This window comes from Clostridium tyrobutyricum DSM 2637 = ATCC 25755 = JCM 11008 (genome assembly GCF_000359585.1).
GTDB lineage: Bacteria > Bacillota > Clostridia > Clostridiales > Clostridiaceae > Clostridium_B > Clostridium_B tyrobutyricum.
In genome coordinates this window covers 1-53,396 of sequence record NZ_APMH01000029.1, presented here as the reverse complement: position 1 = coordinate 53,396, position 53,396 = coordinate 1, and the positions used below count along the sequence as shown (strand labels likewise).

Below are 53,396 nucleotides of genomic sequence, written 5' to 3'. Positions count from 1 at the left end.
ATCTATTTTACACAAATCTATCTATATTCTCTCATAAGAAGGTAGTTTTTTATTCTTTCGTATTATAACAATTACAATGATTAAAATAATTGCTGCTGATATTCGAATAATAGGATACCAATTAATATCAGATTTGTTTACATCTATCTATAAATGAGAAAAATCAGATACAAATATTTACAGTAGACATTTATATTAACTTGATTTCGACGCAGTATGATTCCTTTGCCAAAGGAATCATTGGCATCTTTCTCTATTAAGCAATAAGTATAGGTTAATAAGTATAGGTTAAAGAAGCCAATAATAGTATTCTATCAATAGCTTTGGAAGATCTAACCTGATATTTATTAATTCCAAGATTATTTTTTGTCTGTCTAAAAAATATTTCTATAGGCCACCTTATATTGAGTAAATTGTTTAATTTGAATGCCGTACCCTTTCGGGTAAATAATACGATTGGTTTTTAAAGCACCTATAAGATGATATCCTCTTTTAAAATGAGCATTTATAATTTTCTCATTTGTAAACCATGAATCACAAAGGCCGTAGGCTGCGCCTTTTGGCGTTGGAAGAGTTTCTGCAATATTACAGACCATCTGTATCTTACTCTTTTTACCTTTTTTATAACGCTCAATGGAATATGGAAGCACTTTTTTGCCACATGAAAGCATGGCAGCAAGTAGTTGATGTCCGTATACCTGCTTTCCCTTTAAGTGTGAGTAATGAAAACTAGCTTCTTGAATTGGATTCCTTGCCTTTAACTGGGGCTTGGTTTTTTCAGAAATAGTATCATCATAAATTGCAAATATAGGTAAGTTACTGATTCTTGAACATCTATAAATAATATTTATAACAAACTTTCTTAGTGCTTTCCATGCATAATTTGTATTCCATACACCCTCGCTTAAAAATTTACCAAAGGTGGTTCTGTGACAACTTGTAAGGTTTAACAGGACAATATCTGTTATTTTTCCTCTGTATCCCTTTTGTGTAGATCCTTTTATAAATTCCTCAATATGCTTTAATACTGGCTTAGAGAAGTATAGGAAAAATCCAAGTTTAAATAGGAATTGATTTATTGGTGATTTTTCTGTTAAAATACTTCTATGAGACATATTCTTCACTCCCGTTGTTAAAGTTGTTGTGGTAAATAATTTATACAACAAAAAGTGAGTTTTGTCTCTATTTTTTATGAAATTTTTATTATTGTAAATATATGTTATGAAATCTTCTCATTTATAGTCTATAAATATTAATAAAGAAGGAATAAAATTTTGGCATAAAAGTTTCAAAATATGAATAAAAGTTTTTTGATATCCAAGAAAACTATAATGTTAAAATTTTAAATACAATAGCAAAAATAAATATACTAGATAAAAATATTAATAGTCCATCTAATTTTTTATTTTGTTTATAAAAATATAAGCCATTAAAAAATTGGAAAATACCTAAACAAATAAGTATAAAAGGTATTATTATTTTAGTATTATTAGCATCTATTAATATACTTATAGATAATATAATTATTAATATTCCAAGTATAAATCTAATTATTGAATATTTGTTTTTCAAATTTATTCACTCCTAAATTCTTATATCATAACTTGACCCATTAAAATAATCTAATTTTAAGAGAAGAGCTGTTTTTAACTTAGATTATATAAAAAGCAAAAAGAGTAAAAGCACTCTTTTGCTAATAGACTTGCTGGCTATCTAACTGTTACATGAGTCAATTGAGCCCAAGATGGATCACCAAGATAATATGCTATTGAACCTCTCCCATTTGAAGCTCCTTGTGATGCTAAAGCAGACCAGTAAGCCATTGTTGCAGAACTAGCTCCGCATACGAAAGAAACGCCTGGTATCACACTTCCTACAACACCTCCTGCAGCTAATACTGCAGAATATTGAGCAAGCTTAGCAGAAAAAATACCGGAATTAGAAGCATTCATTATAAAATCAAACCCATACCAGTGCCAAATGTAAGTACCAGCTACTTTTGTAGCAGTTGCTTGTATCATATTTGGATTTTTAATTAAGAGGTTATTATTTTCATTATATTTCAATGTTTTATTCTTATCATATATTAAAGTTCCACTTTTTATACTTGAGTTTATTTGTTCAGAACCTTTCTTTATCTGTTCTAAAACATTTGAATCAATATATTTACTAGCTTGTTCATTTATTGTTGTTGTCCCATCTGAATTTCTGATTAAAAAATTTTTTTCTATTAATTTTATAGCTTCACTAGTATCTGTTATTTTTGTTATGGTCTTTACATCTTGAATTTGTTGGACAGATTGAGCCTTTACTGTTGTGGAAGATATTGCAGCTGTACCAGAAGCTAATATTAATGCACCTAAAACAACACTTATTGTTTTTTTCGAATGTTTAATCATAATATTCTCCTTTTTATTAAAAATATTTTTTAAGTATAACATTTAAATACAAAGAAATTAATCTTTAAATGAATAGTATAAAGATATTTATTTAAACTTTCTAATGCTAAAGGGATAACTATAACAAATTTTATTAACCTAGGTTTTTGTAAATTTAAAAAGCTAATAATTTGTTATTGGATATAGTGTACCATATAATTTTTAAATATATTGTTATAATTTGTCACATGATCTAAATTTTTTTATTAAGTTAATTAAAAGAACAGTAAAATCATTACTAAATATGGCAATACAAGATTAATATAAATAATTCAGATACTTTTACTACCATTAAACTGTAGTGATTTATGTATGTTAGAATTATTTATAAAATAATAATAATTATGTTAATTAAAACTAAAAGTAAACAAAAACAATTTTCAATTTTGTTTCACTTGAAAATCACTTTAGTAAAATCAAAATTAAAAAACAAAAGTAAAAAGTAAAATCTTATATTTAATAAAGAATAACTTAAAGCAACTTATAACTTTGAATTACCCTTTATTAATACTACAATTTTTAAAAACCTGGATTGCCCATACTTGATATAGCAGTAACAGCAACATCAAAGACTATTTTTAACAACATACATGCTCCTAAAGAAAACAATATAAGCATAATACCGTCCTTTTTTTCTAAGATGTTTTCAAAAGTAATTTTCCTTGATTTTTCTATATTTGAATTATTATTTTCTAAATTATATATCGTTGATTTGGTATCACTTTCCTCTATTTGTCTTAATACTGATACTAATTTTAATATAGGCTTATACTTACTCTGATTTAAGAATTCCCTATATGTCTCATTCCTATTTATAAGATAATTGGTCTTAAATTTTTGTAGATAAGGTTTTAAGTAATTAGAATTTTCTATTAGAGCATCAAGAATATTTCTAGATGTAATATTAGGATTACTGCTGATTATAATAATTAAGTTTGTTAAACTGTTTAATTACTCGGTTTTTCTCTTGACAATTATAATAGAGTATATGTATAGTATAAAATCAGGAACCATAAAGAATAGTAATACATATAACATGTATTTTATTTTTCTAGAAAAAACATATAAAGATTTTGAAGCAATTATATGGAATGTCAACATTTTTCTAGACAACTTTTTTAAGGTTATTTAACTTAAATTGATATGGAGTTACATACCCAAGAGATGAATGAATTCTATGGTTATTGAACCAGTTAACATAATCTGCAAGCTGCCATTTCAACTCATCAAGTGATTCAAATACTTTTCCACGTACAAATTCTGTTTTTATAATTTTAAATGTTGCTTCTGCAACTGCGTTATCATAAGGACATCCTTTCATACTAAGTGAACGTTTAATTTGAAAGGCCAGCATTGCCTCATCTATAATTTTGTTTTTAAACTCATTACCTCTATCTGTATGAAAAATTTCAATATTCCTTAGATTGCCATTTACTTTTGCAAAAGCTTTTCTTACTAATGCTGCATCTTTATGGTCTCCTGCACTGTAACCTATAATCTCACGGTTAAAAAGGTCAACAAGTATGCAGATATACTCCCATCTTTCTCTAACTCTGACATATGTAAGATCACTTACTACAACATTCCTGTATGGTTGATTCTTAAATTCCCGTTTAACCAGATTATCTATTTTTGATTCATTGAATTTATCCACATGTGGTTTGAACTTTAATTTTGTATAACTGGATACAAGAGTATTTTGTTTCATTATTCTGCCTATTTTTCGTCTTGAAACTCTGTATCCTTTTTTCTGTAACTCAACCTTGATTTTTCGTGTTCCATAATTATTCCGGCTTGAGTTAAATATGTCCTTAATCATAGATATAAGAGCATCTTCACTGCTTTTATTTCTAATTTTATAATAGTAGATACTTCTTGAAATCTGCAGGACTTTGCACATTGCTGATACAGAGTATTTGTGGGAATTCTTCCTTATCACATTTACTTTCGTCCCAAAATCAGCGCTGCTTGTTTTAAAATATCATTCTCCATCATAAGTTGTTTGTTCTTCCTGCGCAGTTCTATAAGTTCCTGTTCTTCCCTGCTTCGATTATCCTTTTCCTTAAATGACCCCGTATTTTCAGACTGCCTTATCCATCTACTCACCATTGATAATGATAAACTATATTCTCTGGCAATCTCACTTTTCATCTTACCATTATGATAAAGTTCCACTATTTGATTTTTAAATTCCGTTGTATAATTATGTCTCTTCTTTGTTTCCTTTTTTTCAGACATGACCAATTTCCCCTTTTTTATAATTATTTTATTATATCATGTTCTTAAAAAAGTTGTTTTATTTATTGTAGCCTATCCAAGGAATGTATAGCTTGGAGTGTTAGAAAGTATCCTATTTTTTATTGACTGTATAAGATTTTCTAAATTCATAATGTTCATCTCCTATAATTATCTCATGTAGTTATTTTAAAATATCTTTTTGATTCTTTAAATTTGAATTTTTATCATAAGCTGTGCTCTATATCTTGTAGATATACTTACTATATTCACCTATTTTATGGGGAGTGAGTGTTAAGTTTGAGTAATATGAATATATTTTTTTATATATAGGATTTCCACTTAGTGCGTCTTTAAAGAAGTTATCTACATCTGACCAGTCTACATCAAAAGAATAAAACATTGCTATCATTACCTCATCCTCAGATTTGATGCCTTTTATGTATTGGATATTGAAATCGCCAGGATTATTTTTATTATCTATAAAAATAATCCTTTCAAATTTGGAAATATAATTTTCTAAAGTATTTTTTCGATTTAAACCTGTATTTACAGGAAAATCGTTACTATTAAGAACATATATGTTAAATCCATCAACTTTAATGAAATTTAAATCATATAAAATTAATATATAAAAATACAGACTATTACCTTCATTGTCTTTACACTTAAATTTCCACCGTATACTAACAGATTTAAATTTATCTAGTTCATCAATATTATCAAAAATTAGTGGGATACCTATACTACAAGTTTTCTTACCATATTTCATACCTGCTACCGATACGTTTTTATTAAGACAAGGGTTTATTGAATTTATCGGATAATCTTCAAGTTCATCCTCATAAAAACAACTCATATATACTTCTTTGTGCATGTATTTAAAAGGAAAATACATTTTTGATTTTATAAGAAATATTATCTTATCATCCAAATTAGTTTCGGGATATATTTCTTGAATAGCTTTTAATTCTTCACATTTTTTCATTCACATTCATCCTTTCTTTTTGCTTTTTTACCTCCAAAAGTTCCATAAAATAAAGAGCAATATTTAGAAGATACCACAAGATTAAACCGATAGAACATACTTTATCACCTGTTACAGTGAACTCATAAATATGGAGTTTAAATAAATATCCTAAAAAAATATACACATAAATTATTGGTCTAAAAAGGGCTATGATTAAATGTTTCAGAGTTACAATTATATATCTTGCAGGGCACTTGTAAACCAAGAAAAACATCATTATATGCATTATGTTTAATATAGTCAGAGCAGTGGTTGCCCATATAAAATTCTCAAGCTTTGAAGCATCAGGTATTTGTAAAAAAAAGAATACGAAACCTATAAAAAGAAATACTTTTTCTGCAATTGGATTTAATTTTTCATTTAATTCAGCATTCCAAAACAATTTTAAATATTTCAATTTCTAATCTTCTCCTTTGAAGCATCTATATTAAAATAAACTGTTTTTTCCTGATCTTCTACAGTAAAATTTGTTTTGACTCTCCAGGTACCTTTGTCCGAAAAACTTATATTACCTGTATATTCTCCATTTTTATTTGTAGGACTAAATTTGATGGATTTAGGTGTAGAATGAGCCATCTTCATGTTCTCCATGTTATCTCCTGGCATATCTGCAGTGACTTTGACATTTGCATTTTCCAGAGGCTGATTTTTATTATCATAAAACTTAATTGTCAATTTATTAATTCCAGTTTTTATCCCATTATTATCTAAAATCAATTCAACATTTATTCCATCTATGATTTTTTTAGTTTTAGATGCATTGGTATCTGCCAGTACAGTTGTAGATAATACAAGTATAAAAATTGCTAATATAGATAGAATGCTAATGCGTCTTTTTATCATAATGATAATTCCTCCTTCAAAATTTAAATCTTTTAAGACTTAGTGAATTCAATAAAACAGATATAGAACTGAATGACATAGCAGCAGCTCCAATTACAGGATTTAAATGGCCTGTTACAGCAACTGGTATTGCAATTATATTGTAAATAAACGCCCAAAATAAATTTTGTCTTATTTTTCTCATGGTTGCTTTTGAAAGCTTTATTGCATCTAGCAAGGCTGTAAGATCTTCTTTTAATATTACTATATCTCCAGTTTCGATTGCAGTATCAGTGCCTGTTCCCATAGCAAAACCTACATCTGAAGTAGCAAGGGCAGGTGAATCATTTATTCCATCTCCAACCATAGCTACTATATGTCCATTTGTTTTTAATTTAGAGATTTCTTCTGCTTTATTTTCAGGCTGAACCTCTGCTATTACATTTTTTATGCCAACTTTATTTGCCACTGAAAGAGCCGTATATTTGTTGTCTCCCGTAAGCATATAAACTTCTATATTAATCTTTTTTAGAGAACTAATAACTTTTGCTGAATTATCTTTTATTTTATCAGACAGGGCAATAGTTCCAGCTAGAACTCCATTAACTGCTACTAATATAGCCGTTTTACTTTGGTCTTGAAATTTGTTTAAAGTGTCTTTAAGCTCTAATAAATCTACAGAATACTTTTTTAAAAAATTTGAAGTTCCTATAATTAATGTTTTATTATCTACAACCGCAGTTATACCTTTTCCAGGAAAAGCTTCAAACTTGTCTGCAGTTTTCAGATCATCTCCATATTTATGTTTTGCATACCTATATATGGCCTCTCCAATGGGATGTTCAGATAGCTTTTCAGCTGATGCAGCTAAAACCAGTAGGTCTTTTTGATTATTTAAATTTAAAGCTTTTTCATTGAATAAAATAATATCTGTGATATCAAGTTCTCCTGTGGTAAGAGTTCCTGTCTTGTCGAATACTATAGTATCTATTTTACAAGCTTGTTCTAATTTAGTACCATTTTTAATTAATATGCCATTTTCAGCACCTTTTCCCATTCCAACCATTAGTGCTGCAGGGGTTGCAAGCCCAAGTGCACATGGACAGGATACAACCAATACTGATACAGCATGGATTATAGCAATGTCTATGATAAAAGGCTGATGATGTAGAATAATAAAATACCATATAAGAAATGTAGAAACTGATATACTGAGTACAGCAGGTATAAATAATCCAGATACTTCATCTGCAATTTTCTGTATTGGAGCTTTGCTTTCCTGAGCTTCTTCAACAAGCCGTATAATATTTGAAAATACAGTATCACTTCCAATTTTAGTAGCTTTGAAAGTAAATGTACCATTTTTGTTTATTGAAGCACCTGTTACAAAATCATCTTTTTTCTTTTCTACAGGTATGCTTTCACCTGTAAGCATGGATTCATCAACGGAGGAATAGCCATTAAGTACAACTCCATCTACAGGTATTTTTTCACCAGGTTTTACCATTAGAATATCTCCTATGGATACTTTTTCAATAGGAACAGGATATTCAATATTATTTTTTAGAACTCTAGCTGTTTTGGGCTGTAGTTTGCTAAGTTCCTTCATAGAATTAGCGGTTCTGTTTTTAGCAATGGACTCCAGGTATCTTCCAAGAAGTACAAGGGTAATTATAGTGACTGACGATTCAAAATATAAATTTACCATTCCCAAAGTGTAAGTTAAAGTTTTAAACAGTGAAGTGTACAAACTGTAAAAATATGCTGCTGTAGTTCCTATTACAACTAATAAATCCATAGTGAAAGTTTTAGACATTAGTGCATAAAATGAACTTTTATAGAATCTGAAACCTATTATAAATTGAACTATAGTTGCCAGGGTGAGCTGAAGTTTCCAGTTGTGAAGTACCCAGGCTTTCCATCTTAAAGTTTCAATAAAAGTTCCCCACTTATTGGCTGAATCAGGATTGAAATCACTATGGCAGAAACCTGTACCTCCAAGTATCATTCCTAGTATTAATGGAGCACTTAGAATTGCGGATATTATGAATAGGTTTCTAAGTTTGTTTCTTTCAATTTCTTCTCTTGTAAGGCCATTGCTGGTGTTTTTTTCATTTTCTTCACCTACTGAGAAGCCAAGCAATTCTATTTTTTCTTTTATGTTGTCTAAGGTTGTCTCCTTATTATCGTATTGTAATTTCGCTTTTTCTGCGGCATAACTTACGTTTATTTTATTTATACCTTCAATTTCATTAACAGCAGTTTCTATTGTAATAGCACATAAAGTACAAGTCATGCCGTATATTTTCAATGAACTATTCTTAATCATTATTTAACACCCACCCCTCATAATTTAAATAAAAATAAAGGCTAATAATCCTGTACAGGATTATTAGCCTCCAGTTATCTGGTCAACTTTTTAGATAATTAAATATAATATATTGTATTTTAGCATGTTGATAAAGCTATGTCAATGATTTGCAATAGCCAGAATATTCAATATGAAAGTTAATAATTGATTGACAAGTATAGAAAACTGAATTATTATGAATGCAAATATTTAAAGATTAACTTGGGTCAACTGGAAAACTAGAGACTAAGGATATATTTTGAGTTATTGAAATAATCCTTAGTATTTTTTTATGATTTTTGAGAGGAGTAATAAAAATGAAAATCAGTTTGAGAATGAGATTAACAGCATCATATGTTCTTGTTACAATAGTTTGTGTATTTTTAATAAGTATATTGATGAATGCACTTCTTGAAAAGCAATTCAGGTTGTATACCATACATAATCAGGAACTTTCAAATCAGGAAATGCTTAATCTTATAAAAAATCAATATAATAATGGATCATGGAATCACGATGTTATTGAAAATATAGGAATTGGATACCTTGAACGTGGAATGATTATCAAAGTAAGCGATGTACATAACAGAATAATATGGGATGCAGCTGTTCATAATAATGGTTTATGTAAGCAGATGCTTGATGATATGTCAAAAAATATGAACAAGTATTATCCTAATTGGAGTGGAAAGTATAAGACTAAATCATATCCAGTTTATCATGATGAAAGCAAAATAGGAACAGTAATTGTGGGATATTACGGACCGTTTTATTACAACAATACTGATATTGGTTTTATTTATACATTAAAAAATAGAATACTTATATTTGCATTTATATTTTCTCTATTTTTTGCTCAAATAATGGGAATTTTTATGGCGCAGATATTAAGTAGACCTATTGCAAGGGTAGTTAGAGCAGCAGAAAGCATTTCCAAGGGATATTTTAAAAATAGAGTTGATGAAAAATCTAATACTAAAGAAATTTATATATTGATTTCTACTATTAACAACATGGCTAAAACTTTGGAATCACATAAAGTATTAAAAGAAAGGATGTCTGATGATATAGCTCATGAATTAAGGACTCCTCTTGCAACTCTTCAAAGTCATATGGAGGCAATGATAGATGGTATATGGGAACCTGATAAAAAGAGATTGCAAAGTTACTATGAAGAAATAATTAGAATCACTAGTTTAGTCAATCAATTAGGGATGTTAGGAAAATATCAAAACAGCAAATTGAATAGGATAAAGTATGATTTATGTGAACAAATAAAAAATGTAATATTTAATTTTCAGGCAGAATTTAAAAATAAGGAAGTAAGAATAAAATTTCATGGAAATAAATGCTATATATCTGCTGAAAAGGACAAAATAAGTCAGGTTATAGTAAATCTCATGTCTAATGCTCTTAAATATACTCCAAAAGGTGGTATTGTAATAATAAATTTAAAAGGGACAAGTAATACAGCAGAAATAAGTGTGAAAGATACTGGTATAGGTATTTCTGATGATGATATACCATTTATATTTGATCGATTTTATCGTGCTGATAAATCAAGAAATAGATTAACAGGTGGAAATGGAATTGGATTAGCCATAACAAAGACTATTGTGGAACTTCATGGAGGTAAAATAATAGTAAAGAGCAGAGTCAATGAGGGTAGTGAGTTTGTAGTGTCATTGCCCATCAATATATAAGTTAACAAAATATTAATATTTTATACATCTAATCTACAATAAAAAAGTATTGACAATATATACAATCTATATTACTATGTATTCAACAATAAATAGTTAATTTTAAAGCTAACTAGAAAGCTAGAGGCTAGGATTTTCCTTAGAATAAAAGGAGAATTCTGGCCTTTTTTATTTATAAAAATTAAGGGGGAATAAGTTGTGAAAAATAAGAAATTAGTATCTTTAGTACTTTTAGCAAGTTTGACAACAACGATTTTAGGAAGTGGCATTAATTCAACAGATGTTAGTGCATCATCTTTAGTTCAGGTAACAAGAATAAGTGGCAAGGACAGATATGAAACGGCAGTAAATGCTGCTAAAGCAAATTGGACTGATGGCAGTGATAATGCTGTTATTGTAAATGGAAATAGTTATGCAGATGCAATAAGCGCTTCAACATTAGCTAAAAAATTAGATGCGCCAATATTGTTTACAGGTAAAAATTCACTTGATTCAAATACTATAAGTGAATTGAAACAGTTAAAACCTAAGAACATATATATAATTGGTGGAACAGGTGTGGTTTCATCACAAATTGAAACTAAATTAAGTGAAAGTTGTGATAAAGTAATCAGGATTGGTGGAGTAAGTAGATATGAAACTAACTTAAATGTAGCTAAGGAATTAGTTGATAAATTGGGAACAAGCAAAGAGAATGTAATAGCTGTATCAGGAAATGGATTTGCAGATGCACTTTCTGTGGCACCTATTGCAGCAGCTGAGAATCAAATATTGTTGCTTACCAATAATAATCAGTCATCTATACAGGATACTATTAATTTTGCCAGGGATTCATATGTGACAGTGGTTGGTACTACCAATTCGATAAATAAAACAATATATGATGCTATACATGCAGATAAGAGAATCAATGGGGGCTCAGACAGATTTGCTACAAATTTAAATATATTGAATCAATTCAAAAGTTATTTAAAATACGACAAAGCATATGTAGCCAATGCTTCAAAGAATATCCTTGACAACCAATTTTCAGATGCACTAGTAGCATCTGTACTGGCAGGAAAGAATAATTCTCCACTTGTATTATTGGATAAACAGACATCAAGTACTACAGTAAATGCTATTAATTATTTAAAAACAAATTTAACTTCTTCATCAGAAGTGGATATTTTAGGGGGAAATGGTGTAATACCTGAAACAATTATAAATTCTATAAAAACAGCCATATCTTCTGATAATGTTCCAGTTGAACAGACTTTTACAGGATATATAACTACAGAAGATGATTATGCAGCATCACTTGGTGAAGATACAGCATATATGATATATATGAAAATGATGGCACTATCTGGACTTGGTATAACATATAAGGACAAGGATGGCAAATGGGTTTTTTATTATTTTGATGGAAACATTGCTACAGATAATAAGGATGGAGATAATGGTAAATGGAAGTTTAATGGTACAGGATCACAACTAAATGCATGGAATATTGTTGAAAATCAGATTAAACGAAACAATGGTTCAGACAGTAAAAAAGCCGTACCTGTTACCTTAACGGGTACATTAGATGGAACTACACGAACCAATCCAGGACCTGATGCTGATGGAATTAATTATCCTGTAATAAAAGTACAATCCATAACTGCAAATTAGAAAAATCAAACTATAAACGAAACTATCCAGAATGTTTCGTTTATAGTATTTTTACTGACAGGTCTTGAGGAGGGGAAAATTTGAAAGTAGATATATTGGAAAACACAACTAATAATAAATTGAATAAACAAAAAAATAAAAACATATGGATTATAATCTCAATTATGGTAGTTGTGTTGTTTATAATAATTTTAAAGAGTATTTTCAAGATAAACATACTAGAAGTTCTTAAAAACCTGTTTATGCTAAAATATTTGCCTCGGCTGGGTAATAATACTAGTTATGCACTTCTTTTTATATTTGGAGTAATGACATCTTTTCACTGCATAGGAATGTGTGGAGGAATAACATTATCTCAGACTATTAATAAAAGTGAAAGGAAAATCAAAAATACAATATTCAGATCTTCTTTATTTTATAATGCAGGGAGAATTTTATCTTATACTATTGTTGGAGGAATTGTAGGAGGGTTAGGAAGTGTAATAAGCCTATCAGGTACGCTCAGGGGCATTGTCCCAATTATTGGTGGCATATTTATGATTATAATGTCAATAAACCTATTGGGTATTTTCAAAGTGTTGAGAAGGATAAACATTACCATGCCATCTTTTGTTGCCAGAAAAGTACGAAGAAAAAACAATTATAGTCCTATTATTGTTGGATTTTTAACAGGATTGATGCCCTGTGGTCCACTTCAAATAATACAGTTATATGCACTTGGGACAAAAAGTATATTATTAGGTGCTGTATCCATGTTCTTTTTTTCTATTGGAACAATTCCTCTATTGTTTACATTTGGTATATTAAATACATTTATAACTAAAAATTTCTCTAAAATCATATTAAAATTCAGTGCTGTTCTTGTACTTTCTCTTGGAGTTATTATGATTGGAAGAGGACTTTCACTTTATGGTATATCAATGGGCATGAAAAGTATGGTTAGTATATCTGGAGAAGGATTTTCAACCATCGAAGGCAAAAATCAAAATATAAAGACAGAATTGGGAAGTGATACTTTTCCACCTATTGAGGTAGTAAAAGGCGTACCTGTTAAATGGAATCTACATGTTGATGAAAAAAATCTAAATGAGTGCAATAAAGCCATTCAAATACCAAAATATAAAATCAAAAAAAACCTGAAGGTTGGAGATAATATAATTGAATTTATTCCTTATGAAAAAGGGGAATTTATGTATACATGCTGGATGGGTATGATAAAAAGCAAGATAACAGTAGTTGATAATTTCAGCAAATTAAAACAAGATCAAATTAAAAGTCCTACAAATTAAATTTTAAAAATAACTCAGAAAGAAGGTGAAAACCGCTATAATTTTAGTAGCGGTAAACACATGAAAATAAAAAAGAAAATTTTAATTGGAGTAATTATAGTAATATGTATAGTTTTAATTGGAGCTATATGGAGTATAAAAGATAGAACTTTAAAATCAGCTGGACAAAACAGCAACGAAGTTTCTGCCGGCAAAGATAAAATAAAGAATGATAAGTCAGTACAATCAAGGGATAATAAAACAAGTTTACAACCACAAAATAAATCAAAAAATGAAGGCCAAAATAAATCTGAAACTAAATCCAACATGGAACCAAAGCATCAAGATATGCATCAGGGACAATTTGAAACTAAATCCAATATAGAATCAAAGTCTCAGACTAAATCTCAAGTAGTGGGAGTAAAAATTTCCAACACACAGAAGACTAAAGAAAATAATTCCAAAAATTCCACACCTAAAATACAGAACTTTGAAGGGTATGTTACTTCAGAGGATGATTTCGCAGCGGGACTTAAAGAAGATACGGCGGATATGATATATATGAGGTTGATGGCATTGTCGGGACTTGGAATAACTTTTCAACAGGATGGAAAATGGTTTTTCTATTATTTCGATGGCACATTTTCTACAGATAATAAAAAAGGTTCTGATGGAAAATGGGCTTTTGATGGTACGGATTCTCAACTAAGTGCATGGCAACTGGTTGAACAAAAAGTTAAAAGTGGAAAAGGTAAAAGTCCTGTTCCTGTTAAAATTACAGGAGTTTTGAATGGAAATACAAAAACTAATTTAGGACCTGATGCCGATGGCAGAAAATTTTCTGTAATAACTGTAAAATCTATAATTGAAAAATAAAATTCAACTTGTAAAAAATTATTGAATTTGAACGGAGTTTGAATTATGAAAATGCATAAACAGAAAAAGAGAATACTTGTAGTAGATGATGAAACCAAGATTGTAGAAGTTATCAAATCATATCTTGAAAAAGCGGAGTATTTTGTATACTCCGCATATGATGGAATAACTGTTATGAAGTTATTTGATAAAATAAATCCTGATCTTATGATATTGGACTTGATGCTTCCTGATATTAATGGAGAGAATTTATGCAGAATACTGAGAGAAAAGTCAAAAATACCTATTATAATGCTTACAGCTAAAACATCTGAAGGCGATATAATTAATGGACTTGATATAGGCGCAGATGATTATGTAACCAAGCCTTTCAGTCCAAGACAATTAGTAGCTAGAGTAAAAGCACTGATTAGAAGAACAGAAGGTGATAAACTTCGCAAGGAAGGTCTAATTTCATTTAATAATGGTAAATTGATAATTGATACTCTAAAATATGAAGTTAAAAAATCAGGCACTATAGTTAATCTTACTCCAATAGAATACAATATACTTAAAACAATGGCTTCATATCCTGAAAAGAATTTTACCAGGGAAGAATTGATATCTATTGTATTAGAAAAAAGTTTTGATGGATATGACAGGGCTATTGATTCTCATATAAAAAATTTAAGACAAAAACTAGAGGATAATCCTAAAAATTCCCTATATATTTTGACTGTAAGAGGTATAGGCTATCGCTTCATAGGAATTAAGGATAAATAAAATATAAAGAACACTGGATATTAAATTAATGATGATTTATTAAATATCCAGTGTTCTTAAATTAATGTTTCCTTGCTATATGCAGTTTTTCCAATATTTCTTTTCTGAGTTCAACAAATTTGTGAGCGGTTCTATTTCTAGGTCTTTCAAGTTCAATTTTTACAATTTCCTCTATCTTACCAGGACGTGGTGTCATAATTACTACTCTATTACTTAAATAAATTGCCTCATCTACATCATGGGTAACCAATACCATAGTTGTTTTTCTTTGCTGCCATAATTCAATTAATTTATCCTGAAGATCCATTCTTGTAAAAGCATCTAATGCTCCTAAAGGTTCATCTAGCAGTAATACTTTGGGATTATTAATAAGTGCACGAGCAAGAGAGGCTCTTTGAGCCATACCACCAGAAACTTGATGGGGATAAGAATTTTCAAATCCTTCAAGGCCGGTAAGTTTTATATATTCCTTTACTTCATTTTTGTGCTCTTTATAAATTTTTCTAGCTTTCAAGCCTGCGGCAATGTTATTTTCAATAGTTTCCCATGGAAATAAATTTGCCTGTTGAAATACATAACCTCTTTCGAAGTTAGTATTTTCTATCTTTTCATTATCTAAAAACAATTCTCCAGATTGAGGTTTATCAAGACCTGCTATAAGCCTCATAAGTGTAGTTTTGCCACAACCTGATGGACCTATAAATGAAATGAATTCTCCAGCTCTGATATTTAAATTTATATCTCTTAAAGCTTCAACCAGGTTTCCATTTGCATCTATATATATTCTGTTTACATTATTTATTTTAATGGAAGCATTGTTTGTAGTCTGAGTTTCTATCATTTCAACAACCCCTTTTGCCATATAAGCACTCTATCTCTAATTTTAAATATAATTGCCAGTACAATAGAAAAAACTACTGCCATTATAACTATAGCTGCATATACTTTTGCATAATTAGACCATCCTTTAGCCCAATTTATATACCATCCAAGACCTGCTTTTGCACCTAGCATTTCAGAAACTACCAATGTGGTAAATGACAAGCCTGTAGCAGTATAAATGCCTGTAAATATAGATGGCATGGCACCTGGTATTGCAATTTTAAATATTAAAAATTTTTCATCTGCTCCAAGAGTTTTTGCTGCTTCAAAATATGATTTAGGTATATTTTCTATACCTCCACAAGCCATAAAGGCTACAGGAAACCATACGCAGAGGACGATAAGGAATACCTGGGAAACCAAAGTAGATGGAAACACTATCATTGCTATAGGTATCCATGCAACAGCTGGTACTACTCCTATAATTTTAAGTATGGGGAAAAACCAGTAATACCACTGTCTATACCATCCCATTAAGATTCCTGATACTAAACCCAGAATTGTACCTGCAATAAAACCAAGTACTAGAAGTCTCATGGAGTATGCTGTACTTATCAAGAGTGTATTAATATCTTCTACTAATACTTGAACTATCTGAGCTGCTCCAGGAAAAAATGGGAGTGGTAATATATTGGTTTTGGTAGATAATATATCCCAAGCAATAAATCCAATTCCTATGGCAAAATAAAATTGAGATTTATGATTCACTTTTACACTAATCGTTTCGTTAAAAAATGAAATAATATATTGCACTCCTAAGTATATTATAAAAAGTATTAAAAATATTCTATATGGAAAATTATTAACAATTTGTTCTGTAGGCATCAAAGTATTTTCAATTAAAGCTGCAGCAAAGGCAACAATTTGCAAAATTGGCCAAACCTTCGATTTAGGTTTCCAATTTATTGTATCTGGTGCTTTAACAAGAGGTAATTTATTATCTACATTTGATAATTCATTAGATTTTGATATGCCTTTTAAATTTACAGATTCACTCAAAGTATTCACCCCTAATATGTCATTTATTTTTTGAACTACCTAATGCATCATAATATACATCATTAGTAAATTTAGTAGGATCTGTGTTCTTTTTCAAGAATCCGGTTTTATTCAATTGTCCTACAAAATATTTAACGTCATCTTTGGCAGCGTCAGTAGTATATTCAAAATCATAACTCTTTATAAGTTCAGTAATTAACTTTAAATCACCACCTGATATATATTTCTTATCAAGTTCAATTTTGGCAGTTTCTTCTGGATGTTTTGATATCCATTCATCTGCAGCTTTATATGCTCTTACAAGAGCTGCAATTTTTTCAGGATTATTCTTAATCTCTTTATTTGATGCATATAAGAAACAGCAGGACTTTCCTTTGAATAATGGATCTTGAGCAATATCTGTTACAACTCTGTAATTATTATTCTTTTCTGCCAATGTGGCAAAAGGATCCCATGCTGCAAAAGCATCAACATCACCTTTATCTACAGCTTTTGTTAACTGATCCAGAGGATATGGAACCCATTTGACTCCTTTTGTTGGATCAATATTGTGATTTGCAAGAACTACACTTGTTATAGCCATAGGTGTCCCGCCTATTTCATCTACTCCTATTTTTTTCCCTTTTAAATCTTTTGCAGTTTTTATTGGTGAATTAGGAGGTACAACTAATTTTATACAACCTTTATGCAGTCCTCCTATAACTTTAATGTCAAGTCCCTGTTGAACTGAAGGAAAAAACTGAAAGTCACCGTTTGTAACGGTAAATTTACCACTGGCAAGTCCAGTTTTTTGATCTTCAAATGTTCCACTTACAAGAGTTACATCAAATCCCTCTTTGGCAAAGAATCCTTTTTCTTTTGCTATATAAGCAGGAGCACCACAAACCCCACCTCCCAGGGCTTCGATTTCAAGTTTTCCATATTTGTATTTTCCTGTTTGAGTGGAAGAAGTAGAAGTACTTTTTCCACATGAAGCGAGAGTTGGTACTGCTGCTACAAGCAATAGAGCAGCAACTATTCTAGTAATTTTATTCATAATTAAGTTCCCCGTCTTTCTATATTAGATTTATGAAATTATTATTTGATAATATCTTTACTTTCTATTTTTTCAGATTCAAAAGCTTTTTCAAATGCCTGATTCAGATCATGTATAAGATCCTCTGCATCTTCAAGCCCTATTGAAAGCCTTATTGTATTAGGCAATATATTTGATAGTTGTTTTTCTTCCGGTGTAAGTTCACTATGGGTTGTTTTAGGAGAATTCACGATTAAAGATCTTGAATCTCCTACATTTGTATGATAGCTGAATATTTTTAAAGAGTTTATAAATTTGTCTATTTGGGAATCGGTTCCCTTGAATCCAAATGTAAATATTGATCCAGCTCCTTTAGGCAGATACTTATCTGCAAGTTTTTTGTAAGGATTATTTTCTAGTGTAGGGTACTTTATCCATGAAACTTTAGTGCTATTTTTAAGATAATTTATTATTTTTTCTGTATTTTCAATTTGTTTTTTTACTCTTTCAGATAAAGTCTCAATGCCTAAAAGTGCGAGATATGCATCAAAAGGACTTAAAGCTGATCCAAAGTAATTAAGATAATTTAACCTTATCCTTGTGGTAAATGGAAAGTCTGGAAATACCTCAAGAAAATTTCTGGCATCATCATTATTATCTCTAAGAGTATAATACGGTTCTAAAAATTGATTGAATTTACCGTTTCCCCAGTTGAATTTACCACTTTCCAAAATCAATCCTGCAATAACATTCCCATGACCGTTAAGTGCTTTAGTAGCTGAATAAATTACAATATCAGCACCATATTTAATTGGATTTAAAAGGTACGGTGTAGCAAATGTATTGTCTACAACAAGTGGAATATCATGTTCATGAGCTACCTTTGCAATTGTTTCTATATCTGATACTGAGGTGTTTGGATTGCTTATACTTTCAATAAATATAGCTTTGGTATCCGGTTTTATTTCTTTGGATATAGCTTCAGGATTATTGAAATCATGAAATTTGTCTATATCTATTCCAAATTTTGGGTATAATTTTTTAAAACCATCAAGTGTTCCTCCGTATAGATAAGGTGTAGTAAGTATCCTGCCACCATCTTCAGCTAAGTTGAGCAGAGTATAAGTTATTGCTGCCATTCCAGAACTAAGTGCAATTGCACCGGAAGCTCCATCTAATGCGGCAACTCTTTGTTCCAATACTTCAACAGTAGGATTACTTAATCTGGTATAAATAAATCCAGGTTCTGAAAAGGAAAACAATCTTTTTGCCCTGTCCGTACTTCCCAAATCGAATGCTGCCGTTTCATAAATTGGTACTGAAACTGAATGATTGTGTTTACTGGAATCATAGCCTCCTCTTACTTTTAATGTATCGAATTTTAACTCTTCTTTTTTAACTTCTGACATTTTAAATTCCCCCTTAATAAAATTTTGTATAAAGAAAACCGGAGGTTACACTTTTAACAAATGTAACCTCCGGTTCACCGGTCAGTTAATTATAATTAAATTTAATGTTTAATTTATAATACTATATGATTGATATAATAGTATACGCTTATCTTTTTGTCAATAATTTTATACAATTAATTTTTATTAAATAGAAAAAGTATTTTAATCGACTGGAAAGCCAGAGATTTTATTAACTAAATCTCTGGCTTTAATTTTTTATTATTGAGTTCTCAGGAGGTAGATTATATGTCATTGAATTTAAAAAATCCCACTGCTCCATCAAGGGAAAGTCGTTTAGGTGCAATTACAGGTTATGAAGGAAATCTCAATGACCTCGCAAGCAGATATAAAGATGGAAAGTTAAATAATAGAGAAAGATGTTTTAGTCAGTCCAGTTCTTGTAATGCGGGTTGTGCATTGGGACAATTATCAGGCATAAAAGATGTGGCTGTAATAAACCATGCTCCATCAGGTTGTATGTACTGCAATGGCAGCTAAAAGAGGAATTATCAATAATACAGTATTTGTTGGAACTGATATGAATGAAAAGGATACTGTATTTGGTGCTTCTGAGAGCCTTGGAGATATTACAAAAAAAGTATATGAGAGGTATAAACCAAAAGCCATATTTATAGGAACATCATGTGTATCTGGCATTATAGGATAAGATGTAGACAGTTTAGTTGAAAAATTGAAAAAAGAAATACCAGTTCCCATAGCATCAGTGCATTGTGAGGAATTCAGGTCTAGAGTATTGGCGTCGGGCTTTGATGCTTCAGAATTTTGCATTCAGGACCTGGGTGCGCAGAAAAACTTGAAAGGGATTTTGGAAGCTCTGGATATTTTTCATCTCATATATTTCCATGTACAAATATGAGTGAAAAAGAAGTAATATTTGGTGGAGAAAGAAAATTGAAAGAGACAATAGAAAATGCCCTGAAGGTAGTAGATGCAGATTTATATGTAGTTTTAACCAGCTGTAGTTCAGAAATAGTTGGAGATGATTCCGAGGAGATAGTGAAGTCATTTAAAAACTCGGATAAATATGAAACTTTTAAAAGACAAATTTGGTACTCCGTATTTTCATTATCCAGTTCTTCCTATAGAAGCTTTTGAAACAAGCAAATTTTTAAGAAAACTAGGTAAATTTGCAGGATTAGATAGTGAAAAAGTTGATAAAATTATTAATGATCATAAACAAGAATATTATCATTATATAGAAAGATTTGCCGATGTTTTTTTGGAAACACGCGTTATGTCCAAAAGATTTGTAGTAGTTTCAGATTCACAATATACTCTTGCAGTAACAAAATTTTTAGTAAATGACTTAGGGCTGTTTCCTTCAAAGCAGTATATAATTGATGACGCTCCTTTAAAATATCAGGATGATATAAAACGATATTTTAAAGAATTGAATGATGGAATAGAAGCAGAAGTTGAATTTACTACTGATGGCTATAAAATAGATGAAGAAATCAAGAGCACAGATTTTTATGAATATCCACTGATAATAGGTAGCTCATGGGAGAAAAAGATTGCTAATGAAACGAAAGCACACTACATTGCAATTTCGTGGCCTGTTTTTTAGAGACTTATAATAAATAGCTTTTACGTTGGATATGATGGGGGACTTAAATTATTAGAGGATATTTATTCTGTGGTTCTTACACGATTTAATTAAAAATAAAAATTTATATTGACAAGATTATTACAAAGATGTATTATGAATACAATATAATTAAAAATTAATAGCTTATTTTCTTATCTAGAGAAACAGAGGGTCTGGCCCGATGAAGTTTCAGCAACCAGTATATATCATTTATATATACAAGGTGCTAAGTCCTGCAGGTTTAATTCTGAGAGATGAGGAAGAGAGATGCTTGTGTATATTTGAGACATAAAGCCTTCTTCATTGTAGAAGAAGGCTTTTATTATGTTTTAGCTGACTGGAAAACCAGAGGTTTTGAATAATAAATTTATTTCAAAACCTCTGATTTTTTATGTTTAGAAGAATTATAGGAAGGTGATAAAATGATAAATATTAAAACACCAGATAGTTATGTCAGTGGTGAATATGTTTTAGAAAAATGTGGAAAATATATCTCAAAATTAGGAAAATATGCTTTAATAATTTGTGGAAAAACTGCGTGGTCTAAAACACAAATAAAAATTTTATCAAGTCTTACTAAAGAAAGAATTGAATATAAAATAGAAAAGTATGAAGGGTATTGTACATTTAATTCTATAGAAAAATATGCTGAAATAGCAAAACAGTTAAAAGTGGATATAATAGTAGGTGTAGGTGGAGGAAAGATAATGGATTTGGCAAAAGCTGTAGGAGAAATGACAAAACTATCTGTAATTACAATACCTACCATTGCTGCAACTTGTGCTGCCTGGTCAGCCTTATCGGTAATATATGATAATAATGGACAATATACAGATTATATTATTTTATCAAAAGCACCTAAGATTATTTTAGTTGATATAAATGTAATTTTAGACGCACCAATAAGATACTTGAATTCTGGAATAGCTGATTCTATTGTAAAATGGTACGAAATACTGCCTAATTTACACAGCAACGATGATATTAGTTTAAAAATAGGATTGCAGACGGCAAAATTGGCACTGATAATATTAGAAAAATATACTACAGGATTATATGTAGAGTCAAATAATAATTATATTACAAATGGGCAATATAAAGATGTAATTGATTCTATTATAATTTTAGCTGGACTTGCAGGAAGTTTTAGAAGTCAAAAAAATATTATATCAATAAGCCATTCTATACATGATAGTTTGACATATATACCGGAAACAAAATATGCTTTGCATGGACAGAAAGTTATTTTTGGATTGATTGTGCAATTTATCCTTGAAAAAAAGACTGATAAGGAAATATATAAACTTATTGATTTTGCAAACGCATTAAGTCTTCCTGTTACTTTAAAACAACTTGGAATAAAATATGACGTATCAAACAGTATATCAAATATAGCCAGTGGAGTTCATATAAATTCCTGTACTGAAAATGATCTTAATTTTAATGTGAATTATAAGTTGATTAAACAAGCAATAGCAAAGGCAGATCAATTAGGCACTAAAAGTCTTAAAAGAAAATATAATAAGGAAAATGAACCTTTAAGTGCAATTGTTTGATTTTGATATAATACCTATATACATTGGAGGTATAAAGTATGAGTGAGATATTAAATGATGCAATAAAATATGTAGAAAAAGCAAAAAATGCTCTATTGTTTATAATGAAAAAAAATAGTAAAACTAAGAAAACGAATATAAATGCATTTTTAGTTAATGAAACAAATATATATTTTATTGTAAATAAATACAATACTGATATTTGTAAAATAAAAGACTATTCAAAAGCAGGTCTTTATTTTGAAAATGATTTGCAAAGTTGTGATATTTTTAAAAATATCACTGTAATAGGAGAACTATCGGAGATTTTATTGGGAAAAGAGTTTTACAATATACTAAAGATAATGATTAATAGACATGATATTGTAAGAAGATATATAAAAAATGGATTGCTTGAAGAATATTCCATATACAAATTAAAACCTGAATTTATAAGGTTAACTGATTATATTGAAACTCTGGAAGAAATAAAAAAAATAATATAAAATTAATATTGACAGTATTCATAATATTCTGTATAATATATAAAAATGATATTTGATTATTTAGGTTTGGTCGACTGGAAAACCAGAGGCTTTAAAACAAAATGTTTTGTTTTAAAGCCTCTGGTTTTTGTTATTAATATCTAAGGAGAGAATTTAATAGAAGGTATTTACAATAAAATATTATCAAAACACAACTGAATATATAATTGGTTAAGTTGACCAGAAATACTGGAGGCTAAGCATTATCAAATGTTTGGTCTTTTATTTATAATTCAGTAAAACTACTTTTATGAAAGGAATGTTTTTATGTCAATTAATATAAAGAGCATTGAAGCAGCAAATAGAGAGAGCAGGCTTAACTCAATCACTGGATATACTGGTACAGTTAAAGATCTTGTTAAAAAGGCACAATGTGGGACACTTAAAAACAGGGAAAGATGCTTTAGTCAGGCCAGTAATTGCAGTTCTGGCTGTGCACAGGGATATTTATCAAGTATAGTAGATGCTGCTATTGTAAACCATGGGGCAATTGGTTGTTCTGCAGATGTGATAGGGGAGACCACAGGATTAAAATGGGGCCAAAATATAAGAGATTGGGAAAAGACAAATGTAAAGTTGATAAATACAAATATGACTGAAAATTCCACAGTATTTGGTGGCAAAAATAAATTGAGGGAAGGTATAAGAGAAGCCTACAGAAGATTCAATCCTAAAGCTATATTTATAACAACATCATGTGCTTCAGCAATAATTGGTGATGATGTTAAAGCCATTGCAGATGAGCTGGAAGAAGAAATAAAAATTCCAGTAGTTCCGGTTTTATGTGAAGGATTTAGATCCAAAATATGGGCATCAGGTTTTGATTCAGCATTTCATGCACTGCTGACACGTATAGTAAAGTCCCCAAGAAAGAAATGTCCTGAACTTATAAACATGATACAATTTAGCGGAAGTGGTAGAAAATATATAACTGAAATATTATCAAATTTAGGGCTTGTTCCTCAGTTTGGAATTCCATATTCTACTATAGAACAAATATCTAGAATGTCTGAAGCTGCAGCTACAATTAGTGTATGTGGGACACTTGGAAGTTACTTTGGAAATGGATTGGAGCAAAAATATGGAGTTCCTTATGTAAAGACCATACAACCTCATGGAATTAAAGCTATGGATAGCTGGCTTAGAGAACTTGGAAAAGTAGTTGGAAAAGAAAAAGAAGTTGAGGATTATATAGTGAAAGCAAAGAAAGAAATAAAACCAGAACTTGAAGATATCAGAAAAAAACTAAAGGGTAAAAAAGCTGTAGTAGGTATGGGCCCAAGCTTTTCACACAATTATATAAGAGTTTTGAAAGAGCTTGGAATCGAAGTAGTATGGGGTATTTCATGGCATTTCGATCAACATTATGATCATGGAAGTGTACCAGAATCCTCTATTGCACTATCTAACAGGGATAAGGATATTCCTATAAGTGTTTGTGATGGACAGAATTTTGAGGTGTTAAACTTGTTGAATAAAATAAAACCGGATTTATATATATCAAGACATCCAGGTACAACAGTATGGCCAACCAAGATGGGAATTCCATCTGTAATGGTAGCAGATGAATATACGGCTTTTGGATATAGAGGAATTATAAATTTTGGGTATAGGATAATAGATGCTTTAGAGAACAATAGCCTGGCTGAAGAATTGTCAAAGAGAATAAAATTTCCATATAATCCATGGTGGTTTAAACAGGATGCATTTAAATTTCTTGAAGATGAGGTGAAATAATGAGTAATATAGTGGAACAATTGAGACATGCTTGTGCCCTTGGAAGCTATGAATCAGTACTTGCAATAGATAGGGCAGTTCCAATTATACATTCCGGACCTGGTTGTGCAGCTAAAATATGGGCAACGCTGGGCTTGCAAAATGGATGTCAGGGAACAGGTTATATAGGAGGACATTCAATACCCTGCACAGATGCAGGAGAAAAAGAAGTAATATTTGGAGGAACAGATAGATTAGAAAAAGTTATTTCAAACTCCTTCAAGGTAATGGATGCTGATTTATATGTAGTGCTGACTGGCTGCACATCAGATATAGTAGGTGACTATGTAGGAGAAGTAGTAGACAGGTTTAAAGCACAGGGAAAACCTATAGTATATGCAGAAACAGGAGGATTTAAAGGGAGTAATTTTATAGGGCATGAATTGGTTATTGATGCAATAATAGATCAGTACCTGAAACCATCAGATAAAATTGATGAAGGACTTGTGAATATATGGGCTACTGTTCCATATCAGGACACATTTTGGTCTGGAAATTTGGAAACTATCGAAAAGTTATTAAATTCCATTGGTGTAAGAACAAATATAATTTTTGGTCATGGAAGGGGAATAAATGCTTTAAATAAAGTACCTAAAGCACAATATAACTTACTTATATCACCTTGGATTGGACTTAAAAATGTAAAACACCTTAAAGAAAAATTTGGAACTGAATTTTTACAATATCCAGTTCTTCCTATAGGACCTAAAGAAACAGGAAAGTTTTTGAGAACTATAGGGGAATTCCTAGGAATAGACAAAAGTATTATTGAAAGGGAAATTGAAAAACAGGAAGACAGATATTTTTATTATTTGGAGAGAGCAGCAGATGTTTTACTTGAAACCAGATTGCTTCCCAAGCATTTTGTTACTATAGCAGATAGTACATATGCTCTGGCTATATCCAAATTTTTGATAAATGATCTGGGACTTCTTCCAGCTAGGCAATTTATAACAGAAGATGTTTCAAAACAATATGAAAAAAAGGTAAAAGAAAGTTTTTCAGGATTTTATAATAACATTGTTCCTGAAATTCAATTTACAAGTGATAGTGGAGACATAAACAGTTATCTTAAAGATACTGATTTTAGAACAAAACCATTAATTTTAGGAAGTGGATGGGATAGAGTTATATCTAAAGATATAAAAGGATATGAACTTTCGATATCTGCACCGGTAAGCGACAGAATGGTACTTGATCGTTCATATTTAGGGTATGATGGTGGAATGAGGTTGATAGAGGATATTTATACTGTTGTACTTCAAGATTTTCAATAAATATAAATTTTGTTTCAGGGGGATGTATCAAATGATTAAAAAATCGTCTAAGAAAAAAATTATACTATTATTTATTTCATTAATTTGTATAGCTAGTTTTGCATTAACTGCTTGTGGAAAAAGCACCGCTACTTCTAGCAATGGGTCTTCCTCATCAACAAAAGATAAATTAAAACCAGATAAAGATGGATTGGTTGCTATAAAAACCTCATCTAAACTGGATTGTTCATCTACACCCTGGGTTGTTGCTGATAAAAAAGGATATCTCAAGAAATATGGTTTAAAAGTAGTTTATACTGGTGAAACTCAGTCAACTCAGCAAATCCCGGCAATTTTAAAAGGTGATAATTATGTAGAATCATTTCATCCAAACACATTTGCACCAGCTATAGCCGGTGGAGCAGATCTCATAGGTATAGGACCTGAAGGAATAGATCCTGTTGCAAACATAGATCCTAAATACAGGCATATGTGGTGGTTTGTAAGTGCAAAGGCCAATAAAGCCGGCGTTAAAACTTTCAAAGATTTGGTGAATTACAAGAAAGGTCAGAAATTGAAATTTACTACAGGAGCAGCTAATATTTGTACTGATTTCATAGGTAGTACTTTGGCAGAAAAATATGGACTTTCAAAAGACAGGATAGAATGGGTTACAATGCCGGATGTTCAAGCACTACAGGCTCTTTCACAGGGAACAGTTGATGTTTCTGCAGTACATCCACCATATTATACAGGGATGCAAAAAGCGGGAAATATAAAGATAGCAGATACAATGGAATCAGGTCTTGGACCAACAGCAGGTTTGTCGTACTGGGTTGTAAACAAAACCTGGGCAAAAGAAAACCCTAATGTAACTAGAAAGTTTCTTAAGGCTATGACAGAAGCTGAAACTTGGGCAAATCATAATCCAAAAGAAGCGGCAAAATTGACTGCAGAACACATAAAGCAGCCTGTTAGCGGCAATCACTATTATACTGAAAAATTAGATATAGATAATACAGCTTACTTAAAACCATGGTTGAAGTTTTCAGAAGAAGTTGGTTCCATACCTAAAGGCAAGATTAAAGTTTCAGATATGGTTACAGATGAATATTACAAATAAAAATTATTTTAGAAATAGGGGGATAGATGTATGACAGCTATAACAATTAAGAAGAGTAGCAAGGCTAATTCAATTAAAAAAGAATCAAATTGGATAAATAAGTTGATTGTTTTTGGAAGAAGATCTATTGCATTGATAGTGTTCTTTGCTCTGTGGGAAATAGCACCTAATATAGGATTAATAAATAAGCAGTTTATACCACCTATATCCGATATTTTAGTTTATCTTGTACAAATGGCAGTAGATGGAGATCTATTTGTTCATGTAGGAGCAAGTTTAACAAGGGCATTGGAAGGTTTTGCACTAGCTGTATTAGTAGGTGTGCCGCTTGGATTTTTATTAGGTGGATGGTTCAAGAAGTTTGAGGAAATACTTGATCCATTACTGCAGGTGTTTGCAAAAGTTAATCCATTTACACTTTTTCCTATATTTATATTGTTTTTTGGAATTGGCGAAGTTTCAAAAGTTGCAATAATCTTTTGGGTAGCACTATGGCCAGTACTCTTTCAAACCATTAATGGAATTAAAAACATTGATCCATTGTTGATAAAAGGCGCACGAGTTATGGCTACACCTAAATTTACACTTTTCTATAAAGTTGTTTTACCAGGAGCAGCACCTTTGATTTTTGCAGGTCTTAAATCAGCTGTTGGCACTGCATTTTTAATGCTTGTTGCTGCTGAAATGATAGGAGCAAGTAAGGGATTGGGATGGTTAATATTAAATGCAGAAAATAATTATAATATTGTTAGACTATATTCAGCAGCAATTACTATTGCAGCACTTGGACTATTGGTGTCAAAACTTTTGACGGTATTGGAGCATTTGGTAATAACATGGAAGGAAGATTCACCAACTATGTAATAAAATAATTTATTTGAAAAATAAAGGGGAGTGTTTGTGTGGGTAGTGAAAATGTAATATTGAAAAATTTTGATAAAAAGAATAAAAATACAACAGAAACTAAGATTTTAGCTAGAAATATAACACGCACATTTACAGTCAGGGATTCAGAAAAGAGAGGATTTAAAAAATTTACTGCAATCAAGGATATAAATTTAGAAGTAAGCTCAGGTGAATTTATTACTATTGTCGGACCAAGTGGATGTGGAAAATCAACTTTTTTGGATATTCTTTCTGGTCTTTCAAAGCCTACATCTGGTGAATTGTATATTGATGGAAAATTAGTAACTGGACCAGCCCTGGATAGAGGAATGGTTCTGCAGGGATATGGACTATTTCCATGGAGAAATGTTCGCAAAAACATTGAGTATGGATTGGAATTAAAGAAAATTCCTAAAAAAGATAGAAGAGAAATAAGCCAAAAATATATAGAATTAGTTGGTTTGAATGGTTTTGAAGATAGGTACATTCATGAAATCTCAGGTGGTATGAAACAGAGAGTTGCAATAGCCAGATCATTGGCTTATAATCCAGAAATTCTGTTGATGGATGAACCATTTGCAGCTGTTGATGCACAAACAAGGGAAACTATGCAGGAAGAACTTTTAAAGATATGGGAAAAGACCAGCAAAACTATAATTTTTATAACACATAGTATTGATGAAGCTGTATTTCTTGCAGATAGAGTTGTAGTTTTATCATCTAATCCCGGCGCTGTAAAGGAAATTATAGATGTGAATTTACCAAGACCAAGAAAGCTTGGTGAAATAAAAAATACTCCTAGATTTAATGATTTAAGTCATAGAGTTTGGAAACTTCTTCATGGTATTAATGATGAAAATATAACTAATACTGCTACTGCAAGTTTATAAAGTTCTGCACAACCTTTCAAACTATCTAATTAGTCTGATTATTAGACTGTTTGAAAGGTTAATTTTATAAGAAATATTAATTGGAGGAATGTTTAGTGGCTGAAAAATATAATAATATTTATAAGATTGTAATTGAAAATGTAAAAAAACTCTATAATGTGGTCTCTGAAGATGAAAAAAGCAGTAAAAAATTTTTGGCCATGGAGAATTTTAATCTTAATATAAAAAAAGGAGAATTTGTAACTATAGTAGGACCAAGTGGTTGTGGAAAATCAACTATTTTGGATATTCTGGCTGGTTTATCAAAACCTACATCTGGAAAGGTATATATTGATGGCAAACTAGTTACTGGTCCGGATCTTGATAGAGGGATTATTTTACAGGGTTATGCACTATTTCCCTGGTTAAATGTGAAGCAGAATATTGAATTTGGGCTTGACATAAAAGGTATTTCAAAAGTAGAAAGGAAAAAAATAAGTAAAAAGTATATTGATCTTGTGGGATTAAATAAATTTGAAAACAGGTATCCACATGAATTATCAGGTGGTATGAAACAAAGAGTGGCAATTGCAAGAGCTCTAGCTTATGATCCAGAAATTTTACTCATGGATGAACCATTTGCAGCTGTAGATGCCCAGAACAGGGAATTGCTTCAAGAAGAACTGTTGTCTATTTGGAACAAGACAAAAAAAACTATTGTATTTGTAACCCATAGTATTGAAGAGGCCATATTTTTAGCGGATAAAGTAGTGGTAATGACTAATAATCCGGGAAAAATTAAAGAAATTATCAAATTAAATTTAAAGAGACCAAGAAATGCTGTAAATATGAGAATTTCCAAAGAATATAATGATATTTGGAATAGAATATGGCAGCTTCTTCACAGTAATAGTAATAAAGAAGGAGAAAGAAAGTTAGACTATGGTGGAATTTTATGAGTAAGACAAAAAAATTCTGGACCTATTATATTCTAAGATATAGTGGAGTTGCAGTACTTTTAATATTATGGGAATTACTTCCCGCAATTGGAGCATTTAATCCTCAATTCATTCCATCTTTTTCTACTGTTCTTGGACAAATTCATGTATTATGGTTTAATAATGCCCTATTTACAAATATAATGGTAAGCTTATGGAGAGTTGCGTTAGGCCTTATTATAGCATCTATTATTGCTGTACCACTTGGACTCATACTTGGAGGTTGGTTTAATAGAGCTGCTGATCTTATGGATCCACTTTTTAGAATACTTGGTCAAGTAAATCCTTTTTCTTTGTTGCCTGCATTTATATTGTTCTTTGGGACAGGTGAAATTACAAAGTTGGCAGTAATTACATGGACAAGTATATGGCCGATTTTATATAACACTATACAGGGAGCTAAAAGTATTGATAAGCTTTTAATAAAGACGGCCATTTCTATGAAGGCATCAAATTGGCAGTTGTTTAAAAAAATAATGATACCATCTGCAGAACCATCTATTTTTGCAGGATTGAGAGTTGGAGCAGAGATGTCATTTTTTATAGTGATTGCTGCAGAAATGATAAGTTCCAATGCAGGATTGGGGTGGCTTTTTCACAATGCATCTATGAACAATCAAATTCCAAGAATGTATTCAGCAGGACTATTTATTATAATACTTGGAGTGTTGTTGAATAGGTTTTTGATATATGTTCAAAATAAAATATTTTTTTGGAAAGAGGCAAGTCAGAATTCTAGCTTTATTAAATTTAGAAAATTAAAAACCAAGTTTAGAAAACGTCAAATTGTTGCATTAATCGTAGTTGTAATTGTTATTTTAGGAATTGGAAGCTATGAAGTTAATTATTCTAATACGTCGGAATTTAATAATAGATTCAGCAATAGCAACGCTGCTGGGCATATGGAAATGAATATGGAAGATGAGGACAATTCTTCTGAACACATGAATATGACAAAATAAATTTTTTTGGAGATATTAAACAATGAAAAAAAGAAAAATAGATATTGTTTATAAATTATTGATTATAGTTATATTTATTTTAATATGGGAGGTATTAAGCAGAGTAGAAATATTAAATCCTCAATTTATACCATCTTTCTCTAGTATAATTGAAACTTTATTTGATACATTTCTTTCCCAAAATTTTATTTTAAGTGTTGGTACAAGTATAGAAAGAGCTTTACTGGGATTTGCAGTTTCAATTATAATTGGCATACCTTTAGGATTTTTACTGGGTGGCTGGTTTCCAAAAGTGGATTTAATAACAGAGCCGGTTGTAGAAATTTTTTCCCAGGTTAATCCATTTATATTATTTCATGTTTTTATTTTGCTGCTTGGTATTGGAGAAAGTACAAAAATAGCAGTGATTGCATGGACATGTATATGGCCTATAATGTTTAATACTATTTATGGTATAAGGCATGTAGATCCCTTAATCTTAAAAGAAGCCAGATCTTTTGGAATTGGGCGCAGAAAACTTTTTTATAAAGTAGTAATGCCATCTACACTCCCATCAATTTTTGTAGGAATTAGAATTAGTGCAGGATACTCCTTTTTTATGCTTATTGCAGCTGAAATGATGGGTGCCAGCTCAGGATTGGGATGGTTATTGTTGAGTTATCAACAAATTTATGATATAAAGAGAATATTTGCAACAGCCATTGTTATAGCTTTTCTTGGATTACTTTTAGATGTTTTGATAAAATTTATTGAAAATAGATTTGTGATAAATAGAGAAAATAGTTAATAGGAGAGTTACTATTAAAAAATTGGATTGTCATAAAAATCAAAAACCTTTGATTATAGAAAGTTTTTGGGATAAAAACATAATTTCTGAATTAACTTTAACTGAGGATATATACAACAATATTTTGCACAATTATTGATATATTAATAAAAAAGTTCAACTTTATATTAAATATTATTAATAAAATAAAAAGTCATTGACAGCAATGAATGCGTTATTTATAATATATGTAAATATAATTTATAATAATAAATTTTAGTTGACTGGAAAAACCAGAGACTTTAAATAAAAGTACTTTTATTTAAAGTCTCTGGTTTTCTTTATTTTAATTTTAGGAGGAAGACATATGAGACAGGTAGCAATTTATGGAAAGGGTGGAATAGGCAAATCCACAACAACACAAAATTTAACAGCAGGATTGGCTGAACTAGGTAAGAAAATAATGGTAGTAGGTTGTGACCCGAAGGCAGATTCAACTAGATTGCTTTTAGGTGGACTAGCTCAGAAAACTGTTTTGGATACATTGAGAGAAGAAGGGGACGATGTAGATTTAAGCACAATACTTAAAAACGGATATGGCAATATAAAATGTGTTGAATCAGGTGGACCAGAACCAGGAGTTGGATGCGCAGGAAGAGGTATAATAACCTCAATTAATATGCTGGAACAATTAGGAGCTTATACTGATGACTTGGATTATGTTTTCTATGATGTATTAGGTGATGTTGTTTGCGGTGGTTTCGCAATGCCAATACGCGAGGGTAAAGCTCAGGAAATATATATAGTGGCCAGTGGAGAAATGATGGCAATGTATGCAGCAAACAATATATCAAAAGGTATAAAAAAATTCGCCAATGCAGGTGGAGTTAGACTAGGTGGAATTATATGCAACAGTAGAAAAGTTGAAAATGAAAAGGCACTATTGGAAAATTTTGCAAAGAAATTAGGAACTCAACTTATTTATTTTGTACCACGCAGCTTGGATGTTCAAAAAGCAGAAATAAACAAACAAACTGTTATACAATATAGTCCAGAAGTTGAACAGGCAGATGAATATAGAGCATTGGCTAAAGCAATAGATGGAAATGACATGTTTGTAGTACCAAATCCAATGTCACAAGAAGAGTTAGAGAGTATACTTCTAGAACATGGACTTATAGAATAAAATTAGCTCCCAATTAATATTTAATGTATAAAGATATCCCAAAATAACTTTAAAAGATTATTTAGGGATATCATTTTTTCTGATAATAATTTATTTTATAGAATCCAATTTGTTTAAAAATATATCTATTCTATCCTCTTCAAGGTATACATATCCAGGTAAAGAGCCGTGTTTTGAATTATTACTATCTAATCCATGGAAATCAGATCCTGCAGATATAATCTTATTATATTTACTTGCATAGTTTATAAACTTTATTGTGTCGTCTTGTGTATTTGCAGGATAGATAGCTTCTATTCCATCAAAAGGAAGTTTAATTACATCTTCTACATTAACTTTTCTTATTAATACAGGATGTGCAAGTACTACCATAGCCTTCATTGATTTTAAGACAGCTATACCATCTTCGGTGGATATTTTTTTATTTGGAACATATGCGGGACTGTCTTCACCTATAAATTTTGAAAATATATAATCAAAGGTATAATCATATCCTGCATCTATTATAGCTCTAGCTATGTGAGGCCTTGCTATTATTCCATTTGCTTTTTTTAATATATCATCATAATCTAGTTTGATATTAAAAAATTTATACAGATTTTCTACTATTTCTCTTGCTCTATTCACTCTATAGTCATTCATTTTCTTAAGAAAAGTCCTAAAGTTATTATCTATATTATCTATATTTTTAAAATATCCTAAAACGTGAACACTACGTCCTTTATACAAAGTTGATAGTTCTATACCCGGAATGAATTTAATTCCAATTTTAGTACTTTGAGAAATAGCATCATCTATTCCTGATATTGTGTCATGATCCGTTAAAGCCATAATATCCAAATGCTGATCTTTGGCAAGGTTAACTAAATCTATAGGGGAAAACTTTCCATCTGATGCTGTAGAGTGTAAGTGAAAATCGCCTTTTTTATACAATAAAACCACCTGCCTATAAAATATTTAATGTACTTATTATACTATTTAAAAAAAGTTGTGCAAAATAATTATAGAATTATTTCTATTATAGAATTAAATTTCTAATTATGATAGAAACTACACTATTTTCATATAATTTTATAGAGTAATAAATGCAAAAAAGAACAAACTTATAATGCAAGGCAAAATTATATAGACAAAAAACAAATTAAATTTTAGGAGGGATTACTTATGGCAAGCAGATCAAATAGAGTATTAGTACCACAGGCAAAAGAAGGATTAAACAGATTTAAAATGGAATCAGCACGAGAAGTAGGTGTAAACTTAAAAGAAGGATACAATGGTGATCTTACTTCAAGAGAAGCCGGATCAATAGGTGGAAACATGGTTAAAAAGATGGTAGAAGCTTATGAACAAGGATTAAAATAGAGTTATACAGAGATTAAAATAAAATTTTAGTTTAAAATGAGTCCCGATAAGTGGATACGGTTAAAAATTATTTTAACATCAACTTATCGGGGCTATTTATATATAATATGTATGAATAACTTGAGTTAAAAAATAATTAGAGTTAACATATATTAATAATAAGATATTAAGGAGTCTGGAAATGAATAAAAATTATTTGGAGAAATATGCAAAAGTTATTGTTGAAATAGGCATAAATATTCAAGACAATCAAATTCTTGTTATCAATTCACCTATTGAATGTGCTGAATTTACCAGAATGATTTCAGAAGTTGCTTATAAAAAAGGAGCTAGGGATGTAGTTGTAAATTGGAGTGATGAAAAATTCGCAAAAATTAAATATATAAATGGAAAAGAAGAAATATTTGATAATTTCCCTGAATGGAAAAAAGATCTATATACTAACTATGCAAGAGAAAATGCTGCATTTTTAAGTGTTTATGCTTCTGACCCGGAACTTATGAAAGATGTAGATCCAAAGAGAATAATGAGGGCTAGCAAGGCATCAAATGTAGCTTTATCAGAATACAGAGAAAGAATGATGAGTGACAGGAATGTGTGGTGTGTTGTATCTATACCTACAAGAGCATGGGCAAAGAAGGTTTTTCCAGGTATTTCAGAGAGTGAAGCACTAGAAAAACTTTGGGATACTATATTTAAAACAGTGAGAGTTAATGGAAATGAACCAGTAGAGGCATGGAATAAACATAAAATTAATTTAAGGAAAAGCATGGAATTTTTGAATAATAACAATTTTAGATATCTTAAATATAAAAACCAATTGGGAACAGACTTGAAAATAGAACTTCCTCAAGGACATATTTGGCTTGGAGGATCATCTATTAGTGAAAAAGGTATAGAGTTTATGCCTAATATGCCGACAGAGGAAGTATTCACATTACCTTTAAAGACTGGTGTAAATGGAAAAGTGGTGAGTTCCAGACCTTTAAACTATAATGGAAATATAATTAATAATTTTTCCATTATTTTCAGGAAAGGAAAAATAGTAGATTTTACAGCTGATCAAGGGTATGAGACGTTAAAACATATTATTCAAACAGATGAAGGGTCTCATTATCTTGGAGAAGTGGCATTGGTACCATTTGATTCACCAATTTCAAATTTAAATATATTATTTTATAATACATTGTTTGATGAAAATGCATCCTGCCATTTAGCAATAGGAGAGGCCTATCCTGTTTGTCTTAAAGAAGGTAAAAATATGTCTAAAGAAGCTCTTAAAGCTGCTGGAGTAAATCATTCACTTGAACATGTAGATTTTATGATAGGGACTGAAGATTTAGGTATAATCGGTATAACACAGGAAGGTAAAGAAGTAGAGGTGTTCAAAAATGGAAACTTTATCTATTGACAGAGTATACTTGATTTGATATTATAGTAATAATATTTATTTTGAAAACGAAAATTAAAGCATTATTTTGTAAGAGAGTTTTTTGATTTTATATAAAATATAAAAGTTGACTAGAAACACTAGAGACTTATTCCTGTTTTAGGAGTATGAGTATCTAGTGTTTTTTCATTGTCTTTAATTTTTTAAGGGGGAGTTATACTATGTCACACGAAATAAACTACGGGTTTGAAACTCTTCAAATTAGAGGAGGATATGATCCTAAGAAACATAATTATGCATGTACTGTACCTATTTATCAGACTGCATCTTTTAATTTGGGGGATACAGATAGATTAGAAAGAATAAAGTCCAAGGAGGAACATGGTTTTCTTTATACAAGAAGTGGAAACCCAACTCTTGATATACTTGAAAAGAGGATAACGGCACTTGAAGGAGGCACCGCTTCATTAGCAGTAGCGTCAGATATGGCAGCAGTGGCATATTCCATATTGAATTTAACTGAAGGAGGAGGTGAAATAGTAGCGGTAAAGTCACTATATGCAGGATCTTATAATCTTTTGACTCATACGCTCCCAAAGTTTGGAATTAGAGTAAACTGGGTGGAGGATCATGGAAATGTTGAATCATTTAAAAGGGCAATAACAGAAAATACAAAAGGGATATTTATAGAAAGCATAGGCAATCCTCTTATGAATATATTGGATATAGAAAATATAGCTAATATTGCACATGAACAATTTATACCACTTGTAGTAGATAATACTTTTGCGACTCCATATCTCTTAAAACCATTTGATTTTGGTGCAGATATAGTTGTATATTCTTCTACTAAAGCATTAGGAGGGCATGGTTCTACTATTGGAGGACTAATCGTTGAAAGTGGAAAATTTGACTGGAGCAGTGGAAAATTTTCACATTTCACTGAACCGGATTATAAATTGGATAATGAAAATTTGGTTGAAAAATTTCCTGAAGTTGCATTTACTACTAGGGCAAGAACACATTACTTATCTGAATTTGGAGCGGTTTTGAGTCCTTTTGATGCATTTTTAATACTTGAGGGGCTTGAATCTTTGTCGATTAGAGTTGAAAGAGAAGTGAGAAATACCCATATAATAGTTAATTATCTACTTAATCATTCTCTAGTTGAATGGGTTAATTATCCTGCTGCTCCAAGTAATATAAATCCAAATAACAGAGAGCTTGTAGAAAAATATTTTCCAAAAGGACCTGGAACTATGTTTACTTTTGGATTTAAGGGCAATCAGAATAATATCAATAAATTTCTAAACAGTTTAAAAATATTTAGTTTTCTTGTAAATGTTGGAGATTCCAAGTCACTTATTGTTCAGCCTTTTGAGACAACACATTCTTCTCTTAGTGAAGAAGATAAAATAAAAGCAGGAGTTTTTGAAAATGCATTGAGGATATCTATCGGATTGGAAAATGTTGAGGACTTAATTTCAGATCTAGATCAGGCATTTAAGAAATCTATAGATTAAATTGTATTAATAGTGAACATTGAGTTATAATTATAAAAAAGGAGGATTTTACATATGAGTGAAGTATTAAATGAGTCAATAAAATATATAGAACAATCAAAGACAGGTTTACTTATTACAACAGGTGAGGACGGTTATCCTTATGTAAGAATCATGGGGGCTTTTTCAAATGATGGAGCAAATTTATATTTTGAGACAGGAAAAAATTCAAATAAAGTAAAGCATATTAAGAACAACCCAGTAGTTACATTTTATTTCCAAAATGAAAATCAAGCCTATGATACCTTTAAAAGTGTTTCTGTAACAGGAGAGGCATCAGAAGTTTTACAAGGTGACGATGATTTTAATAAGGCAGTGGATGGAATAAGTATTAGATATCCGATATTAAAGGAAAATGTATCTAAAGGGAAAATTGGGGAATCAGCTATATATAGAATAAAAACAAAATTTATTAAGTTAGCTGATTATACTAAAAATCCTAAAGAAGTAAAAGAATTTGTATAATATATAATGAAGAAAAGACTAACATTGATAATGTTGGCCTTTTTTATTTATAAAAATTTATCTTTAATATAAATAATATATATTATGTTAATAACATTAAAAAGTAAACTTAAAATTGTAATATAATAGTTTATTTGTAAATATTTTAAAGACATAATCGTAAAGTGTGAATAATATTTATTCCAATACACAATATTATAATGAGGTGATAATATATGTCATTAAAAAATGCTATGACTGCAGATTTTCTCCGTTCAGCTTATGGAGGAGAAAGTATGGCTCACATAAGATATTTGGTATGGGCGGAAAGTGCAGAAAAAAATGGTTTTCCAAACATAGGTAGATTATTTAGAGCTATTTCCTATGCAGAATGGGTTCATGCGAGAAACCATTTTAATGTTTTAAAAGATCAAGTTGGTGATGCTACAGTAGCCGCAGGTGGAGTGTTTGGATTAACTAATATAGTTGAAAATCTCCAAGGAGCGTTTGATGGAGAAGTTCATGAGATAGATCAAATGTATCCTGTATATTTAGAAACTGCTAGATTTCAGGGAGAAAAAGATGCAGAAAGATCATTTCATTATGCTCTTAGTGCAGAAAAAGAACATGCTAAATTATTTAAGAAAGCTCAAGATTTAGCAAAACAAGATAAAGATACAGACAATAGTAAAATATATGTCTGTCCAATATGTGGTTTTACAGTAGAAGAAGAAGCACCGGAAAAGTGCCCAATATGTGGAGTTAAAAAAGATTTATTTAAAGAATTTTAAAATAGCATATTAGTTAAAGTATAAAAAAGGTATATATTTTTAAAAGAGTTTATGTGCCTTTTTTATAATAAAAAATTTTTTTATGAATAAATATTTTTTTGAATTTAGGTAAAGCTATAATTATCACAGCTATTTAATATAAATAGTATGTTTGTATCTAGATTATAACATATAGTGAGGAGTGATTAGTATGAACGATACCAATAATAATACTAATGATAATGGGCAAAAAGGATCTTCAATATCCAGATATCTTTTAAGATTAGTTTTTACTGTAATAATATTGGCTATAACATCTTTTTTAACACCAGGTTTTTCTATAGTGGGATTATGGTCATATATAATAGCAGCTGTAGTAATAAGTGTAGTGGATTATCTCATAGAAAAATTTATGGGAGTAGATGCATCTCCTTTTGGTAAGGGAATAAAAGGATTTATTGTTGCAGCCATAATATTATATTTAGCTCAATTTATAGTTCCTAATATGTCAGTAACTATAATTGGAGCTATAATAGCCGCTTTAATTATTGGAATATTAGATGCAATATTACCAAGTGCTGTTATGTAGAAAATAGTTCTAACTATAATGAAATTTTAAGATATAACTATTAAAAGTTCGTATTATAAATAAAGGCGATATTTAAATTTTATAATTTAGATATTGTCTTTATTTTTGTATTGTATTATTATGATATAATTTATTTATTAAAGTTTATTATAATATAAGGAGTATGATAATATGTTCGAGTGGAAGGATAAATACAGTTGTGGAATAAAAAGAGTAGATGATGAACATAAAAAGTTATTTGAGATTGGACAATCGATATATAGTATGATAAAAAAGGAAGATAATCAAATATTTTATATAGATGAAATTTTAGATTCTATTGATGAACTCAGAAAATATACTATATATCATTTTGAAGATGAGGAAAGATTGATGCAGCTATATGAATATCCTGGATATAAACAACAAAAATTAGTTCATGACAAATTTATTGAAAAAATTGAGAGTATAGATGAAAGTGATATAGAAAAAAATCCTGAAGAAGAAGTTATTAAACTTTTAGATTTTGTATACAAATGGATAAGTGAACATATATTAGGCATGGATTTGAAACTAAAAGATTATTTTGACAATTTAAGACCGTCTAAGTTGGTAAAAAACACAAAAAAATTTTAGAAGAGGTTAAACAATTGAAAAATATAAGAGATATCTATACTAGAAGAAAAAATCATTATAATTCACTATTAAAAAGGCAAAATAAATATATTAAACTTGTCAGTAGATTTAGATTAGCTGTATTTTTATTAGGAGTAATTGGTACTATATATTTATATACAAGACACTATATTTATATGAGTTTAAGTTGTTTTCTTGTATTTTTAATATTATTCATAGTATTCGTAAAAATACATGAAAGGTTAAATAAAAACTTAAAGTTTACTGAAAAGCTTAGTAGTATAAATAAGACTTGCATTGATAGAATAGATGGGAAATGGAACAAATTTAAAGAAAATGGAAAAGAGTTTAAAGACGAAAATCATGCATATAGCTATGATTTGGATTTATTTGGTGAAAATTCTATCTTTCAATGGATAAATACTACTGAAACTTATCTAGGAAAGAAAAAGTTGTTTGAAATATTGACATCTAAACCAGATACTAAAAACACTATAATAAAAAGACAAAAAGCTATAGATGAGTTATCAAGTAAAATAAAATTTAGACAAAGATTACAGGCAGAAGGATATTTTGCAAAAGATGATGAAAATAAGTTGGAAAGTTTAATTAATGTTATAAAGCCTTTAGATAATAGTATTTATAGTAATGGATTTATAATTGCATTATTTAAGATACTTCCTGTTATAATAATAGGATCCCTTGTTATGACTTTCGTGTTAAAAATATTTAGCAGTTATATTGGATACAGTACAATTTTGATATCCATATTAATACTTTTTATAGGTTCTAAAAATAGATTTAAACAGCTTGATACAGTTTTTAAACTTAAAAAAGGTATTAAAGCTTATGAAAGCATGATAAATATTATATATAACACTAATTTTAGTTCACAATATTTAAATCAAATTAAAACTGTTTTTAAAAATGACAATACTAAGAAGAAATCAAACAAAAAAAGTAATTTTAGACAGATGACTGAACTTACTAAAATAGCTAATAATATCTCAGATAGAAGAAATATGGCATATATAATTTTAAATATATTGTTTTTATGGGATTATCAATGTATGTTCGCTATTGAAAAGTGGAGAAGAAAAAATGGTCCATATGTATATAGTTGGATTAATGCAGTTGCTGAAATTGAAATGCTATCCAGTCTTTCTGTTATAAATTTTGATCATTCTAATTGGACTATACCTAAGATTTATGATGAATCACTTAAAATTAGAGCTAAATCTATGGCACATCCACTTATTAGAGGAAAGGCTATAAGTAATAATTTAGATATAGACAGCAATTCCAGAGTACTTTTAATTACTGGATCAAATATGTCAGGAAAAAGTACATTTTTGAGGACAACAGGAGTAAATTTATTGTTGGCATATTTAGGTACTCGTGTGTGTGCAGAGTATTTTAATTGCTCTATAATGAACTTATATACATGTATGAGGATAAGCGATAATTTGGAAAAAAATATTTCATCTTTTTATGGAGAAATCATTAGAATAAAATCTATAGTGGAAGCTGCTAAAAGGGGAGAAAGGATATTTTTCCTGTTAGATGAAATATTTAAAGGAACTAATTCGATAGATAGGCATACAGGTGCTAAAATACTTATAAATGAATTAAAAAGTTTAAATACATGTGGTATGGTATCTACTCATGATTTAGAATTGTGTGATATGGAAAATGAAGATAATGGTCATATAAAAAATTATTATTTTAGGGAATACTATAAAAATAATAAAATATTTTTTGACTATAAACTTCAAAGAGGTATATCAAAAACCAGGAATGCACTGTATCTAATGAAAATGGCAGGTATAGATATTCCAGATACAGAATATTAAAAAGTCGGGTGAAAATAATTTTCCCGACTTTTTAATAAAAATTTTTTTATTAGAAGTTGTCTGCGAGCAATTCAAAATATGATTGAGGATGAGCACAGGCAGGACAAGCCTTAGGTGCACAAGTGCCTTCATATATATATCCACAATTACTGCATTTCCATTTATATACTTTGTCTTTAGTAAATACTTTACCTTCTTCTATATTTTTAAGAAGAGCTTTATATCTTTCTTCATGATGTTTTTCAACTTCAGCAATCTTCCTAAATACCGTAGCTATAACAGGAAAACCTTCTTGATCAGCAACTTTTGCAAATTCAGGATATAATTGAGTCCATTCTTCATTTTCACCATCTGCAGCTGCTTTTAAATTTAATTTTGTGTCTCCAAGAGCTACTGGGTAAGAAGCATTTATTTCTACCGCTTCACCACATAAATCTTCATTTGCAAATTTAAAAAATCTCTTTGCATGTTCTTTTTCATTTTCAGCAGTTTCTAAAAATATGTTGGCTATTTGAACATACCCTTCCTTTTTTGCTTGAGAAGCATAAAAAGTGTATCTATTTCTAGCTTGTGACTCCCCAGCAAAAGATTTCATTAAGTTTTCTGCAGTCTTTGTACCTTTTAAAGATCCCATAAAATACCTCCTAAAAATATTTTGTTAATTTATATTACTAACTAATATTTTATATTCAATAAAAATTTGATTATTCCTGCTTAAATTTAAAAAAAGTTGAAATAAAGATTGAAAAAAGAATCTTAATGATAAAAATTGTATTTGCCTAAAATATATTGACTAATACCATCTTATAGTTCATAATATATACATAATTGTATAATCGGATAGAGGTGCGATATTTATAAGTAGAATGGTGGAGGTGAGCACTATGAAACCGTTTGAAAGGAGATATTGCCGAAACTTATAGTAAGGCTACTTTATTATAAGTTGGTTATATATATAATATATATATAACTGTCACATAAGATGTGGGGAGCTATCAAACGTTGAAGTAATTATATTATACTTTATGCGCCTTGAGTTATGCTCAAGGTATTTTTATTTTGTCTTAAAATATTAAGAAACATTAGGAGTGGTAAAATGCAAAATACTTTGGAAGAATCAGATAATAATTCACATAAGCTGAAAAGAGGGCTTAAAGCTAGACATATGAATATGATTGCTCTTGGAGGTTCTATTGGTACAGGCATATTTTTGGCTTTGGGAGATACTATAAAACAAGCCGGTCCTGGTGGAGCAATAGTGGCTTACTGTTGTATAGGAATAATGGTTTATTTTTTAATGACAAGTCTTGGAGAAATGGCAACCTTTATGCCTGATTCAGGATCTTTTGGAACTTATGCAACTAAATTTGTTGATCCAGCTTTAGGTTTTGCTCTAGGGTGGAACTATTGGTATAATTGGGCTATTACAGTAGCTGCAGAGATGGTAGCAGGAGCATTAATAATGAAATTTTGGTTTCCTTTTGTTCCATCAGTAATATGGAGTGTTTTATTTCTATCACTTATAGTAATATTAAATTTATTGTCTGCAAGGGCTTATGGTGAGTCTGAATTTTGGTTTGCAGGAATTAAAGTAGCTACTGTTATAGTATTTTTGGTAACAGGAGTTGCGATGATAGTTGGGATTTTTAATGGAAATCCAATAGGACTTAAAAATTTTACTATTGGTGAAGCACCTTTTGTAGGAGGCCCTAAATCTATATTTTTAGTATTTTTGATTGCAGGGTTTTCATTTCAGGGTACAGAACTTATTGGTATTGCTGCAGGAGAGAGTGAAAATCCAGAGAAAACTATACCTAAGGCAATAAATACTATATTTTGGAGAATAATACTATTTTATCTTGGAACCATATTTGTAGTTGGTGCATTAATTCCATATACCAGGGCAGGAGTTCAAACCAGCCCATTTACTATGATATTTCAAAAAGCAGGAGTAGCTGGGGCAGCTTCACTTATGAATGCAGTCATATTGACTTCTGTATTATCTTGTGGTAATTCAGGATTGTATGCTTCTACAAGGATGCTGTATTCTATGGCAAACGATAAAAAGGCTCCTAGAATTTTTGGAAGAGTTAATACAAAGGGTGTTCCTGTAAATGCAGTTATACTAACAACAGTAGTAGCTTCTGCCTGCTTTTTAACAGGATTGTATGCCGAGACTTCTGTTTATGTGTGGCTTGTAGCAGCTTCTGGGCTTTCAGGATTTATAGCATGGCTTGGAATAGCAATATGCCATTATAGGTTTAGAAAAGCTTGCATAGCTCAACATAAAGATATGAGTATTCTCAAATATAAGGCAAAATTATTTCCACTAGGACCTATAATTGCATTTTTACTTTGTGCAGTTGTAATATTGGGACAGGGTATTACGTATTTTCAACAGGCAAAAATAGACTGGGGAGGAGTAATATCTTCTTATATAGGACTTCCTATATTTTTGTTACTATTTATAATATATAAGAAAAAATTCAAGACAAAAATAATTAAATTAAGAGATGTAGATTTTAAAAAAATCATGTAGAATTGTATAAAAAATAATAATGATATATTGACAACTTAAAGTTTATTGATTATAATATAAATTATAAAATTTATATTAGTCTTATCAAGAGAGGCGGAGGGAATGGCCCTATGATGCCCAGCAACCTGAATGAAATTTTAATTCAAGGTGCCAATTCCTACAGGAATATACCTGAAAGATGAGAGAATAGAAAATTACCTTCTTTGCATCTATCAGCAGGAAGGTTTTGTTTTTTGAGTCCTTATCTATAAAATGAGGAGTGATAATGGTGGATAAGAAAAAATTATCTACTGGTATTTCGCAAAAAGATTTAAACAGGTTACTGGAAATGCTTAAAGTAATGAAGTATGGTTCCATAACCTTAGTTGTTCAAGATGGTAGAGTAATACAGATAGAGAAAAATGAAAAAGTTAGATTGGTGTAAATATATAATATTATTATATTAGTTGACCAGATAAACTGGAGACTAAGCGAGTCATTGTTATTGTGACTTATGCTTGGTCTTTTTTTATTTTTCTTATCAAAGGTAAATTGAGTATTAGGAGGGAATTATTTTGAGTATTAATATAAAATCACCAGAGGTAAAAATCAGAGAAAATAGACTTGGTTCGATTACTGGGTTTTCAGGAAGTGCATCTGAATTATGTGAAATGTCTAAAGGAAAAAGGTTGTGTGATAGGAAGCATTCTTTTAGCCAATGCCTTGGATGTAGCTCAGGACAGGCACTGTGTCAGTTGGTTATGATACAAGATGCGGTTGTGATAAATCATGCACCGCTTGGATGTTCAGCAGATTTTTCAGATTTTAATTTTACAAACAGAGTTGGACAGAGAAAGAGAAATTTCAAACCTAAAAATGCTAGATTATTAAGTACAAATTTGGATGAAAAAGACACTATATACGGTGGAGGTGAAAAACTAAAGGCTACAATAAATGAAGCTTTTGAAAGATTTAATCCTAAAGCAATTTTTATAACAGCTTCTTGTGCATCAGGTATAATAGGCGATGATATAGATACAATAGCTCAAGAAGCAGAAAAAAAGCTTAAGATACCAATAGTATATATTCCTTGTGAAGGTTTCAAATCAAAAATATGGACAACTGGTTTTGATGCCGCCTATCATGGAATAATTAGAAAGATAGTAAAACCGCCTGTTAAAAAAAGAAAAGATTTAATAAATGTAATTAACTTTTGGGGAAGTGATATTTTTACTGGTCTTTTTGGAAAAATAGGATTAAAACCAAATTATATTGTTCCTTTTTCTACAATAGATCAGCTTCAAAAGATATCGGAAGCTGCAGCTACCGTTCAAATATGTCCTACTCTTGGCACCTATTTGGCAGCTGCTTTGGAACAGGAATATGGAGTACCTGAAGTAAAAGCTCCACCTGCATATGGAATAAAAGGAACAGATGAGTGGTTTAGAGAACTGGGCAGAATAACTGATAAAGAAACTGAAGTTGAAGAACTACTTAAATCTGAAAAAGAAAGAATATATCCAGAACTTGAAAAATTGAGAAAAAAGTTAAAGGGAAAAAGAGCATATGTTACAGCTGGAGCAGCTCATGGGCATAGTTTAATAGCACTTTTAGAAGATTTGGGCTTGGAAGTTGTTGGTGCCTCAATATTTCATCATGATCCTTGCTATGATAATAGATCTGAATCAGGCAAAAGTTTGGATCATGCAGTTAACACATATGGGGATATTAAAAATTTCAGTGTATGTGACAAACAGGCTTATGAACTTGTGAATTCACTTAACAGACTGAAACCGGATATTTTTATTGCACGTCATGGTGGTATGTCTATATGGGGTGCAAAACTTGGAATACCTACATTTTTAATGGGAGATGAGCACTTTGGATTAGGATATCAAGGATTGATAAATTATGGAAATAAGGTTTTGGATGTACTTGAAACTCCAGAGTTTGTAAAGAATATTTCAGCCCATGCCAAATTCCCATATACTGATTGGTGGTTTAAACAAAGACCTGATACTTTTTTAAAGGAGGGCAAGTAATATGCTAAAAATAATAGAACAACCCAGACATTACTGCACTCTTGGAGCTCAGCAATCTGTAATTGCCATAAAAGGTGCAATGCCAATACTTCATTCTGGACCAGGATGCGGCGTAAAATTATTCAGAGGACTTAGTACCGATTCAGGATATCAGGGAACAGGATATTCAGGAGGTGGCGTAATTCCGTGTACAAATTCTACTGAAAAAGAAGTAGTATTTGGTGGCAGCAAGAGATTGAAAGAAGTTATTGATGGAACACTAAAAGTTCTAAAGGGAGATCTATTTGTAGTATTAACAGGCTGCACATCTGACATAGTTGGAGATGATATAGGCCAGATAGTTGGAGAATATAAAAAAAATGGAGTACCAATAGTTTTTGCGGAAACAGGAGGATTTAAAGGTACTAATTTTAAGGGACATGAATTGGTATTAAAAGCTATTATAGATCAATTTATTGGAGACAGAAAGCCAAAAATTAAAAAAAATTTGGTGAATGTTTTTGCTTCAGTACCATTTCAAGATAGCTTTTGGGCGGGAAATTTAAGTATAATAAAGCATTTATTAGAAGGAATAGGTCTGGAAGTTAATATATTATTTGGACCTGAGTCTGGCGGAGTAGAAGAGTTGCAAACAATACCTGATGCTGAATTTAATATAGTAGCCTCACCATGGGTTGGAGTGGAAACAGCAAAATTATTGAAGCAGAAATATGGAACTCCATATTTGCATTATGCCGTTCCACCTATAGGAGCTAAGGAGACAAGTAAATTTTTAAGATCAGTTAAAGAATTCGCAGATCTGGACAATGATGTAGTAGAAAATTATATTAAGAAAGAAGAGGACAAATTCTATTATTATTTAGAAAGAGCTGCAGATTTCTTTTTGGAATTTAGATATAGTATACCAGACAGGTTTTTTAATATAACAGATTCATTTTATGCTCTTGGAATTAGTCAATTTCTATTGAATGAACTTGGAATTGTTCCTGGAGAGCAGTATATAACAGATGATGTTCCCAAAAAATATCAGGAGTATATAATAGAAAAGTTTAATAGCTTATCAGATACTAGAGATTTTAAAGTGTTTTTCGAGGTTGATTCAGGAAAGATCCATCAGAGATTGAGAGAATATGATGTTGGAACCCATATACCTTTAATATTAGGCAGCTCATGGGATAGAGACATAGCTGATGAGATTAATGCATTTAAAATTAATATATCTATTCCAATTATGCATAGATTGGTATTAAATGGGGGATATTTAGGGTATAATGGAGGTATGCGACTTATTGAGGATATATATGGCAATATATTAGAAACGTACAAATAAAATTAGCTATTAGTTGATCAGAAATCTGAAGGCTAAGGTAAATTTATTTAATTTACCTTGGCCTTTTTTATATTTTTTTATATATGGAAGGAGAAAATAAGATTATGAGTATAGACATTGCAAGTCCAATAAAAAGTATAGAGAAGAGAACATTAAGTCATCCATGCTACAATTGTATTGCACATAAATATGCAAGAATGCATATACCAGTAGCACCTAAATGTAATGTTAGTTGTAATTTCTGCAGCAGAAAATACGATTGTGTAAATGAAAGTAGACCAGGAGTTACCAGTCAGATTTTAACACCTGAAGAAGCTAGAGATAAATTTAATATAGTAAAAGAAAAAGTAAAGAATTTAACTGTAGTTGGCATAGCAGGACCTGGAGATCCACTTGCCAATTTTGAAGAAGTTAAAAAGTCTATAGAATTAATAAAAGAAGAATCTCCTGATATTACTTTTTGTTTATCTACTAATGGCTTGATGCTTCCTTTTTACGCTGATGAAATAGTGAAATTGGGAATAAGTCATGTTACTATAACTATAAATGCAGTAGATCCTAAAATAGGAGGTAGAGTTTATAAATTTATCAATTACTTAGGGAAAAATTTTTCAGGGGAAGAAGCTGGAGATATAATATTAAATAATCAACTGTCTGGACTAAGATATATCTCGCAAAAAGGGATTATATCTAAAGTAAATATTGTAATGATAAAAGGTATTAATGATACACATGTTCCTGAAATAGTTAAAAAGGTAAAAGAGTGTGGTGCATATATGACTAATATCATACCTCTCATTCCAATTCCAGGTACAGTATTTGAAAATTTGCCTGCTACAGATGAAAAAGAATTAAATAACATGAGAAAAAAGTGCCAGCTGGATTTAAAACAAATGTTCCATTGTAAGCAATGTAGGGCAGATGCCATAGGAACTTTAGAAAATGATATATCTAAGAAATTTAGAAACAATAAAAATAATTATAGAATTGCAGTTTCAAGTAAAACAGGAGTGAATATAGATCAACATTTTGGACATGCATCAGAATTCTATATATATGATGTAATAAATGGACAGATCAAATTTAAAGAAAAGAGAAATGTAAATAAATACTGTAATGGTATAGAAGACTGTGAAAAACAGGAAGATAAAATATTGGATATTATAAAGACTATAGAGGATTGTAATGCAGTTCTAGTATTGAGAGCAGGTTTTGAGCCTGCAAATAGGCTAAAGAAAAGTGGCATACGAATATTTCAGATGTATGATGAAATAAATAGTGGAATAGAAAAGACTGTAAAATTGCTGGAAAACAACTAGAAAAGTAACTAGAAAAGTAATGACCATTGTTTTGCGTAATAAGCAAATCCATGGTCATTACTAATTCATCCGAATATAAAAAATATAACTGAAAATAAAAATTTTCAGTTATATAAAATTAAATCAAATCTATTTTACAAATGTTTATATTATCATTCTATTAAGGGTTTCTAGATAAAGTCTTATTTCCATTTTCAGATATTTGTGAGTAAAGATTCTTGCTGAAATATCTATCTCCTCTATCTGGGAAAACAGTTACTATATTTCCACTATCTATAGTATCAGCTAATTTCAATGCTGCTGCTAATGCTGCACCAGAGGAGGAACCGACTATGAGACCTTCTCTCTTAGCTAATTCCCGTACCATAATAAAAGCCTCATCATCATTTACTTTTATAACTTTATCTACCAGATTCATATTCATGGTATCAGGTACAAAATCATTTCCTATACCTTCAATTGCATATTTTTCTTCAGTTCCACCTCCTAAAGTGGAACCTTCTGGATCAGCTAAAATAGCCTTTATAGCATTATTTTGTTCCTTTAGATACTTTACTATGCCAGTAAATGTACCTCCACTACCAGCACCGGCTACAAAATAATCTATTTTGCCATCTAATTGTTTATATATTTCAGGACCTGTTGTAAGATAGTGTGCCTTAGGATTGTCCTTATTTTGAAATTGGCCTAAAGATATAGAATTTGGTATTTTCCCTAGAAGTTCCTGAGCTTTTTCTATGGCTCCTCTCATTCCTTTTTCTTCTGGTGTATGCACTATTTCTGCACCAAGAGCTTTCATAAGCACTTGTTTTTCTATAGAAAATTTTTCCGGAACGGCAAATATAACTTTGTAACCTTTATTTAGCGCTCCAAGTGCAATTCCAAGGCCCGTGTTTCCTGCAGTAGCTTCTACTATGGTATAGCCATTTTTTAATCTATTACTTTTTTCTGCCTCGTCTATCATATATGCTCCAATTCTATCTTTTACACTTCCTCCAGGATTAAAATTTTCAAGCTTTGCATATATATTAACTCCAGCTTTTAATTTAAATCTACTTATTTTTAATACTGGAGTATTTCCTATCATCTCTTTTATATCATTAAAAACATCCATAAAAGTAGTCTCCCCTTAATTTTATAATATTATAATAGTTTAATTGCAGATGTTAAATCCTCTATCAAGTCTTCTTTATTTTCTATTCCCACTGATAATCTAGCTAGATTATCTACTATTCCAACCTTTTGCCTTATTTCATATGGTATAGCAGCATGAGTCATACTGGCGGGATGGCACATTAATGATTCTACTCCACCAAGACTTTCACCAAATGTTATAAGTTTTAACTTTTTGAAAAAGTCATTTATATTGATAGTGTCTTTTAATACAAATGAAATTATTGCACCATATCCTTTTGCCTGTTTCTTTTGTATATCATGTCCTATATGACTTTCAAGTCCTGGATAATACACTTTTTCTACAAGTGGGTTTTCATTTAAAAATTTTGCTATATATTGGGCATTTTCTTCATGTCTGTCCATCCTAACAGATAAAGTTTTTATTCCTCTTATTAAAAGCCAACTGTCAAATGGATTTAATATTCCACCTGTGGAATTCTGTATAAAGTGAAGTCTTTTTGATAAATCTTCATTATTTACTACAACAAGTCCTGCTACTAGATCACTGTGTCCTCCTAAATATTTGGTGGCACTGTGAATTACTATATCTGCACCAAGTTCTATAGGTTTTTGAAGATATGGAGTCATGAAAGTATTATCTACAATTGTAAGAAGTTTATTTTTCTTGGCAATCTGTGATATCTTTTTTATATCAGTTATTGTCATGAGGGGATTAGTTGGTGTTTCAATATATATTGCTTTTACATCATCTGTAATACTATCCTCGACATTTTTTATATTGCTCGTATCAACTAATTCAAAATTTAAATTAAAATTTTTAAATACCTTGGCCAGTACTCTGTAAGTTCCACCATAAACATTATCTGACAGTATTATTTTATCGCCGCTTTTAAATAACGTTAGTACTGCTGTTATAGCTGCCATACCTGATGCAAAGGCAAGACCACTGTATCCAGCTTCAATATCTGATATTAATTTTTCCAATGCTTCTCTAGTTGGATTTCCAGTTCTTGAGTATTCATAACCATTATTTTCTCCCAAACCATTTTGTCTATAGGTAGATGTTTGGTATATGGGTACGCTAACTGCTCCTGTCTGTTTATCTCCATCTATTCCTCCGTGTATTAACAATGATTCAATATTCATTTTATATCTCCTTTCGTATACCTCTTGCCATAAATATTCCTGTTTCTGTATATTCTCCCTTGCTTGAATATCCTTTGCATTTTAATCCAGTACTTTTTATAATTATGTCTGAAAATCCAGCTTTTTTTGCCCAGCTATTTATTTGTTCATTAGAGAAACCGAGCCATTCATCATGCATTTCAATTTTTGCCCACTCTCCATTGTGCTGTTCAACATCACATATAACAAAAGTACCATTCTTTTTTAAAACTCTGAAGAGTTCTTTAAAAGCACCTTCTGCATCTACTACATGGTGAAGTGCCATGTTTATGAATACAGCATCTATTGATTCATCAAAAAGTGGTAGATTTGATATAGATCCTTTTATTGGATATATATTTTTAATTTCTCTATTGACAGTAGAATTGTGGAGTTGTCTCAACATGTTCTTTGAATTATCTATAGAGAATACAAGCTTTGCATCTGTAGAAAGTGCAAGTGAAATAAATCCAGTACCGCATCCTAAATCAGCACAAATCTTGTCTTTTATATCAAACTGTGAAAGAGCTATATATTTTAATTTATCTTCAAAATACTCTTCTCGTATTACATTCCATTTATCTGCAATCGAATCAAAATAGCCTATAGAATTCATAACTATTCCTCCTATTTAAATGATTTTAAACTTTAATAATAAAAATGGTCCTTAGATTCCGGATTCCAAAAACCAAAAAACCTTCTGCCTCAATTCAGAGGCAGAAGGTTACTTCCGCGGTTCCACTCTGTTTATAATATATAACATGATAATATGGAATAATTAACATGAATATAATACAACTCTTGTTTTGGTACAATCATACCTCAATGCTTTAACGGGCATACCCGCTGAAGTCTACTAAACTTCAATTCAGTACTCAAGGATGCACTTCAATCAGTATTGGCTAAGATATCCTTTCACCCAAGGGAAATCCTCGCTTATAGTCAAATACTAATTTACTCTTCCTATCATCGCAATAATAAATATTTGCTGTGATTAATTAATATTTATAATACTATAAAAAAATCATTTAATCAAGAATAATTTAATAATTTTTTTATTTAATATTAAACACTTGATTTATAATATTCATATGGAAAAAATATGTGAAGATAAAATATTTAAAAATTTTTTATTGACAAATAAATTAAAAAACAGTATAGTAATTATAAATTAAATACGGAAAATCTTATCAAGAGAGGTAGAGGGACTGGCCCAATGATGCCCGGCAACCTGAATATATGTTTATTGTATTCAATGGTGCCAATTCCAGCAGTTGAAATCTGAGAGATGAGAAAAAGTTTAAACCTTTTTGTACTCGTCTACATAAAGGTTTTTATATTTCTTTGAATATGTAAAATTGGAATATATAAGGGGGATCATGAATTGGAAAACAAAAAAAATTTACGCTCTAGTATTTTAAAAAAAATGTCAGTGAACTGCTTTCTATACTCGGGGAGATAAAATATGGTTCTATAACTATGGTAATTCAAGATGGAAAATTAGTTCAAATAGAAACAAAGGAAAAAATCAGATTAGTATAAATTTTTAATTATTATAGAAATTAATATACAATATACTGATAATTAAAAACATTAAAAAAATTATAAAAATTATCTTGACATATTAAATAAAAGGTTGTATAGTGTAATCATAAATTAAATATGAAAGTTCTTATCGAGAGAGGCAGAGGGACTGGCCCGATGATGCCCGGCAACCTGAATATAGAATATTCAACGGTGCCAATTCCAGCAGGTAATAAAACCTGGTAGATGAGAGACAATAGGATATTGCTTCCTACAGTTTCTCTGTAGGAAGTTTTTATATTTCTTTAATAAATTATAAATTTAATTATTTTATAAATTGAGAAAGGAGAATTATATATGTCAGAATACATAAAATATTGCCAAAAATGCATATTTTAAAGTTATTACGTCAAATGAAGATTGGATGTGATTATGGTGAAAACAGTATTTAAAAATTGTTAATTGCTTATTATATAGAATAATTAAAATTAAGTCATATAAATATTAATTAAATGAAGGAGAGATTAATTATGAGTGAAGAGAGAAAATATAGTTTTGAAACATTACAGGTACATGCAGGGCAGGTTCCTGATCCGGCAACAGGAGCAAGAGCAGTTCCAATATATCAGACTACTTCCTATGTTTTTAAGGATGCAGATGAGGCAGCAGACTTTTTTCAATTAAAAAGACCGGGGAATGTATATGGAAGAATAATGAACCCGACTGAAGATGTTTTTGAAAAAAGAGTGGCAGAGCTTGAAGGGGGAGCTGCGGGACTGG

51 protein-coding genes, 1 pseudogene and 5 riboswitches are annotated in these 53,396 nt (G+C 30.3%); of the genes and pseudogenes, 35 read left to right on the top strand and 17 right to left on the bottom strand.

Features of this window, described 5'->3' with window-relative positions:
• Positions 1–274: 274 nt before the first annotated feature.
• From J418_RS17100 to J418_RS0111695, 8 genes are all read right to left on the bottom strand, one after another.
• Positions 275–385, bottom strand: a complete 111-nt coding sequence (locus J418_RS17100) for a hypothetical protein (protein ID WP_412778460.1) — start codon at positions 383–385, stop codon at positions 275–277.
• Positions 375–1,115, bottom strand: a complete 741-nt coding sequence (locus J418_RS15650) for a hypothetical protein (RefSeq protein WP_017895658.1) — start codon at positions 1,113–1,115, stop codon at positions 375–377. The genes J418_RS17100 and J418_RS15650 overlap by 11 nt, the downstream gene beginning before the upstream one ends.
• Positions 1,116–1,709: 594 nt before the next feature.
• Positions 1,710–2,399, bottom strand: a complete 690-nt coding sequence (locus J418_RS0111730; RefSeq protein WP_017895656.1) for a hypothetical protein — start codon at positions 2,397–2,399, stop codon at positions 1,710–1,712.
• Positions 2,400–3,543: 1,144 nt separating this feature from the next.
• Positions 3,544–4,676 (bottom strand): IS3 family transposase gene (locus tag J418_RS0111720; protein WP_145915614.1). Its coding sequence is split into 2 segments (ribosomal slippage): positions 3,544–4,409 and positions 4,409–4,676, totalling 1,134 coding nucleotides; the frame shifts between segments, so codons are not numbered across the junction.
• 238 nt (positions 4,677–4,914) lie between these two features.
• A complete protein-coding gene (locus J418_RS0111710; protein ID WP_017895652.1) occupies positions 4,915–5,661 on the bottom strand; it encodes a hypothetical protein in 747 nt (248 codons plus the stop codon).
• Entirely contained in the window at positions 5,648–6,100 is a 453-nt protein-coding gene (locus J418_RS0111705; protein WP_017895651.1) for a hypothetical protein, read from the bottom strand. Before J418_RS0111705 ends, J418_RS0111710 begins: the two co-directional genes overlap by 14 nt.
• The gene (locus tag J418_RS0111700) at positions 6,097–6,546 is read right to left on the bottom strand and encodes a FixH family protein (protein ID WP_017895650.1); all 450 of its coding nucleotides are present in this window, start codon (positions 6,544–6,546) and stop codon (positions 6,097–6,099) included. Before J418_RS0111700 ends, J418_RS0111705 begins: the two co-directional genes overlap by 4 nt.
• A gap of 16 nt (positions 6,547–6,562) precedes the next feature.
• Positions 6,563–8,854, bottom strand: coding sequence for a heavy metal translocating P-type ATPase (locus J418_RS0111695; RefSeq protein WP_017895649.1), 2,292 nt, complete (start codon positions 8,852–8,854; stop codon positions 6,563–6,565).
• A gap of 338 nt (positions 8,855–9,192) precedes the next feature.
• On the opposite strand from J418_RS0111695, the gene J418_RS0111690 reads away from it, so the two are divergent.
• The 5 genes from J418_RS0111690 to J418_RS0111670 all read left to right on the top strand — a co-directional run bounded on the left by J418_RS0111690 (position 9,193) and on the right by J418_RS0111670 (position 15,140).
• On the top strand, positions 9,193–10,578 hold the full coding sequence (locus J418_RS0111690) for a sensor histidine kinase (protein WP_017895648.1): 1,386 nt from the start codon (positions 9,193–9,195) through the stop codon (positions 10,576–10,578).
• A gap of 198 nt (positions 10,579–10,776) precedes the next feature.
• On the top strand, positions 10,777–12,234 hold the full coding sequence (locus J418_RS0111685; RefSeq protein ID WP_017753358.1) for a cell wall-binding repeat-containing protein: 1,458 nt from the start codon (positions 10,777–10,779) through the stop codon (positions 12,232–12,234).
• Between the two features lie 80 nt (positions 12,235–12,314).
• Positions 12,315–13,523, top strand: coding sequence for a sulfite exporter TauE/SafE family protein (locus J418_RS0111680; RefSeq protein ID WP_017895647.1), 1,209 nt, complete (start codon positions 12,315–12,317; stop codon positions 13,521–13,523).
• Between the two features lie 60 nt (positions 13,524–13,583).
• Positions 13,584–14,378, top strand: coding sequence for a hypothetical protein (locus J418_RS0111675; protein WP_017753360.1), 795 nt, complete (start codon positions 13,584–13,586; stop codon positions 14,376–14,378).
• Between the two features lie 45 nt (positions 14,379–14,423).
• Complete coding sequence (locus tag J418_RS0111670; RefSeq protein WP_017753361.1) at positions 14,424–15,140, top strand: response regulator transcription factor; 717 nt, start codon at positions 14,424–14,426, stop codon at positions 15,138–15,140.
• Positions 15,141–15,201: 61 nt separating this feature from the next.
• Here J418_RS0111670 and J418_RS0111665 read toward each other — a convergent pair whose 3' ends face one another.
• Genes J418_RS0111665 through J418_RS0111650 form a run of 4 tightly spaced genes read right to left on the bottom strand, consistent with a single transcriptional unit; the run spans position 15,202 to position 19,445 of the window.
• Complete coding sequence (locus tag J418_RS0111665; RefSeq protein WP_017753362.1) at positions 15,202–15,981, bottom strand: ABC transporter ATP-binding protein; 780 nt, start codon at positions 15,979–15,981, stop codon at positions 15,202–15,204.
• The gene (locus J418_RS0111660) at positions 15,978–17,030 is read right to left on the bottom strand and encodes an ABC transporter permease (protein WP_035122960.1); all 1,053 of its coding nucleotides are present in this window, start codon (positions 17,028–17,030) and stop codon (positions 15,978–15,980) included. The genes J418_RS0111665 and J418_RS0111660 overlap by 4 nt, the downstream gene beginning before the upstream one ends.
• Before the next feature lie 10 nt (positions 17,031–17,040).
• Positions 17,041–18,057, bottom strand: a complete 1,017-nt coding sequence (locus tag J418_RS0111655; RefSeq protein WP_017753364.1) for an ABC transporter substrate-binding protein — start codon at positions 18,055–18,057, stop codon at positions 17,041–17,043.
• Between the two features lie 41 nt (positions 18,058–18,098).
• Positions 18,099–19,445, bottom strand: a complete 1,347-nt coding sequence (locus J418_RS0111650) for an O-acetylhomoserine aminocarboxypropyltransferase/cysteine synthase family protein (RefSeq protein ID WP_017753365.1) — start codon at positions 19,443–19,445, stop codon at positions 18,099–18,101.
• Between the two features lie 288 nt (positions 19,446–19,733).
• Here J418_RS0111650 and J418_RS16870 point away from each other — a divergent pair, with 288 nt between their 5' ends.
• The 15 genes from J418_RS16870 to nifH all read left to right on the top strand — a co-directional run bounded on the left by J418_RS16870 (position 19,734) and on the right by nifH (position 32,997).
• Positions 19,734–19,985, top strand: a complete 252-nt coding sequence (locus tag J418_RS16870; protein ID WP_023625358.1) for a hypothetical protein — start codon at positions 19,734–19,736, stop codon at positions 19,983–19,985.
• Positions 19,975–20,154, top strand: coding sequence for a nitrogenase component 1 (locus tag J418_RS16865; protein WP_023625359.1), 180 nt, complete (start codon positions 19,975–19,977; stop codon positions 20,152–20,154). The genes J418_RS16870 and J418_RS16865 overlap by 11 nt, the downstream gene beginning before the upstream one ends.
• A gap of 116 nt (positions 20,155–20,270) precedes the next feature.
• Complete coding sequence (locus tag J418_RS16860; RefSeq protein ID WP_235807030.1) at positions 20,271–20,603, top strand: nitrogenase component 1; 333 nt, start codon at positions 20,271–20,273, stop codon at positions 20,601–20,603.
• The gene (locus tag J418_RS16855; protein WP_235807032.1) at positions 20,533–21,075 is read left to right on the top strand and encodes a nitrogenase component 1; all 543 of its coding nucleotides are present in this window, start codon (positions 20,533–20,535) and stop codon (positions 21,073–21,075) included. The genes J418_RS16860 and J418_RS16855 overlap by 71 nt, the downstream gene beginning before the upstream one ends.
• 170 nt (positions 21,076–21,245) lie before the next feature.
• A riboswitch (SAM riboswitch) is annotated at positions 21,246–21,357 on the top strand.
• Between the two features lie 161 nt (positions 21,358–21,518).
• Positions 21,519–22,652 (top strand): iron-containing alcohol dehydrogenase family protein, encoded by a 1,134-nt coding sequence (locus tag J418_RS0111630; RefSeq protein WP_017895645.1) that lies wholly within the window; start codon positions 21,519–21,521, stop codon positions 22,650–22,652.
• A gap of 38 nt (positions 22,653–22,690) precedes the next feature.
• Positions 22,691–23,137, top strand: coding sequence for a hypothetical protein (locus J418_RS0111625; RefSeq protein WP_017895644.1), 447 nt, complete (start codon positions 22,691–22,693; stop codon positions 23,135–23,137).
• A 306-nt stretch (positions 23,138–23,443) separates the two neighbouring features.
• Positions 23,444–24,913, top strand: a complete 1,470-nt coding sequence (locus J418_RS0111620; RefSeq protein ID WP_017895643.1) for a nitrogenase component 1 — start codon at positions 23,444–23,446, stop codon at positions 24,911–24,913.
• The gene (locus J418_RS0111615) at positions 24,913–26,229 is read left to right on the top strand and encodes a nitrogenase component 1 (RefSeq protein ID WP_017895642.1); all 1,317 of its coding nucleotides are present in this window, start codon (positions 24,913–24,915) and stop codon (positions 26,227–26,229) included. The genes J418_RS0111620 and J418_RS0111615 overlap by 1 nt, the downstream gene beginning before the upstream one ends.
• A 31-nt stretch (positions 26,230–26,260) precedes the next feature.
• Positions 26,261–27,331: an ABC transporter substrate-binding protein gene (locus tag J418_RS0111610; RefSeq protein ID WP_017895641.1), complete on the top strand. Its 1,071-nt coding sequence runs from the start codon at positions 26,261–26,263 to the stop codon at positions 27,329–27,331.
• Between the two features lie 30 nt (positions 27,332–27,361).
• Entirely contained in the window at positions 27,362–28,195 is an 834-nt protein-coding gene (locus J418_RS0111605) for an ABC transporter permease (protein ID WP_017751326.1), read from the top strand.
• A gap of 38 nt (positions 28,196–28,233) precedes the next feature.
• Positions 28,234–29,106, top strand: a complete 873-nt coding sequence (locus J418_RS0111600; protein WP_017751327.1) for an ABC transporter ATP-binding protein — start codon at positions 28,234–28,236, stop codon at positions 29,104–29,106.
• 95 nt (positions 29,107–29,201) lie between these two features.
• Entirely contained in the window at positions 29,202–30,044 is an 843-nt protein-coding gene (locus tag J418_RS0111595; protein ID WP_017895640.1) for an ABC transporter ATP-binding protein, read from the top strand.
• On the top strand, positions 30,041–31,045 hold the full coding sequence (locus tag J418_RS0111590) for an ABC transporter permease (RefSeq protein ID WP_017895639.1): 1,005 nt from the start codon (positions 30,041–30,043) through the stop codon (positions 31,043–31,045). The genes J418_RS0111595 and J418_RS0111590 overlap by 4 nt, the downstream gene beginning before the upstream one ends.
• 22 nt (positions 31,046–31,067) lie before the next feature.
• Positions 31,068–31,832, top strand: a complete 765-nt coding sequence (locus J418_RS0111585; RefSeq protein ID WP_017895638.1) for an ABC transporter permease — start codon at positions 31,068–31,070, stop codon at positions 31,830–31,832.
• 346 nt (positions 31,833–32,178) lie between these two features.
• Positions 32,179–32,997, top strand: coding sequence for a nitrogenase iron protein (gene nifH / locus J418_RS0111580; RefSeq protein WP_017751332.1), 819 nt, complete (start codon positions 32,179–32,181; stop codon positions 32,995–32,997).
• Positions 32,998–33,087: 90 nt separating this feature from the next.
• On the opposite strand, the gene J418_RS0111575 is transcribed toward nifH, so the two are convergent.
• Entirely contained in the window at positions 33,088–33,930 is an 843-nt protein-coding gene (locus tag J418_RS0111575; RefSeq protein WP_017751333.1) for a PHP domain-containing protein, read from the bottom strand.
• A 231-nt stretch (positions 33,931–34,161) separates the two neighbouring features.
• Here J418_RS0111575 and J418_RS0111570 point away from each other — a divergent pair, with 231 nt between their 5' ends.
• From J418_RS0111570 to J418_RS0111535, 8 genes are all read left to right on the top strand, one after another.
• The gene (locus J418_RS0111570; RefSeq protein ID WP_017751334.1) at positions 34,162–34,359 is read left to right on the top strand and encodes an alpha/beta-type small acid-soluble spore protein; all 198 of its coding nucleotides are present in this window, start codon (positions 34,162–34,164) and stop codon (positions 34,357–34,359) included.
• A 181-nt stretch (positions 34,360–34,540) separates the two neighbouring features.
• Positions 34,541–35,770 carry an aminopeptidase gene (locus J418_RS0111565; RefSeq protein ID WP_017751335.1) on the top strand — a complete coding sequence of 410 codons (1,230 nt, stop codon included), beginning with the start codon at positions 34,541–34,543 and terminating at the stop codon, positions 35,768–35,770.
• Positions 35,771–35,970: 200 nt separating this feature from the next.
• On the top strand, positions 35,971–37,272 hold the full coding sequence (locus J418_RS0111560) for an O-acetylhomoserine aminocarboxypropyltransferase/cysteine synthase family protein (protein WP_017895637.1): 1,302 nt from the start codon (positions 35,971–35,973) through the stop codon (positions 37,270–37,272).
• Between the two features lie 54 nt (positions 37,273–37,326).
• Positions 37,327–37,776 (top strand): pyridoxamine 5'-phosphate oxidase family protein, encoded by a 450-nt coding sequence (locus J418_RS0111555; protein ID WP_017751337.1) that lies wholly within the window; start codon positions 37,327–37,329, stop codon positions 37,774–37,776.
• A 215-nt stretch (positions 37,777–37,991) separates the two neighbouring features.
• Positions 37,992–38,546: a rubrerythrin family protein gene (locus J418_RS0111550; protein ID WP_017895636.1), complete on the top strand. Its 555-nt coding sequence runs from the start codon at positions 37,992–37,994 to the stop codon at positions 38,544–38,546.
• A gap of 190 nt (positions 38,547–38,736) precedes the next feature.
• On the top strand, positions 38,737–39,114 hold the full coding sequence (locus J418_RS0111545; protein ID WP_017895635.1) for a phage holin family protein: 378 nt from the start codon (positions 38,737–38,739) through the stop codon (positions 39,112–39,114).
• 171 nt (positions 39,115–39,285) lie between these two features.
• On the top strand, positions 39,286–39,729 hold the full coding sequence (locus tag J418_RS0111540) for a bacteriohemerythrin (protein ID WP_017751340.1): 444 nt from the start codon (positions 39,286–39,288) through the stop codon (positions 39,727–39,729).
• Between the two features lie 14 nt (positions 39,730–39,743).
• Positions 39,744–41,582, top strand: a complete 1,839-nt coding sequence (locus tag J418_RS0111535; RefSeq protein ID WP_017895634.1) for a MutS family DNA mismatch repair protein — start codon at positions 39,744–39,746, stop codon at positions 41,580–41,582.
• Between the two features lie 49 nt (positions 41,583–41,631).
• Here J418_RS0111535 and rbr read toward each other — a convergent pair whose 3' ends face one another.
• On the bottom strand, positions 41,632–42,216 hold the full coding sequence (gene rbr / locus J418_RS0111530) for a rubrerythrin (RefSeq protein WP_017751342.1): 585 nt from the start codon (positions 42,214–42,216) through the stop codon (positions 41,632–41,634).
• Between the two features lie 199 nt (positions 42,217–42,415).
• A riboswitch (Lysine riboswitch) is annotated at positions 42,416–42,585 on the top strand.
• 93 nt (positions 42,586–42,678) lie between these two features.
• Here rbr and J418_RS0111525 point away from each other — a divergent pair.
• The 5 genes from J418_RS0111525 to nifB all read left to right on the top strand — a co-directional run bounded on the left by J418_RS0111525 (position 42,679) and on the right by nifB (position 48,791).
• Positions 42,679–44,121 (top strand): amino acid permease, encoded by a 1,443-nt coding sequence (locus tag J418_RS0111525; RefSeq protein WP_017895633.1) that lies wholly within the window; start codon positions 42,679–42,681, stop codon positions 44,119–44,121.
• A gap of 78 nt (positions 44,122–44,199) precedes the next feature.
• A riboswitch (SAM riboswitch) is annotated at positions 44,200–44,306 on the top strand.
• Positions 44,307–44,386: 80 nt separating this feature from the next.
• The gene (locus J418_RS16180) at positions 44,387–44,545 is read left to right on the top strand and encodes a YezD family protein (RefSeq protein ID WP_017751344.1); all 159 of its coding nucleotides are present in this window, start codon (positions 44,387–44,389) and stop codon (positions 44,543–44,545) included.
• Between the two features lie 130 nt (positions 44,546–44,675).
• Positions 44,676–46,142: a nitrogenase component 1 gene (locus J418_RS0111515; protein WP_017895632.1), complete on the top strand. Its 1,467-nt coding sequence runs from the start codon at positions 44,676–44,678 to the stop codon at positions 46,140–46,142.
• Position 46,143: 1 nt separating this feature from the next.
• Complete coding sequence (locus J418_RS0111510) at positions 46,144–47,472, top strand: nitrogenase component 1 (RefSeq protein ID WP_017895631.1); 1,329 nt, start codon at positions 46,144–46,146, stop codon at positions 47,470–47,472.
• A gap of 104 nt (positions 47,473–47,576) precedes the next feature.
• The gene (gene nifB, locus J418_RS0111505; RefSeq protein ID WP_017895630.1) at positions 47,577–48,791 is read left to right on the top strand and encodes a nitrogenase cofactor biosynthesis protein NifB; all 1,215 of its coding nucleotides are present in this window, start codon (positions 47,577–47,579) and stop codon (positions 48,789–48,791) included.
• Between the two features lie 160 nt (positions 48,792–48,951).
• Here the strand turns inward: nifB and J418_RS0111500 are convergent, their stop codons facing one another.
• Genes J418_RS0111500 through J418_RS0111490 form a run of 3 tightly spaced genes read right to left on the bottom strand, consistent with a single transcriptional unit; the run spans position 48,952 to position 51,708 of the window.
• The gene (locus tag J418_RS0111500; RefSeq protein WP_017895629.1) at positions 48,952–49,905 is read right to left on the bottom strand and encodes a PLP-dependent cysteine synthase family protein; all 954 of its coding nucleotides are present in this window, start codon (positions 49,903–49,905) and stop codon (positions 48,952–48,954) included.
• A gap of 29 nt (positions 49,906–49,934) precedes the next feature.
• Positions 49,935–51,074 (bottom strand): bifunctional cystathionine gamma-lyase/homocysteine desulfhydrase, encoded by a 1,140-nt coding sequence (locus tag J418_RS0111495; protein WP_017895628.1) that lies wholly within the window; start codon positions 51,072–51,074, stop codon positions 49,935–49,937.
• A gap of 1 nt (position 51,075) precedes the next feature.
• Positions 51,076–51,708 carry a class I SAM-dependent methyltransferase gene (locus J418_RS0111490; RefSeq protein WP_017895627.1) on the bottom strand — a complete coding sequence of 211 codons (633 nt, stop codon included), beginning with the start codon at positions 51,706–51,708 and terminating at the stop codon, positions 51,076–51,078.
• A 568-nt stretch (positions 51,709–52,276) separates the two neighbouring features.
• Positions 52,277–52,387: riboswitch (SAM riboswitch) on the top strand.
• Between the two features lie 119 nt (positions 52,388–52,506).
• On the opposite strand from J418_RS0111490, the pseudogene J418_RS17095 reads away from it, so the two are divergent.
• Both J418_RS17095 and J418_RS15635 read left to right on the top strand, forming a co-directional pair.
• A pseudogene (locus tag J418_RS17095) lies at positions 52,507–52,634 on the top strand (DUF2292 domain-containing protein).
• A gap of 127 nt (positions 52,635–52,761) precedes the next feature.
• Positions 52,762–52,869, top strand: a riboswitch (SAM riboswitch).
• A 277-nt stretch (positions 52,870–53,146) separates the two neighbouring features.
• A partial coding sequence (locus J418_RS15635) for a PLP-dependent transferase (protein WP_035123934.1) occupies positions 53,147–53,396 on the top strand: 250 nt, incomplete at its 3' end.

Bases quoted from the DNA above. Each gene is read 5' to 3' on its own strand.
- J418_RS15650 (WP_017895658.1), bottom strand. From the start codon at position 1,115: ATGTCTCATAGAAGTATTTTAACAGAAAAATCACCAATAAATCAATTC.
- J418_RS0111730 (WP_017895656.1), bottom strand. From the start codon at position 2,399: ATGATTAAACATTCGAAAAAAACAATAAGTGTTGTTTTAGGTGCATTA.
- J418_RS0111710 (WP_017895652.1), bottom strand. From the start codon at position 5,661: ATGAAAAAATGTGAAGAATTAAAAGCTATTCAAGAAATATATCCCGAA.
- J418_RS0111700 (WP_017895650.1), bottom strand. From the start codon at position 6,546: ATGATAAAAAGACGCATTAGCATTCTATCTATATTAGCAATTTTTATA.
- J418_RS0111695 (WP_017895649.1), bottom strand. From the start codon at position 8,854: ATGATTAAGAATAGTTCATTGAAAATATACGGCATGACTTGTACTTTA.
- J418_RS0111690 (WP_017895648.1), top strand. From the start codon at position 9,193: ATGAAAATCAGTTTGAGAATGAGATTAACAGCATCATATGTTCTTGTT.
- J418_RS0111675 (WP_017753360.1), top strand. From the start codon at position 13,584: ATGAAAATAAAAAAGAAAATTTTAATTGGAGTAATTATAGTAATATGT.
- J418_RS0111670 (WP_017753361.1), top strand. From the start codon at position 14,424: ATGAAAATGCATAAACAGAAAAAGAGAATACTTGTAGTAGATGATGAA.
- J418_RS0111665 (WP_017753362.1), bottom strand. From the start codon at position 15,981: ATGATAGAAACTCAGACTACAAACAATGCTTCCATTAAAATAAATAAT.
- J418_RS0111655 (WP_017753364.1), bottom strand. From the start codon at position 18,057: ATGAATAAAATTACTAGAATAGTTGCTGCTCTATTGCTTGTAGCAGCA.
- J418_RS0111650 (WP_017753365.1), bottom strand. From the start codon at position 19,445: ATGTCAGAAGTTAAAAAAGAAGAGTTAAAATTCGATACATTAAAAGTA.
- J418_RS16870 (WP_023625358.1), top strand. From the start codon at position 19,734: ATGTCATTGAATTTAAAAAATCCCACTGCTCCATCAAGGGAAAGTCGT.
- J418_RS16865 (WP_023625359.1), top strand. From the start codon at position 19,975: ATGGCAGCTAAAAGAGGAATTATCAATAATACAGTATTTGTTGGAACT.
- J418_RS16855 (WP_235807032.1), top strand. From the start codon at position 20,533: ATGAAACTTTTAAAAGACAAATTTGGTACTCCGTATTTTCATTATCCA.
- J418_RS0111630 (WP_017895645.1), top strand. From the start codon at position 21,519: ATGATAAATATTAAAACACCAGATAGTTATGTCAGTGGTGAATATGTT.
- J418_RS0111625 (WP_017895644.1), top strand. From the start codon at position 22,691: ATGAGTGAGATATTAAATGATGCAATAAAATATGTAGAAAAAGCAAAA.
- J418_RS0111620 (WP_017895643.1), top strand. From the start codon at position 23,444: ATGTCAATTAATATAAAGAGCATTGAAGCAGCAAATAGAGAGAGCAGG.
- J418_RS0111615 (WP_017895642.1), top strand. From the start codon at position 24,913: ATGAGTAATATAGTGGAACAATTGAGACATGCTTGTGCCCTTGGAAGC.
- J418_RS0111610 (WP_017895641.1), top strand. From the start codon at position 26,261: ATGATTAAAAAATCGTCTAAGAAAAAAATTATACTATTATTTATTTCA.
- J418_RS0111605 (WP_017751326.1), top strand. From the start codon at position 27,362: ATGACAGCTATAACAATTAAGAAGAGTAGCAAGGCTAATTCAATTAAA.
- J418_RS0111590 (WP_017895639.1), top strand. From the start codon at position 30,041: ATGAGTAAGACAAAAAAATTCTGGACCTATTATATTCTAAGATATAGT.
- J418_RS0111585 (WP_017895638.1), top strand. From the start codon at position 31,068: ATGAAAAAAAGAAAAATAGATATTGTTTATAAATTATTGATTATAGTT.
- nifH (WP_017751332.1), top strand. From the start codon at position 32,179: ATGAGACAGGTAGCAATTTATGGAAAGGGTGGAATAGGCAAATCCACA.
- J418_RS0111570 (WP_017751334.1), top strand. From the start codon at position 34,162: ATGGCAAGCAGATCAAATAGAGTATTAGTACCACAGGCAAAAGAAGGA.
- J418_RS0111565 (WP_017751335.1), top strand. From the start codon at position 34,541: ATGAATAAAAATTATTTGGAGAAATATGCAAAAGTTATTGTTGAAATA.
- J418_RS0111560 (WP_017895637.1), top strand. From the start codon at position 35,971: ATGTCACACGAAATAAACTACGGGTTTGAAACTCTTCAAATTAGAGGA.
- J418_RS0111555 (WP_017751337.1), top strand. From the start codon at position 37,327: ATGAGTGAAGTATTAAATGAGTCAATAAAATATATAGAACAATCAAAG.
- J418_RS0111550 (WP_017895636.1), top strand. From the start codon at position 37,992: ATGTCATTAAAAAATGCTATGACTGCAGATTTTCTCCGTTCAGCTTAT.
- J418_RS0111545 (WP_017895635.1), top strand. From the start codon at position 38,737: ATGAACGATACCAATAATAATACTAATGATAATGGGCAAAAAGGATCT.
- J418_RS0111540 (WP_017751340.1), top strand. From the start codon at position 39,286: ATGTTCGAGTGGAAGGATAAATACAGTTGTGGAATAAAAAGAGTAGAT.
- rbr (WP_017751342.1), bottom strand. From the start codon at position 42,216: ATGGGATCTTTAAAAGGTACAAAGACTGCAGAAAACTTAATGAAATCT.
- J418_RS0111525 (WP_017895633.1), top strand. From the start codon at position 42,679: ATGCAAAATACTTTGGAAGAATCAGATAATAATTCACATAAGCTGAAA.
- J418_RS16180 (WP_017751344.1), top strand. From the start codon at position 44,387: ATGGTGGATAAGAAAAAATTATCTACTGGTATTTCGCAAAAAGATTTA.
- J418_RS0111510 (WP_017895631.1), top strand. From the start codon at position 46,144: ATGCTAAAAATAATAGAACAACCCAGACATTACTGCACTCTTGGAGCT.
- nifB (WP_017895630.1), top strand. From the start codon at position 47,577: ATGAGTATAGACATTGCAAGTCCAATAAAAAGTATAGAGAAGAGAACA.
- J418_RS0111500 (WP_017895629.1), bottom strand. From the start codon at position 49,905: ATGGATGTTTTTAATGATATAAAAGAGATGATAGGAAATACTCCAGTA.
- J418_RS0111495 (WP_017895628.1), bottom strand. From the start codon at position 51,074: ATGAATATTGAATCATTGTTAATACACGGAGGAATAGATGGAGATAAA.
- J418_RS0111490 (WP_017895627.1), bottom strand. From the start codon at position 51,708: ATGAATTCTATAGGCTATTTTGATTCGATTGCAGATAAATGGAATGTA.